50 protein-coding genes and 1 rRNA gene (1 of these 51 running past the window's edge) are annotated in these 57,671 nt (G+C 38.6%); 38 read left to right on the top strand and 13 right to left on the bottom strand.

Annotated features, from left to right (window positions below):
- The 4 genes from E4K68_RS17240 to E4K68_RS21195 form a co-directional block, all read left to right on the top strand.
- Positions 1 to 242 carry the 3' end of an endonuclease/exonuclease/phosphatase family protein gene (locus E4K68_RS17240; protein ID WP_135380160.1) on the top strand. The gene continues 472 nt to the left of window position 1, outside the view, so the window shows 242 of its 714 coding nt (coding positions 473-714); its start codon lies beyond the left edge, outside the window; it ends in the stop codon at positions 240 to 242.
- 120 nt (positions 243 to 362) lie between these two features.
- The gene (locus tag E4K68_RS17235) at positions 363 to 563 is read left to right on the top strand and encodes a hypothetical protein (RefSeq protein ID WP_135380159.1); all 201 of its coding nucleotides are present in this window, start codon (positions 363 to 365) and stop codon (positions 561 to 563) included.
- A gap of 281 nt (positions 564 to 844) precedes the next feature.
- Complete coding sequence (locus E4K68_RS17230; RefSeq protein ID WP_135380158.1) at positions 845 to 1,312, top strand: hypothetical protein; 468 nt, start codon at positions 845 to 847, stop codon at positions 1,310 to 1,312.
- A gap of 110 nt (positions 1,313 to 1,422) precedes the next feature.
- Positions 1,423 to 2,595, top strand: a complete 1,173-nt coding sequence (locus tag E4K68_RS21195) for a hypothetical protein (protein WP_158291451.1) — start codon at positions 1,423 to 1,425, stop codon at positions 2,593 to 2,595.
- A 180-nt stretch (positions 2,596 to 2,775) separates the two neighbouring features.
- Here E4K68_RS21195 and E4K68_RS17220 read toward each other — a convergent pair whose 3' ends face one another.
- Positions 2,776 to 2,919: an integrase gene (locus E4K68_RS17220; RefSeq protein ID WP_135380156.1), complete on the bottom strand. Its 144-nt coding sequence runs from the start codon at positions 2,917 to 2,919 to the stop codon at positions 2,776 to 2,778.
- 496 nt (positions 2,920 to 3,415) lie between these two features.
- Here E4K68_RS17220 and E4K68_RS17215 point away from each other — a divergent pair, with 496 nt between their 5' ends.
- Positions 3,416 to 4,792: a DUF3825 domain-containing protein gene (locus E4K68_RS17215; RefSeq protein ID WP_135380155.1), complete on the top strand. Its 1,377-nt coding sequence runs from the start codon at positions 3,416 to 3,418 to the stop codon at positions 4,790 to 4,792.
- Between the two features lie 299 nt (positions 4,793 to 5,091).
- Here the strand turns inward: E4K68_RS17215 and E4K68_RS17210 are convergent, their stop codons facing one another.
- Genes E4K68_RS17210 through E4K68_RS17195 form a run of 4 tightly spaced genes read right to left on the bottom strand, consistent with a single transcriptional unit; the run spans position 5,092 to position 11,570 of the window.
- Entirely contained in the window at positions 5,092 to 8,058 is a 2,967-nt protein-coding gene (locus tag E4K68_RS17210) for a DEAD/DEAH box helicase family protein (RefSeq protein ID WP_135380154.1), read from the bottom strand.
- On the bottom strand, positions 8,045 to 8,539 hold the full coding sequence (locus tag E4K68_RS17205) for a hypothetical protein (protein ID WP_206751211.1): 495 nt from the start codon (positions 8,537 to 8,539) through the stop codon (positions 8,045 to 8,047). The genes E4K68_RS17210 and E4K68_RS17205 overlap by 14 nt, the downstream gene beginning before the upstream one ends.
- On the bottom strand, positions 8,470 to 9,438 hold the full coding sequence (locus E4K68_RS17200) for a restriction endonuclease subunit S (protein ID WP_135380152.1): 969 nt from the start codon (positions 9,436 to 9,438) through the stop codon (positions 8,470 to 8,472). The genes E4K68_RS17205 and E4K68_RS17200 overlap by 70 nt, the downstream gene beginning before the upstream one ends.
- Positions 9,435 to 11,570: a class I SAM-dependent DNA methyltransferase gene (locus tag E4K68_RS17195; protein ID WP_135380151.1), complete on the bottom strand. Its 2,136-nt coding sequence runs from the start codon at positions 11,568 to 11,570 to the stop codon at positions 9,435 to 9,437. Before E4K68_RS17195 ends, E4K68_RS17200 begins: the two co-directional genes overlap by 4 nt.
- 402 nt (positions 11,571 to 11,972) lie before the next feature.
- Between E4K68_RS17195 and E4K68_RS17190 the strand changes: the two genes are divergently transcribed.
- From E4K68_RS17190 to E4K68_RS17140, 12 genes are all read left to right on the top strand, one after another.
- Entirely contained in the window at positions 11,973 to 12,338 is a 366-nt protein-coding gene (locus E4K68_RS17190; RefSeq protein ID WP_135380150.1) for a helix-turn-helix transcriptional regulator, read from the top strand.
- A 38-nt stretch (positions 12,339 to 12,376) separates the two neighbouring features.
- Positions 12,377 to 13,105, top strand: a complete 729-nt coding sequence (locus E4K68_RS17185; RefSeq protein WP_158291450.1) for an ImmA/IrrE family metallo-endopeptidase — start codon at positions 12,377 to 12,379, stop codon at positions 13,103 to 13,105.
- A 109-nt stretch (positions 13,106 to 13,214) separates the two neighbouring features.
- Positions 13,215 to 13,385 carry a hypothetical protein gene (locus tag E4K68_RS20450; protein WP_158291449.1) on the top strand — a complete coding sequence of 57 codons (171 nt, stop codon included), beginning with the start codon at positions 13,215 to 13,217 and terminating at the stop codon, positions 13,383 to 13,385.
- Between the two features lie 58 nt (positions 13,386 to 13,443).
- Positions 13,444 to 14,136, top strand: coding sequence for a phage antirepressor N-terminal domain-containing protein (locus E4K68_RS17180; protein WP_135380148.1), 693 nt, complete (start codon positions 13,444 to 13,446; stop codon positions 14,134 to 14,136).
- 551 nt (positions 14,137 to 14,687) lie between these two features.
- On the top strand, positions 14,688 to 14,897 hold the full coding sequence (locus tag E4K68_RS17175; protein ID WP_135380147.1) for a hypothetical protein: 210 nt from the start codon (positions 14,688 to 14,690) through the stop codon (positions 14,895 to 14,897).
- A 165-nt stretch (positions 14,898 to 15,062) separates the two neighbouring features.
- Positions 15,063 to 15,617 carry a phosphohydrolase gene (locus E4K68_RS17170; RefSeq protein WP_135380146.1) on the top strand — a complete coding sequence of 185 codons (555 nt, stop codon included), beginning with the start codon at positions 15,063 to 15,065 and terminating at the stop codon, positions 15,615 to 15,617.
- Positions 15,618 to 15,746: 129 nt separating this feature from the next.
- Positions 15,747 to 16,175, top strand: a complete 429-nt coding sequence (locus E4K68_RS17165; protein WP_135380145.1) for a hypothetical protein — start codon at positions 15,747 to 15,749, stop codon at positions 16,173 to 16,175.
- A gap of 340 nt (positions 16,176 to 16,515) precedes the next feature.
- Positions 16,516 to 16,809 (top strand): hypothetical protein, encoded by a 294-nt coding sequence (locus E4K68_RS17160; protein WP_135380144.1) that lies wholly within the window; start codon positions 16,516 to 16,518, stop codon positions 16,807 to 16,809.
- A gap of 287 nt (positions 16,810 to 17,096) precedes the next feature.
- On the top strand, positions 17,097 to 19,268 hold the full coding sequence (locus tag E4K68_RS17155) for a DUF3427 domain-containing protein (protein WP_282433004.1): 2,172 nt from the start codon (positions 17,097 to 17,099) through the stop codon (positions 19,266 to 19,268).
- A 309-nt stretch (positions 19,269 to 19,577) separates the two neighbouring features.
- Positions 19,578 to 19,799 carry a YdbC family protein gene (locus E4K68_RS17150; RefSeq protein WP_135380142.1) on the top strand — a complete coding sequence of 74 codons (222 nt, stop codon included), beginning with the start codon at positions 19,578 to 19,580 and terminating at the stop codon, positions 19,797 to 19,799.
- Between the two features lie 65 nt (positions 19,800 to 19,864).
- The gene (locus E4K68_RS17145) at positions 19,865 to 20,569 is read left to right on the top strand and encodes a DUF1643 domain-containing protein (RefSeq protein WP_158291448.1); all 705 of its coding nucleotides are present in this window, start codon (positions 19,865 to 19,867) and stop codon (positions 20,567 to 20,569) included.
- A gap of 509 nt (positions 20,570 to 21,078) precedes the next feature.
- The gene (locus E4K68_RS17140) at positions 21,079 to 23,688 is read left to right on the top strand and encodes a DEAD/DEAH box helicase (RefSeq protein WP_135380140.1); all 2,610 of its coding nucleotides are present in this window, start codon (positions 21,079 to 21,081) and stop codon (positions 23,686 to 23,688) included.
- A 365-nt stretch (positions 23,689 to 24,053) separates the two neighbouring features.
- Here E4K68_RS17140 and E4K68_RS17135 read toward each other — a convergent pair whose 3' ends face one another.
- The 4 genes from E4K68_RS17135 to E4K68_RS17115 form a co-directional block, all read right to left on the bottom strand.
- The gene (locus E4K68_RS17135) at positions 24,054 to 24,716 is read right to left on the bottom strand and encodes a hypothetical protein (RefSeq protein ID WP_135380139.1); all 663 of its coding nucleotides are present in this window, start codon (positions 24,714 to 24,716) and stop codon (positions 24,054 to 24,056) included.
- A 384-nt stretch (positions 24,717 to 25,100) separates the two neighbouring features.
- Positions 25,101 to 25,385, bottom strand: a complete 285-nt coding sequence (locus E4K68_RS17130) for a hypothetical protein (RefSeq protein ID WP_135380138.1) — start codon at positions 25,383 to 25,385, stop codon at positions 25,101 to 25,103.
- 459 nt (positions 25,386 to 25,844) lie between these two features.
- Entirely contained in the window at positions 25,845 to 26,057 is a 213-nt protein-coding gene (locus tag E4K68_RS17120) for a DUF3006 domain-containing protein (protein ID WP_135380137.1), read from the bottom strand.
- Between the two features lie 10 nt (positions 26,058 to 26,067).
- Positions 26,068 to 27,276: a ComEC/Rec2 family competence protein gene (locus E4K68_RS17115; protein WP_243450422.1), complete on the bottom strand. Its 1,209-nt coding sequence runs from the start codon at positions 27,274 to 27,276 to the stop codon at positions 26,068 to 26,070.
- Positions 27,277 to 27,884: 608 nt separating this feature from the next.
- Between E4K68_RS17115 and E4K68_RS20715 the strand changes: the two genes are divergently transcribed.
- The 3 genes from E4K68_RS20715 to E4K68_RS17110 all read left to right on the top strand — a co-directional run bounded on the left by E4K68_RS20715 (position 27,885) and on the right by E4K68_RS17110 (position 29,552).
- Positions 27,885 to 28,025 carry a hypothetical protein gene (locus tag E4K68_RS20715; RefSeq protein WP_199241812.1) on the top strand — a complete coding sequence of 47 codons (141 nt, stop codon included), beginning with the start codon at positions 27,885 to 27,887 and terminating at the stop codon, positions 28,023 to 28,025.
- Positions 28,026 to 28,300: 275 nt separating this feature from the next.
- On the top strand, positions 28,301 to 28,435 hold the full coding sequence (locus tag E4K68_RS21510) for a hypothetical protein (protein ID WP_282433002.1): 135 nt from the start codon (positions 28,301 to 28,303) through the stop codon (positions 28,433 to 28,435).
- 151 nt (positions 28,436 to 28,586) lie between these two features.
- Positions 28,587 to 29,552 (top strand): hypothetical protein, encoded by a 966-nt coding sequence (locus tag E4K68_RS17110; RefSeq protein WP_135380136.1) that lies wholly within the window; start codon positions 28,587 to 28,589, stop codon positions 29,550 to 29,552.
- 126 nt (positions 29,553 to 29,678) lie between these two features.
- On the opposite strand, the gene E4K68_RS17105 is transcribed toward E4K68_RS17110, so the two are convergent.
- Positions 29,679 to 30,932 carry a DNA polymerase IV gene (locus E4K68_RS17105; RefSeq protein WP_135380135.1) on the bottom strand — a complete coding sequence of 418 codons (1,254 nt, stop codon included), beginning with the start codon at positions 30,930 to 30,932 and terminating at the stop codon, positions 29,679 to 29,681.
- A gap of 136 nt (positions 30,933 to 31,068) precedes the next feature.
- Between E4K68_RS17105 and E4K68_RS17100 the strand changes: the two genes are divergently transcribed.
- From E4K68_RS17100 to E4K68_RS17065, 10 genes are all read left to right on the top strand, one after another.
- Positions 31,069 to 31,590: a hypothetical protein gene (locus tag E4K68_RS17100; RefSeq protein WP_158291447.1), complete on the top strand. Its 522-nt coding sequence runs from the start codon at positions 31,069 to 31,071 to the stop codon at positions 31,588 to 31,590.
- Positions 31,591 to 32,030: 440 nt separating this feature from the next.
- Positions 32,031 to 32,723 (top strand): toxin-antitoxin system HicB family antitoxin, encoded by a 693-nt coding sequence (locus E4K68_RS21190; RefSeq protein ID WP_243450421.1) that lies wholly within the window; start codon positions 32,031 to 32,033, stop codon positions 32,721 to 32,723.
- 2 nt (positions 32,724 to 32,725) lie between these two features.
- The gene (locus tag E4K68_RS20710; protein ID WP_199241811.1) at positions 32,726 to 32,863 is read left to right on the top strand and encodes a hypothetical protein; all 138 of its coding nucleotides are present in this window, start codon (positions 32,726 to 32,728) and stop codon (positions 32,861 to 32,863) included.
- Between the two features lie 242 nt (positions 32,864 to 33,105).
- Positions 33,106 to 33,576: a sigma-70 family RNA polymerase sigma factor gene (locus E4K68_RS17090; protein WP_135380133.1), complete on the top strand. Its 471-nt coding sequence runs from the start codon at positions 33,106 to 33,108 to the stop codon at positions 33,574 to 33,576.
- 449 nt (positions 33,577 to 34,025) lie between these two features.
- Positions 34,026 to 34,997, top strand: a complete 972-nt coding sequence (locus E4K68_RS21685) for a hypothetical protein (protein ID WP_348982872.1) — start codon at positions 34,026 to 34,028, stop codon at positions 34,995 to 34,997.
- Positions 34,990 to 36,438 (top strand): virulence-associated E family protein, encoded by a 1,449-nt coding sequence (locus tag E4K68_RS21680; protein ID WP_348982871.1) that lies wholly within the window; start codon positions 34,990 to 34,992, stop codon positions 36,436 to 36,438. The genes E4K68_RS21685 and E4K68_RS21680 overlap by 8 nt, the downstream gene beginning before the upstream one ends.
- A 378-nt stretch (positions 36,439 to 36,816) precedes the next feature.
- A complete protein-coding gene (locus tag E4K68_RS17080) occupies positions 36,817 to 37,347 on the top strand; it encodes a hypothetical protein (protein ID WP_206751210.1) in 531 nt (176 codons plus the stop codon).
- Complete coding sequence (locus E4K68_RS17075; protein WP_135380131.1) at positions 37,347 to 37,661, top strand: hypothetical protein; 315 nt, start codon at positions 37,347 to 37,349, stop codon at positions 37,659 to 37,661. Before E4K68_RS17080 ends, E4K68_RS17075 begins: the two co-directional genes overlap by 1 nt.
- Positions 37,662 to 38,000: 339 nt before the next feature.
- A complete protein-coding gene (locus E4K68_RS17070; protein ID WP_135380130.1) occupies positions 38,001 to 38,492 on the top strand; it encodes a hypothetical protein in 492 nt (163 codons plus the stop codon).
- 97 nt (positions 38,493 to 38,589) lie between these two features.
- On the top strand, positions 38,590 to 39,192 hold the full coding sequence (locus E4K68_RS17065; RefSeq protein ID WP_135380129.1) for a hypothetical protein: 603 nt from the start codon (positions 38,590 to 38,592) through the stop codon (positions 39,190 to 39,192).
- A gap of 609 nt (positions 39,193 to 39,801) precedes the next feature.
- Here the strand turns inward: E4K68_RS17065 and E4K68_RS17060 are convergent.
- Positions 39,802 to 41,415, bottom strand: coding sequence for a recombinase family protein (locus E4K68_RS17060; RefSeq protein ID WP_135380128.1), 1,614 nt, complete (start codon positions 41,413 to 41,415; stop codon positions 39,802 to 39,804).
- Positions 41,416 to 41,902: 487 nt separating this feature from the next.
- Between E4K68_RS17060 and E4K68_RS17055 the strand changes: the two genes are divergently transcribed.
- The 3 genes from E4K68_RS17055 (at position 41,903) to E4K68_RS17040 (ending at position 47,845) form a co-directional block, all read left to right on the top strand.
- The gene (locus E4K68_RS17055) at positions 41,903 to 44,137 is read left to right on the top strand and encodes a 3'-5' exonuclease (protein ID WP_135380127.1); all 2,235 of its coding nucleotides are present in this window, start codon (positions 41,903 to 41,905) and stop codon (positions 44,135 to 44,137) included.
- Between the two features lie 1,280 nt (positions 44,138 to 45,417).
- Positions 45,418 to 46,794 carry an MBOAT family O-acyltransferase gene (locus tag E4K68_RS17045; protein ID WP_282433001.1) on the top strand — a complete coding sequence of 459 codons (1,377 nt, stop codon included), beginning with the start codon at positions 45,418 to 45,420 and terminating at the stop codon, positions 46,792 to 46,794.
- Positions 46,795 to 46,804: 10 nt separating this feature from the next.
- Positions 46,805 to 47,845 carry an SGNH/GDSL hydrolase family protein gene (locus E4K68_RS17040; RefSeq protein WP_135380124.1) on the top strand — a complete coding sequence of 347 codons (1,041 nt, stop codon included), beginning with the start codon at positions 46,805 to 46,807 and terminating at the stop codon, positions 47,843 to 47,845.
- Between the two features lie 958 nt (positions 47,846 to 48,803).
- Here the strand turns inward: E4K68_RS17040 and E4K68_RS17030 are convergent.
- Both E4K68_RS17030 and E4K68_RS17025 read right to left on the bottom strand, forming a co-directional pair.
- Positions 48,804 to 50,189: an MFS transporter gene (locus E4K68_RS17030; protein ID WP_135380123.1), complete on the bottom strand. Its 1,386-nt coding sequence runs from the start codon at positions 50,187 to 50,189 to the stop codon at positions 48,804 to 48,806.
- A 192-nt stretch (positions 50,190 to 50,381) separates the two neighbouring features.
- Complete coding sequence (locus tag E4K68_RS17025; RefSeq protein WP_135380122.1) at positions 50,382 to 51,317, bottom strand: LysR family transcriptional regulator; 936 nt, start codon at positions 51,315 to 51,317, stop codon at positions 50,382 to 50,384.
- Between the two features lie 296 nt (positions 51,318 to 51,613).
- Here E4K68_RS17025 and E4K68_RS17020 point away from each other — a divergent pair, with 296 nt between their 5' ends.
- The 5 genes from E4K68_RS17020 to E4K68_RS16995 all read left to right on the top strand — a co-directional run.
- Positions 51,614 to 53,497: an aryl-sulfate sulfotransferase gene (locus E4K68_RS17020; protein ID WP_135380121.1), complete on the top strand. Its 1,884-nt coding sequence runs from the start codon at positions 51,614 to 51,616 to the stop codon at positions 53,495 to 53,497.
- Between the two features lie 206 nt (positions 53,498 to 53,703).
- Positions 53,704 to 54,030, top strand: coding sequence for a thioredoxin family protein (locus E4K68_RS17015; RefSeq protein ID WP_135380120.1), 327 nt, complete (start codon positions 53,704 to 53,706; stop codon positions 54,028 to 54,030).
- A gap of 20 nt (positions 54,031 to 54,050) precedes the next feature.
- The gene (gene trxB / locus E4K68_RS17010) at positions 54,051 to 55,265 is read left to right on the top strand and encodes a thioredoxin-disulfide reductase (RefSeq protein WP_135380119.1); all 1,215 of its coding nucleotides are present in this window, start codon (positions 54,051 to 54,053) and stop codon (positions 55,263 to 55,265) included.
- 896 nt (positions 55,266 to 56,161) lie between these two features.
- Complete coding sequence (locus tag E4K68_RS17000; RefSeq protein WP_135380117.1) at positions 56,162 to 57,013, top strand: DMT family transporter; 852 nt, start codon at positions 56,162 to 56,164, stop codon at positions 57,011 to 57,013.
- Between the two features lie 599 nt (positions 57,014 to 57,612).
- Positions 57,613 to 57,671, top strand: a 16S ribosomal RNA gene (locus tag E4K68_RS16995); the annotation flags it as partial.

The raw sequence follows: 57,671 nt of genomic DNA, 5'->3' as shown, positions 1-57,671 counted from the left end.
TTGTAAACTATCTCAAAGAAAAAGGAATCAAAAGCACTTACCATGTATTCAATGGTGAGGAGCAAGGGAAAGAGACTCAACCCACTTTATATATGTACCGAAAGAAGGACAAGCCATATCACATTGATTACTGTTTTGCCTCGGAGAACCTATTGGCAAGAATTAATGGCGTTGATATTGGTTCATATGAAGAGTGGTCTGGACTAAGTGATCATTCGCCCATATCTGTTACTTTTGAGTGATGAATAGCGGCATAGGATCTTAGACTGATTTTATTATATTATTTATTTAGACATGGACAAATTCTGTCCATGTCTTTTTGATATTCTTAATATAGAACAAAAGCCGAAGGGGTTGTTATCTTGTTAAGAAAGAACTGTAGAGTTTGTGGCAAGGCATCATATAGCGCAAGTGAGCACAGATCGTGGCTATGCCCTTATTGTAATACTGATTTAGCAAAAGAGAAAACTATGGATGTTAATAGTATCGAACTGGCTCAGGCTGATGAGCAGAGTTTGGCTAAGTTGGGGCTGAAAAATAAGAGTACTCGAGGAAAGACCTGACCATACCTCGCAGACTTGTGCAAGCCATTTCAGCACTGACTCTGTTTATATGGGTAGATCACTAAGGGGTGTGAATTTTGTCTAAATAAGCATAAACTTAAATATAAAGGCTAGATGTGAAAAGATTGAGAGTCGCTTAATGTCATTAAATATTAAATTTGGTAAACATTACGCTTTATGCAGGAAATATGTATTTTAAAGAAGAACTACAGGAGTATTGCTAAAAGTAAACTATAACTGCAGTATCGGATTTGCACTACAAGCTGAAGAGACTTGCTAGTATGGATAGGAGTAGAGAAGTCGATAAAAAAGAAGCATATGTAAAAGTTCACCGGGTTCTATCCTTGTATGACAGTCTTAACAAGGGTTCTGTCGTCAACAAGCAACAGGCGGCAGCAAACTTTTCCGTGAGTGAGAAAGCTATTCAACGTGATATTGATGTTTTGCGGGTTTATTTAGAAGATGAGGCTCTGCGCGGGGAGAGTGTTATGGCGTCCATCGAATACGATCGCCTTAAGAATGGTTATCTATTAAGGCGTGTCGGCGCTTGGCTTACCCAAGAAGAGGTGTTAGCTATTGCTAAAATACTCATAGAAAGCAGAGCATTTACTAAACCAGAGCTTAATTCTCTACTAGACAAGATCACGGCTCAGTGCATCTCAGACACTCGCAAGCATGTAACTGGAGTTATCGGCAATGAACGCTTGCATTATCTACCTGTTAGGCATGATAAAATTCTATTAAATTGAATTTGGGATCTGAGCTTAGCTGTAAGGGAGCAGCGAAAGTTGGAAATTACATATCTTAAGCCTGCTTACATGCAAATGATGAAAGGTTATGACTCATGCAGGCTTTCCTAATGGACTCGGTACATCAGCATGAACAGCGTTACTACCTCCTTCCTCGCGTGAATTACACACGGTATAATGCACGGCGAACGGCAAAGTTATCTTCGTGCCACGAAACATCGAAATGGCAAAGAACCACAAGACATTTAATTAAAGGAGAGATTATTATGGCTCAACAATTATCATTCACCTCAGTCATTGAGGGCGCAGCAAAGCTACCGCTTGTTCGCATCGACCGTACCGAGTTCCTAACGAAGAACCTCAGCAAGCTGTGTACCCCAGCGCAGTTGCAAAAGGCTATCACGGAGGGAACTCTTAACGCCAACATTCCGATTGAGAAGTTGGATAAGTTGGCTGAAAATGTAATTAATGCAGAAACCATCAAGGTAACTTCTGTATCAACAGTGGCGGGCATACCGGGCGGGCTTGCTATGGCTGCTTCTATCCCGGCTGACTTGGTGCAGTTCTACGGTCACATTATCCGTGTTGCGCAGGAACTTGCGTACATATATGGCTGGGACGAGATATTTACTGAATCATCCGATCTTGACGCTGAGATGGAGTCGCAACTTGTCTTGTTTATTGGTGTGATGTCAGGCGTGGAGGCGGCTAAAAAGGCTCTAACCAAACTGTTCGGTGAAACAGCAATGAAGTCTGTTGCAAAAAAGATTGCTGCCCAAGCACTAACCAAAACGTGGTATTATCCGATTGTGAAGAAAATTGCAGCAATTCTGGGGCAAAGAATGACCAAAGATATATTTGCAAAGAGTGTAGGCAAAGTTATACCGATACTCGGTGGAGCTATTTCGGGCGTTCTTACACTAGCTACATTCAAGCCAATGACGCACAAACTCCAAAAACATCTGTCCAAAATGGCTCATATGTCGCCGGAAGAGTTTGCCGAATACGATGCCGCAAATAATTTCGTCATTGATTCGGAGGATATTGTAATAGATGCCGAGCTGGTGGAAGTAGTCAATGAGGAAACTGCGACAAACGGTTGGACGTGTTTCTGTGGCGCAGTGAACAAAGGCAAATTCTGTCCCGAGTGTGGCAAAGCAAAACCTGCCGGGTTACCGCAATACCTATGTGCCAAATGCGGTTGGGAGCCGGAGGATAAAACTTGCCCGCCAAAGTTCTGCCCGGAATGTGGCGACCCGTTTGATGATGGCGACATAATATAACGGGCAAATCCTTCGTCAGAAAGCATCAAATCTGCTTTTTCCACAATTGGTGGTATTTTGATATCGTCACGGTAGGCAACGACCCCAATGGAAGATTAGGGAAGCTAACCGTATACCAGAAAGAATCAAGGCACCCTACATTGTAATTAATCAACGTAGGTGCCTTGCCCATTTTTACCATTATACATTCACACCCACCGTCAATCCTGACTTGAATACAACGGTGAATTTTTCCCCAAAGATAACTTTCTTAATTAACCATCGGACAAGCGGCTCGTCATATTCCGTAATTGCTGTGGCCTGTTCTCGTAGGAATATGACCATATCAGAAATCCGCTTTTTCAGCTCATCCCGTCCCGTCCGGCGCTTTCCAGCTGCACCTTTTGTTTCTCTTAGCGTAGGCGGTAAATCTCATCAGCGACATGCTCGTAATCGGACTTGGTATTGGCTAGTTTCAGAAGCTCGGTTTGAAGCACCTCCAGGCGCTTGTCGATATTCGTTGGTTACGACAATATGAATATAATATTATAGCTCTTTTGTAGTGACAGGGCACGTGGAGTGCTTGATAGTGCTATATTTGCCTTGACTGAAAGCCTTGGTATGAGCGGGTTTGAGAAGGTGATTGTCTTTTTAGGGTGACAGAGTGTATGTGGGAACATATTGAGCCAGATCGTTTTTTTTTATAAACGGTCTGGCTTTCTTTGTTTTTCTTGGATTATTTATGCTACCCTGGGAGGAGTTAAAGGAAAGATGTGGAAAGTAATAGATTATTGGTTAAAGCATATTTGAGGCATTGGCATTTGGGTAGTGTTTCATAGCAATGGTAATACACAATCGTAGAATTGAGGTCAAGGATTCAAGGACAATAAAGCTTTACATAAAAGAAGGGTGTGGGGGATCTATGTTCAATGACAATTTCACAAGGTTTAGAGACTTTGGACATGTTCATAATAGTTATTATCAAAAAGTTAATGAATTGGCTTCTTTAAAAAATTCCTTTATTAATACCGAGCAAGATATAAATATTGTCTTTTCAAGTGCTGTAGAAGATGATTTTGTAATTTACAAAGATAGGCAAAAGATCGGCTCATCGGATATTAATAATGCTACGAAAATATATTTTGATACTCACTTTACTACAATAAACGGAGAATCAATATTCCTAAAATTTGAGCCAAATAATAATAAAGGATTACAACCTTGGTTCTGTGTTGGTATTATTCATGGCAAAGAAATTAAATTTGATATTGCAACCGACCCTGGTGAATTATTAATGACTTGGGCCTATTTGAATGATTGGAGACAAACCGTTCAAAAATTGAGAGATATGGCTTTACCAGAAAAATGGTATTATGGAAGTGAGGATAACAATAATGATATTCTCTGGAACTATTTAAGATTTACGTTTTCTAAACTTTGGAGAGAGAGTAAAGTGATGGAGACCAATAATTACGCTGCTTTTAATACTGGGCTAGTGGATGAGAGATTTGAGTATATTTATGCCATGTTTGTGCCAAATCCATCTGGTCAATCAGAATGGAGGTTTAAAGGTTTTTGCGTTGAAGCTGAAGAAGAGTTAGGAAAAGACTTGATTAGATTTTTTAATCCTCTACCACGACCTGCTACATATTTTAGAAGTATAAATGATATGGTTTATATGATCGATTCAGACAGGTCGCTTAGAGATCAGGCTCCGAGACCTGACTATAGACATATAATAATTGAAAACACGCAAAGGCTTCCAATGGATTTTTTGATAAAGCAATGTTACGACTACCCCGATATAATGACACTAATTGATGATGTTCAGAAGAAACAGATTCGGGACGAGAGATTAAGTATATGGTCAAATATTTCAAAAGCGATCGACATAAATAAAGAAGTATTCAAAAGAATTAAAGACAGAATTTCTGAAGCTATTGATTTAGCAGTAAAAAGGGTAGCATGGAATTATAAAACTGCAATTCCAATGTATTATCCTAAAGGCGGAAAAATGACATTACTTCTTCCGTTGTCTTTGAATAAAGAATCAGTAGTGGACGTAGCATTAGTGGTGGAAAGTACAGGGAGTGGGAATTATCTGGGACATACAATTATTGAGTTGGATTGGGCATATAACAATTCAAGGTTAGTCTGTAAACCACTAAGCGATTGGCTAACCCCTGAATTAATACAGATAAATAATCAATTGTCCTGATAAATAATTTCTAGCTATCAATTTAAGAAGATCTAAAAAGGCTTGTCTGATAATTATAAATGAATAACGTTTAAGAACTATTGCTGAAAGGCAAGCGAATACCTTCTCGAAACTGGAGTGTACTGCTATATCACAAGGATTATTCGGTAGGGGAAAAGGGCAAGAAGGTTACGGTTGAGGTTGGGATGAATAAGTAAAGTAAATATCCACTCATATTAAAAAGCATCTGCTGGAAGGCAGTTGCTTTTTAATATGAGTGGATATTTAAGATAATCTGATAATAACCTGCAAACTATTATTTACGCATACGTATGAGAACCTGCTGAATTTGCTCCATCCATATTGTAAGTAGCATTAAACACCATATCAGATAGCCATTGTTTGAAGGAAGCATCGCTGTTGTAGGCTTTGAAAATCTCCATATTTACAGACATCATATCCATGACAGCTTTCTTTAGCGCACGTTCACTTTCAACACGAGCATTCTGCCTATCAGAGTTTTTTATGGCATTTTGATATGCCTCATCTTGTCTTATGATCTCAGGTAATTCGGAGATGTTCTTACCGGTTTTTTCTGTATCAGTCCAGTCTTTGTCTCCAAACATCTCATGGAAAGATGCAAGAATGTTGCTCAAAAAATCCATATCTGGCACATGGATACCTACATCAGTTCCAACCGGAATTGGGTCGATTTCTGCATCCTCGTCCTCAAGAGCAATGGACATCATTGTCTGGGCTTCAGCACGGTAGCTCTCCAAGTCAACTGCCTCCAGGATTCCTTCGGACAAATCGTTTTCCCTCGGAGAAGGTAGTTTCGGTATGAGTAATGTTAAAAAGATAGTAAGCTTTTCCCATTCCACTGAGCCGTATGGAAGAATAGCAGACAAGAAATTGTAGGTTCTTGTGAATGTTTTTGCAGAACTCTTAAATTCAATCTGCTCCTCAAATTCAAGGTGCTTGTAGTTTTCTACACAAATATCAAGAATTGGATCGAGCTTATCTCTTTCAGCTGCGTTCAAATACAGAGTCACTAGGATGTCAATTTGACTTTGGTTATACACCTGCAAGTCTTCCATTGTAACAATGAGGTCGTTTAGTTTGTTTGCATCGGTCTCATCTGAAAGGATAGTTGTCTTATAATAATCCGAGAATGCATTTCTGATGGTTTCTGTATCATTGGCAAAGTCCAGAATAAACGTGTCTGTCTTCTGTGGAATAGCACGATTTAAGCGAGACAGTGTTTGCACTGCTTTAATACCTGTCAGCACTTTATCAACGTACATGGTGTGCAACAATGGTTCATCAAAGCCGGTCTGGAACTTGTCTGCTACGACTAAAATACGATAAGGATCTTTTTTGAACATTTTTTCAATCTGTGCACTCGGGAAACCATTAATACTGACTTCGTTTAAGGGCTTGCCGCCATATTCTTTGCTGCCTGAGAAAGCGACAATAGCCTTGAACTGGCTCTTGCGCTCTTCCAACTTCTTAGTGATGGCATAGTAATATTCAATGGCGCGTGCAATGCTGCTTGTAACGACCATAGCACGAGCCTTGCCACCAACCTTGCCCTTTGAAATGATCGCTGAGTGGAAATGGTCAACCATCATATCTGCCTTTTGAGCGATAGCATAGCTATCGGACTCTACGAAAGAACGTAGCTTTTTCTGCGCTTTTTTCTTATCAAACATCGGATCGTTCTCAACAGTCTTTGCTATTTTATAAAAGCTTTGAACAGGCGTATAGTATCTCAGTACATCCTTGATAAAACCTTCTTCGATGGCTTGCTTCATCGTATAGGTATGATACGGACGGTGCTTTGTTTTTCCATCTACCACATAAGGAATGCCGAAAATCTCTAAGGTCTTATTTTTTGGTGTTGCTGTGAATGCAAAATAGCTGGCATTCGGCAGCATTTTACGCCCATCTATGATGGTATTGATTTTATCTTCTAATTCATCATCGTCCTCACTGACGCTTCCGGACAGGGCAATGTTCATCTTCGCAGACAAACTACCGCTTTGGCTGGAATGCGCCTCATCTATGACAATGGCAAAATTGCTATTCTGATGGAAACTTTCAATGTCATCAAGTATAAACTGGAATTTGTGAACAATGGTGATAATGATTTTTTTACCCTCTGCTAGCAATTTCTTCAGTTCGGTAGAATCATTTGCCCAACCAACTGTGCTAGATACCTGCATAAATTGTTTGATGGTATTCTTTATCTGCTTATCTAGGTTGATACGGTCGGTAACAACAATAACCGTATCAAAGATATTACCATTTGTATTCTGGATTGTCACGAGCTGGTGTGCAAGCCATGCTATTGAATTAGACTTGCCGCTTCCTGCGCTGTGCTGAATGAGAAATTTTTGCCCGGTGCCGCTTTTCTGCGCTTCTGAGAGCAATGATTCGACCACGGAAATCTGATGATATCTTGGGAATACCTGCTTGTAAGATTTTTTGCCTGTATCCTCATCTACTTCTTCTATGACTTGAGTATAGTTCTCAATTATGTTTGCCATCTTTACCTTGGTCAAAAAATATTTCCATAGATAGTCAGTCTTTAAACCATTTTCATTTGGCGGATTACCTGCGCCACTTTCCTTGGTGCCTTTATTGAAAGGTAGGAACCACGAACTTTTGCCTTTTAGTTCGGTACACATTTTTACTTCGTTATCATCTACTGCGAAATGAACAATACAACGCTTGAAGTTGAAAATTAATTCTTTAGGGTCACGGTCTTTTTTATACTGTTGAACAGCATCGTCTACATTCTGCTTGGTCAGCTGATTCTTGAGTTCAAAAGTTGCTACAGGAAGACCATTAATAAAAACTGCGAAATCCAATGCCAACCTCGCATTTTCCTTGGAATACATGAGCTGTCTGGTCACGCTGTAGATATTCTTTTTAAACAATTCTACTGCCTTGGCATTTCCTGTAGAAGGAATGACAAAGAACATATCAAGCACAAGATGCTTATAGCGCAGACCCTTCCGGAAAATATCGATGATGCCGAGGGTACGCAGCTTCTCGCTTAAGTAGGTCAAGAATTTTGTCTTCTCAATCTCGCTATCCAAGATATGAAGCTCAGCAACCTTGACCGGCTGGGTATCCTTGAGGAAGCGAAATAGGCGAAATTCATCTATGGCGTAGTCTTTGTTGAAGTCGGCATTTTGACCTTGTTCGAAGTTGTTGTTGTTGACAAGCCAATTAACAATCAAGTTTTCTAATCCATCTTCTTTAGTGTTACTGGTCTTCATCGAGTACTTCCTCCGCTTCTTCAAAATCATCGTCAGCTTCGACATCTTCCTCAAGATTGTCAAGACCTGTTGGTTCTTCTACAAAGTCCTCAATCTCAATGCCCCTAATGTCTAGCTTGCCGGTTACCACTTCGGAGATGAGGCTGGTGCGGTATTCTATCAATAGCTGGATTTCATCTAGAAGCATCTTAATCTGCGCGTCGATTTTAGTTGTCTTATCAGAAAGATAATTTGCTATTTCAAGTTGTTCTTCTTTGCTGAACTTTATCAGCGGAATCGCTGCAAAGTTGGAGAAACGCAACGCTTGTCCATCACGAATAAGATCAGAGGTGCTTTGCAGTGCTTTGATATAATCAGGAGATTTAAACAACCAACGAAAATATGCAGGTTCTACATGTTCTCCTGGAATAATCATAACATAGGCTGAACTGATACATCCCCGAATTTTACTATGCTCCAAGCCGCCTTGAAAGCTACGCATGCTAATGACAAAAAATCATTTAGATCAACGTGTTTCAGAATATCGCTGCCTTTTAGCACAACTGTAACCCTGCGTCCTACTAGCCTCATAAATTCGCCCTGTTCAATAATACCATACTTCTGTGAAGCTGTTAGTTGAACATCATCCGAATGTGCTTTTTCTTTTCTTTGTGTGAATAGTCGTTTGCTTTGAACGACTTCCCAGTGTTCTGGAATATCCCCAAGCCAATTAACATAACTTGGCTTCATTTTCACAGCAGTGTTGACGCCTTTGGTGGCAGCATGGTTTATCTCGGCTACTCGTTGCTCCTTTAAAAAGGCAATCTGTTTCTTTTTTGCTTTAATAAATCTCTTTATTTTAGAAGTCTGGCTGTCAAGATAACGAACAATTTGTTCCTGTTCTTCGTGAGGTGGGACTGGTAATTTTGCCCCGAGAAAAACAGGTACATTTATTACCTTTCGAAGACCTGTGTAAAGTGGTTTTAGAGCCTTTACGTTATCTAGTGAAAGATAGTAGTAATAAAGATAACGCTTAATGATTCCCTGAATCTTGAAAACATCATATGCACCAGTAATCATCCCATCAAAACGAGATAATCCCACTGTTCTAGGTGTCTCATCAAGATCGAATAGACAAAAAATAATATCATCTTTTTCGACCACTTTATAATTACCAAAGTCTTTTGGAAACTTCCCTTTACCGCTTTCAATATCTCTTACTATGACGCCATTAACAGTTAATGACAACAAAGTATATTCGGACGATTTCTCACCAACGGTTGTTTTGCACTCTTTTAAAACAGTTTTATTTCTCAACAATGTCCAGTGTCCAGGAATTTGAGGAAGCCAAGGAAGATTCGTTGGTTGATATTTCTCATAAGTTGTCAATTTTGCGCTCATAAATCAACCTCAATTATTTCTGCAAGTAATCCATCTGTTTCTGCTTCTATGCCTTTAATATCAGCAATGATATCTGTCAAATCACGGAGCTGAACAGGCTTGTAAAAATATTTTGTAAAGCTAAGTTCATAACCGATTTTAGTAGAATCCTCATCGATCCATGCATCGGGTGTAAATGGTAAAATTTCAGTTTTGAAAAAGGCGTCAATACCACCTTCATAGGAGAGTGGTATTATCTCGTTATCCTTCAAGTCCTTGTCGCTTTCAAATTCAACAGTAGAGGCATAACCCTCCGCTATTGGGTCAAATTTACCGTACAAGGGATTCGGTTCTTCGTTTGGATATTGTTTTTTGTACACCTTTTTGGCCGCTTCATCTACTATAGTAAAATAAGTGCGAATCAATTTCTCGCGCTTTGTATTCATTTTTACGTTTTTCCCTGTAGCAACAACTTGCACTTGGGTTATAAAGTCGTTGTAGTCAAGAAGCGATTCTTGGTACAATATTTCCTTAACGGCTACTAACACACTATAAAGTGGATTATCATCGACATTCTTTTTAAATAGAGCAAAGTTCTCATCGGTCAAATGCACAGCAAGACGTAAAGGTCTTAAAATATCAACAGAGTAATACGCAAACTGAATATTATCAAATACTTTGCTGTATTCTGAATTTGCATTATCGAAAGCCATATATATATCCATAATTTGCCTGCGAATATCATATGTGATTTCACAATTTTTCTCGCCAAGGTTCTTGCGAAGCGATGCTTTCAATGAGGTAGCGTCTATCAATTGAACTTTGCCTTTACGTTCCTTTGGCTTCTTGTTTGTCACAATCCAAAGGAAAGTGCCGATAGGGGTGTTGTAAAACAGCTTTTCTGGCAACGCTACAATCGCTTCTAACCAATCGTTTTCGATGATATAACGGCGCAGATTGCTTTCACCGCCACCTATACTACCGGTAAACAGCGAGGAACCACTATGTACTTCAACAATACGGCTACCTAGTTGGGTGTCTTTTTTCATTTTACTAACATTGTTAGCAAGGAAAAGCATCTGTGGGTCACCTACGTTCGGAACAATGGTGTATTCGGGGTCACCGCTATAATTTATAATATATCGACTATCGGTGATTTCTTTCTTATCTTTGTAGCCCCATGCTTCAAGGTCTTTCTTCCAAGGGGTCCCAAATGGTGGATTAGAAATCATGAAGTCATAGGTCTCCCTGGAAAAGCCATCGTTGGATATGGTCGAACCATAAAAAATATGTTCCGACTGTTCACCTTCACCTTTAATAAGCATATCAGCTCGGGCAATAGCGTAAGTTTCTGGCTGAAGTTCCTGTCCATAGAGATGTATCGAAACCTTTTTCTCAGCTGCTTCAGCTAATTCATGGATACGATTGTCAGCAACAGTTAATATACCTCCAGTACCGCAGGCACCGTCATAGATGCGGTAGGTTGTGCTGGTGATTCTATGGGCAACTGGAATAAATGCAATGTCCGCCATCAGTTCAACGATATCTCTTGGGGTGAAATGTTCACCGGCCTCGGTTACATTATTTTCTTCATTAAATCGAAGAAGTAGGTGTTCAAAGGCAGTACCCATTGAATGGTTATCGAGTGCAGGTAATTTGATGGTTTTGCCATCATCATAATAAACTGGGCGACTGCCCAAGTTGATTTGAGGGTCAACAAACTTTTCTATAAGCATTCCAAGGATGTCGTTATCCACCAATGTGTCGATTTCGTTTCTGAATTTGAATTTGTCGATAATCTCCTGCACATTTTTGCTAAAACCATCAAGATATAAACTGAAGTCTGCACGAAGCTGTTGCTGTCTGGTTCTTGCTTTCAAGTCCTTCAATGTGTATGGAGAACTGTTGCAGAATGCTTCCCCAATAATGTTACAAATAGCATCATCCTGTTCTAAAACATCATTTTCGTCAAGTTGTTTCTTAAACTCCAATACTTCTTTTTTTGTCGGCTCGAGCACCGCATCGAAACGGCGAATAACTATCATAGGTAAAATAATTTTTCTGTAATCGCCCTTGTTGTATATGTGAACCAAGCAATCGTTTGCGATATTCCAAATAAAAGTAATAATTTGATTATATACTTGATCGTCCATGTAAACACTCCTATGCTATATTATATACGATACTGTTTAACAAAAAATAGTTAGTTTATATAATATTCCCAATATTCGTTACTGCAACTTAAGCATTGCATAATTTCCCCATAATATATCCATTTTCATTTCTGCCTTACTTGGTTAATAAAGTAGTACTTATTCCAGTCAGATCCTTCCTTTTTATACCATTATCGTAAAGAATATCCATGTTTTTTAATACTTAAAACAATTTCACCTCGAAATATATTATAGCTCTAAAAATTTCAATAAATCAATTTAATATTCGTAACTTAAATGTATTTAAATTCTAATTAGGCCATTGACAAAATAAAATATTCCAGATAGAATAGTGTTAGAAATAAGCGAACACGCTTTTATAATACATAGGGGGTAATGGTAATGAGTGAAAGATTCGGGAAATTTGTAGAACTTAAGAGAAAAGAGAAGGAAATTAATCTCAGAAAACTCGCTGAAATACTTAAAATTGCTCCTGCTTATATGAGTGATATGGAGAAAGGCAGACGTTATCCGCCTGACAAGGAGAAACTTTACAAAATTGCTGAAGCTCTTTGTCTTTCTGAAGAAGAAACCAATGAGATGTTTGATTTGGCTGCTTTAGAAAAAGAGAACACAGTATCGCCGGACTTGCCAGAATACATCATGGGAAATGAAAAGTTACGTTTTGCTTTGCGAAAAGCACGCGACATCAATGCTGATGATGCAGACTGGCAAAAAATTATAGAGATGCTAGAGAACAAGGAATAATACTGCAATTAATTAAGAAAATAGGAGGTTCTGAAGTATTGATATATTACAAATACTCCCAGGAAAATATAGAGCAGAAGGCTGAGGGCGTTTTGCGTGAATTTGACGCAGAACGGTTAGAGCTCCCCAAAACATTAGATGTATATGATTTTATTGAGCAGTATCTAGATGTGCCTTATGATTGGAAGAACCTAACGCCAGACCAGTCACTTTTAGGTTTAACTGCATTTAATGACGGTTATTGGTGGGTCTGGCCAGATGGAGCAAAAACAGATGGCTCAACCTTGCCGGAAAAACTTGTGGTCCCTAAAAACACTATTTTAATAGATAATTCGGTTGTCAATTGTCAAAGCAAAGGGCGAGAAAACTTTACTGTCATACATGAGTGCTTTCATCAGATATTACATCGAAAGTCATTCTCAAGAGGGAAAGTCGACTATATGCATTCATGTGCGAAAAAGGATTTTTACGCAAATGTCGGCAAAAAGAAGACAATGACTGCAATTGAAATAATTGAGTGGCAAGCAAATGCTTCTACTGCTGCCTTTCTAATGCCAAGACAAGCTGTACGCAATGTCTTCCTTGAAAAGCTCGAGCTGAGTACTCTTCCTACAACCCCAATTCCTTTGACATTTCATATTAATGCTAAAATTTATGAAATGGCTGATTTGTTTAATTCATCATATATAGCAATGAAATATCGTCTTTGCGGACTTAATCTTCTCCAAAATAGGGTATATGACATTGACGACATCGATTTGTTTTAGGCCATGGGAATATGCTATTGTACATAACCTATTTTTTTAATCATAGTGTTAGTAATAAGCGAACACGCTTATTGCGCATAATAGAGGGAATGGATGATGAGTGAAAAATTTGCTAAACGAAAGACTACTCTTCAAGTGGGACGATGAACAAAAGCAGACAGAAATTGTTTTGTACAAACAAGAGGCTACAGTCTATCTTTATGACGATGGAACGTACAAAATATATATGCTGCCTAAAGAACTGACGGAGATCACTCGGAGGGCGCAGCCGTGCCGTTGATGACTTTAAGGCATATGAAGTTGAAGATTTCTTGAGCTAAAAAGTGGGGGTGGATGGTATGAGCAATCTAATACCAGTGGAACAAAAACTAGTTGATTTCAACGGTTCTGAACTTATGGTGATCAAGAGCAATGATGGAAAGATCCGAGTAGGAGTCAAATGGGTCGCTAACGGAATAGGGCTAGACAAAAGTAAATCAGATGTTCAGGTTCAGAAAATTCAAAGTGATTTAGTTCTCTCTAGGGGTGCTTGTAAAATCAATCTCCCCACTTCAAGCGGTAATCAGGAGATTCTCTGTCTAGAACTCGACTTTCTTCCATTATGGTTAGCAAAGATCAATGCCAACATTATCGACCATCCTGGAGTCCAGGAACGACTCATTAGCTATCAATTGAAAGCTAAAGATGTTCTAGCGGCTGCTTTCATCGAGAGCAAGCCCACGAGTATAGAAGATGTCCTTATTGCTCAGTTGCAGTCAATGAAAGATATTAAATTAAAGCAGGAACAACAAGATGAATCCATCAAGCTACTTGCTGCCAAAATTGAAACCCATCCTAAAGATTTTTTCTCGATTGCCGGTTACGCGAGCCTCCGTGGTTTTAAGGTGGATATTAGCCGGGCTAATCTATTAGGGAGAAAAGCGTCAAAACTTAGTCGAGACTACGGTGTTCAAATGGGCAAAGTTACTGATCCAAGGTTTGGCCAAGTCAATACTTATCACCTAGACATTCTGAAAGAAGCTTTCAATTGAAAACGTAAGGTATTGATGTTTAAGTTAATCTAACGTAGAGCTCACCAAAAGTGGGGTCTACGCTTACACCTCCGCACCCGACTACGAAATATTGTTGTTCGCTTTTTCCTCTGATTGAGGCAAAAATCGTGGAACTTGCAAGTGGTGAAAGGTTGCTACTCCTAATAGTGAAGGCGTTAACAGATAAGACTTCTTAACGCCAATTTCGAACGTACTTACCAATACTTATTATTCTATTAAATGTAATTGGAATGACAAAGACCAAAGCACCACATCCCTAATCCAGTCGTCAGCCCATTCCAAGATCGGGGAAGGTATACTGGCTTGGTAAAGAAGCTCTGGGACGTTAAGGGATTTTCTGGGTGGGGTAGAATATCTAGAATTAGATTTAAGTAGTAATCCTTTGTCGTTATGTTCGACGCTGAATAATTCAGCGTCTTTTTTTATTGCCCTCAACCAAAGAGGTATTTAGCAACTAATGAAGAATCATAAATTCATTGATGTATTCTGGACGGGTTTTTTATAAACAGTCTCGAGAGGAGAACTTTATTATGGCAACTTATAAAGAAATACAAGACTATGTAAAGCTTAATAACGGTTTTATGTCAAAATCATGCTGGATTGCCCATATGAAAGAATTGTGCGGTCTAAACCCAAAGATGTCTGCAAGAAGGTATTCACCAACTAGTAGGACGAATCCCTGTCCTTTAGAAAAACAAGATGCTCTTAGGAATGCTTTTAGGCATTTTGGAATGATATGAATTCTGCAGCTCGCTTAAAAACAAGCACACAGTCGGGGCATACCGAACTGTCATTATACAAACGGGAAATTGCTCCTAGGTTGTTATCAGACGTGAAACGTATCTGTTATGCGAAAATTATTAGATAAACCTGATTGCAATCAATCTGAAATGTGAGGTAAAGAAGTGTCCGATTACATATTGACTTACTCAAAAATTAAGTTCTTTCCAATGGAGCCAATAATGGCAGACATCAAAATAGAGGATATTGCTCACTCGTTGTCGCTGATGACTAGGGCAAACGGCCATTTCAGTCATTTTTATTCGGTAGCCCAACACTCGATTCATTGCTATCAGGAGGCCAAAAGCCGAGGGTATTCTGAACGGGTACAACTCGGTTGCCTTTTGCATGATGCCAGTGAAGGTTATATTTCCGATTTAACAAGGCCAGTCAAGCGTAACATGCCTGAGTATTCTGTTATTGAAGCGAGGCTGCAAAGTATAATCTATGATAGGTTTGAGCTTGGTGATTTATCGGATGGAGAACAAAAGCAGATAAAAGATGTTGACGACACATTACTTCACTATGAGTTTGAATCATTAATGGAGATTCAGATGTTTAACCCTCCACCAAACAAGGCTATGGAACATGACTTCTCTCAAAGGGATTTTGTCAGTGTAGAGAAAGAATTTATTGCTGCTTTTAAGGAACTAATAAGCAAGCAGCCAGCCGCCAGCTAGCTAGGCAGGTCATCATTAAATGTATAGGTGTCGACGGGTTTTAACATGTAATAAAGGAAATTTATTTGTGAAGTTTGGAGTATGAATGAAGGAAGAGGTTTATAGTTGGTGACTAATAATATTGAGAGAATGCCTGAACTAATACAAGAGATGTATGCTATCATTCATAAACTCGAAGAGAATTTTCCTGGAAGGCACTTTACGCCAGATGGTCACTTAGTTGGAAGCATTGGCGAAGTTCTGGCCTCACATCAATACGGACTGACATTAATGCCCGCATCTTTTGAAAAACACGATGCTAGAAGTGTTGATGGGCGAATGGTACAGATTAAAGCTACACAAGGAAAATCAATTGGTTTAAGTAGTCAACCTGATTACTTAATAGTAATAAAGATCTTGCCTAACGGTTTATCAGAGGAAATATTCAATGGTCCTGGCCGATTGGCATGGGATAACGCTGGGAAAATGCAAAAAAACGGTCATAGACCAATATCCGCCTTTAAGTTGCGCGGACTAATGGAATCAGTTGAAGAAGGACAATGCATTGCAAAGGTTTAATTAAATACTAAGAACTCGATCACACATTATCTAATTGTTGGTTGGTTAGGTAATAGTATATGATTGTTTCTTGGGGTGTTGCGGGAGTCCTAGGCTCTCGGCACTATAACAAAGGTGAATCTACAAGGTTGTTCTGTACGTCAGTATTACTACTGAAATAATCTTTACTACTCCTCATTTTCATTAGTAATAAATGATTGTAACCCAAGTACGACATAACTCCATCCAGTAGTCCGCTCATTCTCAGATCGGGAAGGGTGTCCCGGCTTGGTAAAGAGGCTCTGGGGTAGTTATGTGAATTTGATGTGTGGGATGAATCTGTAAGTTGGGGGTCATTTATTTGGATTATAATCAAATTGAGAATATATTGCTATCGTTTGGACTTGAGCAACATTCAAATTCCGAAGGAACCCATTTTACTTTCCATAAAGGAAAGAAACATAAGATTATTTTTGAAAGGCTAAAACCTCTAGATAATGGCGGGGCTGGGGGTTATTTATTTGCTAAGGTACTGGAAGAATATAAAAATCAATGTAGTAAAAATGGTCATATAAGTGTAAGAAAAATAAATAGCGAAATTGAATTAAGAAATCTTGTTCAACAGGTGATCATGCACTTTGATTCTATCTATTAAATAATGTGTTTAAAGTGACGTGGATATTGTAGCGTGTTGAGTGGCCCTTGCTGGACTATCGGGCCATATTGTCTTGTTACTATATATTCCATGATCAAAGCTCCTTCGTATACGCTTAGCAAAACGAATACAGTGATCCATAGTCCCACATTATGTATCCGCTCGCCCAGCTCATACCCCGATAAGGGGAAGGGTGTCCCATTGCTAAGTAAAGAAGCTCTGGGGTAGTATAGAGATGTGCCTGGGTGGGTGACAGCTAGAAGAAAACTTAGTTGAATACAAAGTAACTGGAAAATTCAACGAAAGAGGAGAAAGTAATGAAATTAGGGCGCTACAAAAAATACAGTAGGGAAGATGTTCATAGTATTTTCGATCCATCTGGTGTTTTCACACCGCAGGCTGGAACATGGGGTCTTCATGGAATAGTTAATGTGCCAGATAGTGGCGGTGACTACGTATTTTTTGTTACCTTAGGGAGTAGTCAAGGGGCGCATAATTTTGACGAAAGTATTACTAAAAACGGAGTTTTAACTTGGCAGACTCAGCCAAGTATGGATTTTAGCAATAGTAAAGTTCAGGGGTTTATAAATTTTGATCACGAAAAGAATAATATCTATCTATTCTTGAGGAAAGAGAAGAATACTCTGTATACCTATTTGGGTAATCTTGCATATGTAGAACATGATGCCACAAGAATTAAGCCTGTTCATTTTAAGTGGAGAATATTAGATTGGAATGTTGAGTCAGCAACTAAGTCACTAGGAGAAATCGCGGTGGTTCCAAGAGCGGCAATAAGTCCAAAAAATATCGAGAAAAGAAAAGGTGTAACAACTAAAGATTTCTACGCCAAAAGCGGCAATGACGTAATTGATGAAGAAGCTGAAAAACTTATTACATATGATCCAATCGAATTCATAAACTCGAAAATCAAAAGATTTGAAAAGATAATTATACAGAATAAAGATAATGGGATTCATCTTGAAAAACTGAGATTAAAGTTTGTTAATGACTTCAAAATCAAAAAAATTATTGAAATGGAAAAAGAAGAATATGTTGTTGGTTTGGGGAGACAAGACACGTTTTGTTATAGACTTGAAACTGAGCTAATGGAGCTTGGTGACATTCATGGATCAACAGCTGTAAAATTTGGTCTTTATTATGGAATCAGAGGAGACGATAAAGACAACAAATATCAAATATCTGAAGGGAAATATGGAACCGATGCAGATCAGGCACTTGTAAAAATAAAAGAGCAAATAGTAAACTTAATAATTGCCGGCGGCAATCATAATTACAATGATATTAGGAACTGTTCACTTTCTCCAATGTTTAAGGGGAAAATTCTATCTACATACTATCCAGAGCAGTATGTAAGCATATTTTCTGGAGAACATTTATCATATTTTTTAAACAAGCTTAAAGTTGATTTTTCAGAAAATATCGACGAACTCGATAAACAACTCAAACTAGTAAAGTGGAAAAATGAAAATGGTATAACGAAGGATTGGCCGATGTATTCGTTTGCAAGATTCTTATACCAAACTTTTGGGAGTTTGTCTGAAGCTAAAAAGCAAGTCAAAAATCAGCAAGAAGAATATGACAAGAATTATCCCAAGGAGCATGTAGTTCATGTAGGGATTTCGATAAGTCAGTGGAAAGATCTGATTGAAGATAGTGAGATATTTTTAGAAAAAGACACCGAGTTGATGAAACGAATTTATACTGGAGAAAATCACGCTAAAACCTGTCATGAATTGGGATTGGAAGACGGAGTATCTCCGAGTACTTACATAAAACCTGTTGTAGCTTTAGCTAGGAGAATATCAAGTAAGCTAAATTTAAAACCTGTGATAAAACATGATGGCAATGAAACATGGTGGGGTATCCCGTTTTGGGGAAAATATAGGGAAGATGGGCACTTTGAATGGAAACTGAGACCAGAGCTTGCAAAAGCCATTCAGAGCTTATATCCAGAGTTTGACTATATTAAAGACGATGAAATTGCTGATAATGAACTGGTAGAGGATCTAAGAAAACATCCAATTGCCGATATAGATCCTGTAAATGCATTTAAAGGTGTTCCCAAGAAAAAGCAGGATGTAATTTTGTCAAATGGGCATTTAACCTACCCAAGAGATAGACAAACAGCTCGGAACGCGTTAGCACATGCTGGATATGAATGTGAAATTAATAGGAATCATTCGTTATTTAAGAGGAAAAACTCTGATAAAAATTATACCGAGCCACACCATCTTGTTCCGATGGCTTATTCGGATAGATTTGATGTTTCCCTTGATGTTGAAGAAAACATAGTGTCACTTTGCAGTAACTGTCACAACCAACTACATTATGGTGAAGGCGCAGAAGAACTTCTCAAAAATTTATATGATGAGCGTAAGAAAGAGTGGGAAAAGGTGGGCATTGAGATTGGGTTGGAGCTGTTAATTGAAATGTACTAAAGCGAATATGATAGCGCTTTAGCCTATACCATAGTCTATATGAAGAATGTCAACCCATTGAGAGTGCTTCGATTAAATATCTGACTCAAGAGTTAACATAGTGGCATTACTTATAGTCGTTAGTTGCGACCAAAATACCACATCACGTACCTACTAGCCTGCCAATGCCTGATTGGGGAAGGGTTTTACGGCTTGGTTAAGAGGAATTGCGGTAGTAAGTGATTATCTGGGTAAGCTGATGAAAGCGTTTTAAATTAGTAAAAAATTTAGCACTCCATGATTAATAGTCATTCAAAGGAGGAATTTGTAATGGCAGAAATCAAATTCGAAATCAAAGAAACAATCGGTGTCCTATCAGAATCAGCAAAAGGCTGGTCGAAAGAACTAAACCTTGTTAGTTGGAATGATGCAGCCCCAAAGTATGACATCCGAGAATGGTCGCCAGATCATACGAAGATGGGGAAAGGTATCACTCTTACCAAAGAGGAAATAAAGAGGTTAAAGGATTTTCTGAGTGGCTTGAATCTCTAGAATAGTGTTAGAGTAAATCATTTTCGGTCTGACATGCGCGAATGCTAGTTCTCTGTCTTTTGAGTTTGGCACTCTGGAAAGGAACGATTCTTATGTCTGAAAAGTATCCCTCTTATGTTAAGTTACCGACTGAATGTGACCCACAAACGATCCCAAATACCCCTTATACAGTAAGATATTCTTTGACAGCAAAACTTAATAATCATTTTGAAAGTAAACTGTTATTTATCTTAATGAACCCTAGCCATGCAACTGATTTAATTTCCGACGAAACAATCAACTATTGCGCTCATATTGCTTATACTGATGTAAAACAACTAAAAATAGGGTCAGTAACAATTGTAAATATACATCCCTATTACGAGCCAAAGTCATTTAAATTACAAACAATTATTGAGGACTTAAAGACCAATCATCCAAATCTTTATGGAAGTACTATGGAGAAAAACAAAACAACAATTTTACAAGAAATCGACAATGCTAATTATGTATTTCTGTGTACTGGATTAGTGCCAAAAGAAATCGTTGACAAGGATTCATATCGAAAATTAATTAGATCCATACACAATTACTTGGAAGAAAAGGTTGAGTTTGTATTCCTATGTAAGGGTGACCAAAATAAGCAATTCTATGGAGAAGGACATTTTACATATCATCTAAATCCACTTGGTGGCCAATATGTAAATAAAGCTAAAAAGTTCGTCATTAGAAATACTGAATTCCTTGAAGTTCCTAATGAACCTGAGATAGCTCTTACTCATTATCTCTAAATGTTTCTTGTGTTGAAATTGTCATACTTAGTAAGAGACATTTAGAAATTTAAAATATTATTATACAGAAACATAGAGTCCCAAAGTACCACACTCCTTATCACTCGCCTGTATCATTCCCAGATTGGGGAAAGATGTCCCGGCTTGGTAAAGAGGTAGTTAGGTGATTTTCTGGGTGGGTTGAGTTTATAGTCACAAGAGAAGACGACCCCCAAGTATTTGCCAGATCGTTTATATTGAACGGTCTGGACTTTTTGTTTTTTATTGGGTTATTTACGCGATCTTAGGAGGAATGCGAGGAAAGATGTGGAAGGTAATAATGTATATTTTGGCTTCGAAGACAGTCTTGACATATAGAGATGTTTAACTTCTTTTTCTTCCTCCTGTTATCGATGGATAAACGTTACCGATTCCATTATTGCACATTATATACTGTGATTGAGTTTGACAAGCAGATCGTTAAGATTATAACAATTGTATGAAATCCGAGAAACAAGGGGGATAGGTTGATGGGAAAAACTCCTCGCAAGTTTGTAATGCCTACCAAAATTCAAGTAAGTGATAAAGATCCCGAAACCATATTTAGAGATTTAAAAGTTAATTCTAGTCAAGTTAAAAACCTCTGGTCACAACAAGCAGATGTTCTGAGATCTTACTATAATCAAGCTCGAGATAAAGGTGATGTTGCGTTAGAACTGCCTACTGGTACTGGTAAGACGCTCATCGGATTATTAATTGCCGAATATAGAAGGAGAATCAAACAGGAGAGAGTAGTGTATCTTTGTCCCACGAAACAACTAGCTTATCAAGTGCATTGTAAGGCACAAGACTACGGAATTCCGACCGTCGTATTAGTAGGACAACAGTCGAAATATTCTCAGGTAGACTTTGCTGACTTTATCACTTCAAAGGCCATTGCCATTACTACTTACAGTGCAATTTTTAATACAAATCCCAGAATAGATAATGCACAGGCTATCATTTTTGATGATGCCCATTCTGCTGAGAGTCATATTGCCTCACTCTGGACGGTTAAAATTTTTCGGAAGGAATGTTTTCAAGTTTATAACTCAATTATAAACTTGTTTAAGGAAGATATTCCGGACTATTTATATTCTCGGTTAATGAAGGCAGACTATGATTATTTCATGAAGTCATATGATGTTGTGCCTTACCCAAATTATTATAATAAAATACCACAACTAAGTGAATACATAGAAGCGAATATCATAAATTGTGATAAGGCCAAGTATGCATGGAGCAAGATCAAGGAAAATTTAGAGGCTTGTCATGTATATATCTCTTGGGGGGAAATAAACATAAGACCTATTATCCCACCCGCCCTTACTCACTACCCCTTTGCATATGCTAAACAGAGAATATATATGTCTGCGACACTGGGAGATGGGGGTGAATTAGAACGTCTAACTGGAGTTAAAGAAATAGAACGACTTCCCATACCAATAGGTTGGGAGAAATATAGCTCAGGACGACGCCTGATTTTATTTCCAGATCGGAAATTTGACTCTAGCAAGAGCCTAGAAATTGCATTTAAAGCTATCGAGAAACATGGTCGGGCATTGGTTCTATGTCCTGATACACACTCAGCTGATTTCTTCAAAGAACAGTTTCACAAGTCCTATCATACCATACCAATAATGGATTCATACGATATTGAGGAGAGCCTAGATCCTTTTATTCAAGAGGAAAGAGCTGTTTTAATACTAACTCGGTATGATGGTATTGATTTATCCGGGGACACTTGTAGGCTATTGGTTGTTTTTAAATTACCGGAAGCAACCAATCTACAGGAAGGTTTCTTTTGGAATCGATTAAGCGCGAATGCATTACTTAACGACCGAATACGAACTAGGATCACACAAGCTTTGGGAAGGTGCACTCGAAGTAGTGATGACTTCAGTAATGTATTAATGGTAGGTAGTGATTTGCTGAAATTTTGTGCAATTAAGGAAAACCTAAAGAACTTTCATCCAGAAATTCAGGCGGAGATCGCCTTTGGTCTTGCTAATTCTGAACCCTTTGATACTTCTGATGACTTATTAGGGTTTATGGAAGACTTTATTAATGATAAAGTATTTTTTCAAGAAATTAACCTAGCCATCACCGGGTTAAGAGATGACACTGAAAAGGTCGTTAAGCCTGCTACTGCTCAACTAATGAAGAGCGTTAAAAGCGAATTAGAATATGTAACTGCTCTTTGGAAAAATGATATTGATATGGCTCAACAAATGGCTAAAGCTGTAACTGATGCACTTAGCGGTGGTAAAGAATTGGCTGGTTATCGTGCTTGGTGGTTTTATCTTGCTGGCAGTTGTGGCTACTTGGGGTACAGACGTAATTTGATGGATCTAAGTGTTGCGAAACAAAATTATTCTACAGCATTACAGACTACAAACTCATTAACATGGTTAGCTGACTTGGCAAAGTATGTTCCATCTAACTCTGAAATAGTAACTACGGATTCAGATCTGGTTACTCAAGCTGAGGCCATTGAAGACGTATTAACAGGATTATCGATAGTAGGACCTAAGTTTGAGAAAAAAATGACTGAGTTCATGGAAAAAATTAGTAATAATAACTCAGGGAATTTTGAAAAAGGGCTTGAAAAGCTTGGAGAATACTTAGGATTTCAGTCAAAGAAACCGCCGAGTGAAGGTGCACCAGATGGAATTTGGGTACTTCGTAACAATGCATACGGATTCGAGGCCAAAAGCGAAGAAGATAGCAAAAATCCGATTTCATTAAGTACATGTAGACAGGCAAACGGACATAGAAATTGGATTTCAGATGATGAGACGTTCCCACAGCAGTTATCTATAAAAATAGTACTGCTTGACCACAAGGAAAGGTTACATCCAGATGCACTTCCTCAAGTTCATGAGCTATTTCACCAAAATATTACTGAAATTAGAGATTTGGCACTTAGAGTTACAAATTCCTTGCGACGAATCAGAAGTATTATGGCCAAGGATGGAGAGTCCAATCTTTTTACAAAAGAGCATATCTGTGAGGTGCTATGTAGTGAACGGCTCTCATATAAGCATGTAAACGAAATACTTACAACTAATAAGTTGGATGAGATGGAAATCAGTAGATAAACAATGGATGAAAGCGAGGAGTTTAGCTACTTCAGTAAGCATGATTTAATATGATTAGTAACCCATGGATGGAACGACAAGAATTCAAGTGCCACACCCCTTCCCAAATCCAGGATCTTTCCTGGATTTGGGAAGGGTGTCCCGGCTTGGTAAAGATGTGCTGTCACAGTTAAGTGATTTACTGGGTGGAATGAATTTGTAAATAGGCGAGAGAACAACATGATGGAATAAATGTGATTTAAGACCAAGAGCCGGGACGAAATGCTCGACATGACCGCACTAGTTAAAGCCCTTCTGTAAAATGTCCAAGAAGGGCTTATCGTAGTCTATTCTTCCCATACAACTACAGGGATGCGTGACCAGAGTCAAACTTGGTCGGGATTAAGTGATTTTAACATGTTATCCAATATAAGTTTTAAATCTTTTGTGCAGCCGGTCAGGTAGCAATTTTGTTCGTCGGACAGTTCGTCAAGAATTTCTTTATTGACGGATGCTTGCTGGGATAATTTTATAATAGTTCGAAGCAGTCCAGAGTACCAATTTTCGGTTAAGTAATTGCTGATGGTTCCATTTTGTAAGATGACAACTGAAATATCTTCGGTATTCTTGGCATTACGTTCGTTCTTATTATCAAATAGAGTTTGGGTGATTTCCTGCTGAGATTTTGAATCCAGTTTGGAGATTTCTTCAATAAGATTTGTCTTAACCAAATCATCAAGATGTCGAGATGTCACTTTGCCCTCTTTGATTTCGGAGACGATCTTTTCTGTTACTACTTTTTCCAGCCCCATTGCTCTTATCCGATCCTCTGGTTTGGGGCGCGATCTACTTTTAATGCTCTCATCTATGCCATATGTAAATAATTTCATCCCGTTTACAGTACCCATAGCGACCTCTGTTTTTCGAGCTTTACCCTTCTTTTTTGAAACAGCAGTTATGGCCACAAAACTCTTTTCAACTAGTTCAGTTTTCTCATCCTGGCTAAAGGAATCCACATCATTGATAGACCCTTTGACCTCATCAATCATAGGTAGTACACCTCCTTGGTTAAGCCTATTAGAGGTATACATTGTCCTATTACATTGAATTTTGTCTAGGCATGTCCAAGAAGCTTTGAGTAGAGCTTTTAATAAGCCACAGGTCCCCTAAATGGCCCTAACCTATGGCGAACCTGGTCAAACAATCCGTCAATCTTGGTTCCTTGGTTAACTACTGATAACAACGAACCTATCATTTACTCAGGTGGAAATGGAACAGGTTATTTTATGCTTCAGTCTCTAAAAATGTTTGCTATGCTGTCTCTCAAAGCTCCAGTAACCCGCTCATCCCAGATCAGGAAGGGTGTACCAGCTTAATAAAGAAGCTCTGGGGTAGTTAAGTGATTTTCTGCGTTGGTTGTGTAATCTATCCAATCAAAGAAATTGAAATAATAGCCGTTTGTTTATGGCCTTAGTGATAGTGTCCAATTGTTCTGTTCTAAGTTCAGAAAACGGTATAGAGGCATCAAACAATATTAATGCGCATAATCTAAGGGCAATCTCTAGCTCATCGATTTCTCTGCTTGTGACATCACCTTGGAAAACTTCAATTACACAACCATCAAACGCTACAGTAGCGTAATTGGCAGATGTCGTAAGAATATGAAAATAAAGTGTATAAGGGTAGCCAGTAGCAAGCTGAATACTGCGAATTATCATTTAAACCTCCGAAATGGTAATTTATTGATAATTAGCCGGAATGAGACATATTCCCTGCAAGATATAATAGCGATCGGTTGTTTTGTATAAATCCTTAGGCAAACCGTGAGGTGACTATAAATTTACATAGCTTTCCCAGCTGATGAAAAAGTGAAAGCAAGGCTAGATGCCGTGTGCAAATCGCTTAATATAACCCTGGAAGAGTGGTTCGAGACTGCTTTAATAGAATCGGAGCATGACGTTCTAACTAAGCTTATCTGCAGTATCTCCGGAGACCCATCGGAATGGGTGTGGGACGCTGACCTTTGTCGATTTGTTCGAAGAAGTGACGCTGGTTAATAATTTATAGAATCCCCGGATCATCTGCCACTAGATAAAACACTTCAGTAGGTGGTAGGATCTGTCGCGATAACTTGGATTAAATATCATGGCCCTCGGAACAATGCCGAGGGCTTCATTTTATTCCCACATATTTTCAGTTAACTTTGATATTTCGGTCTTTCTTTGTAGAGTCTCAGCTAGATCAACTTGATACTTACCATTTGCCAAGAATATAACGTCACCTTCCTTGGCTCCTGGAGCTAATTCACTTTTAGGTATGTCCCTGATCTGTCTCCCGTCAAACTCAACGACCGCGAAATCGCCTTCGAAACGATCAATTATGCCTTTCATAATTACCTCCTTAAGGTTTACAGATACCGCAAGGGGAATAACCTTCTTTGATCAGGTTTTCTCTCGTAGAATCCTTATCAGCCCTATTTGTAGTAGGTAGCCCTGAGCATGTAGGGAGATGGAATTTCAGTGATTTAGTATTAACTACATAATGCACAAGTGCAGCAGAAGAAGCCGGAACAGGTGCCGGATTAGAAGTGGTACTACTAGGAGCTGCGGGCGGAGGAGTAGAAGTAGTTGTAGAGGGGGCCCGTGGTTGTACTTCATTTGCGATAACATTGAAAGTAATATTTGTTCCATCTGCTTCAGCGACAATCGTGCCTGACTGATCGGTGCGGTAAACCTTCGAACCGATGTTCGTTAGTCTAGCTATAGTAGTCTGTGCAGGATGCCCATAACTATTACCTTGGCCGACTGAAATAACAGCATACTTGGGTTGAACCTTTGCTAAGAATGCAATGGAGCTTGATGTGTGGCTGCCGTGGTGCCCTACTTTGAGGACGTCTGCCTTGAGGTTAAACCCAGAATTGACCATTTCGTTTTCAGATTGTTCTTGGGCATCGCCCTCGAAAAGGAACGTATTAGTTCCATAGGATAGCTTTAAAACCGCACTGTAATTATTAACATCCTCATAGCTTACGGAATTAGGTGCTATTAATAAAGCATTTACTTCTGAGCCAAGTTCAAGTTTCAAACCAGCTTTCGCTTCAGTGATCTTTAAACCCTTGTTCTGGATGGCGGTAATCATATCTTTGTAGGTTTGGGTAGTCGAATCTTTCCTTGGCATAATGACTTGCCCAATGTCGAATGTGTTTATTACCTTATCCATAGATCCAATATGATCTTCATGGGGGTGTGTTGCAATAACGATGTCTAACTTGCTAACACCTTGCTTCTTCAGATAGGATGTTATCGTGTTAGCATCCCCGTTATTGCCTGCATCAATAAGAACGTTCTTACCGTTAGGAATCTGAATTAAGATAGAATCAGCTTGACCAACGTCGATATAAGATATTCTGAGTTTTTGACCTGGGGCTACTGTGGTTGGAGCGGTATCTTTTGTGGTAGCTGTTTGCGAATCAGCTGTTGAAACTTGCTTCGATGATTCCTCAACCTTAGGTGGACTTGTCGTTGGTACTGCATTATTTGAGCAACCACCAATGGCTAATGCTAGTGCAAGGAATATTCCGGCGATCTTCTTTTTTGGGATAAATTGCAATAACTTCACTCCAGTTCTTTGTTCTAATATCCATGTAAAATATTCGATATCCTAATATGTTTTCCCGCTTAGTCAATATCGGAAGAATAAGGACGTTTGATTATATAAATTTTATTAACTACAATACGGATCCATCTATCTAAAAATTGGGAGAACCTAATGTCGTAGGAAGTAGGCAGCTATGCCTAGAATCACAAGCCCAATTATCCCTATTAATACCTTAGTGGTAAGATTAGACTCAAGATTATACCTACAACTTGGGCAGATTTTCGCTGATGGCTCGACGATCCTACCACATGCTTTACATTTTCTCGGTTTGTCGCTCACTTCGTCACCACCTCTATGAATTTACATCTTTAATACGTTCAGCAAAGAACACTATTCTCCTGCTATGGGCAACAATAATGGTATTACTAGAATTATGGACGTAAGCATCTGCATATTGCTTACTAATGCTCTTGTGGGGATATAGAATTTTGTTGAAAGGAAAAAATAAAAATGCAAAGAATTATTAAGGATCGTAAACAGTGTAATGACCGGTTTTTTCTACTAGATATTTTGTGACACAATCGAGGACCTTTCTAATATCATTAGGCATGGAGGAAGTTATGAAAAAGAAATTAGCTCCAATCGGTAAGGGGAGAACAAGATCTCTTTTCAATACTGGTACACGCCCACACAAATCAAGTAAAGACTACACCCGAAAAACAAAGCACAAGGAAAGTTCTTCTGATGATGGAGCTGTATAAGTTGAACTCATGTTCACGAGCAAGGAGATGGGCACACATTGACAGGGGTTTGGAGTATTGAACTCTTAAACCTCTTTTTATAGCGAACACAATAAATGGTTGACGATCATAAGTTCTATAGGCTGAAAATATATCAAGAGTTGCCGACATCTCTCTAAAGTTGCCGATAGTTGCCGATGTCGGCAACCGCTCAAAGGCAGGCCCAGCAAGGGCTGAGAGGTAAGGTTGCCTAGGTTGCCGATACTTATTAAAGTAATATTTTATTATATATATACATGGCATGGGGGGGGGCACAACCACGTGTATTTGAAGTTTACAGAACTATCGGCAATCGGCAACTTCGGCAACCTGGCGGTACAGTGAACCCGATACTCATGCCTATCGGCAGTACGGGGCATGTTCAACAGTAAATAGTTATGCCTGACTAGCCTACTATTTTCACCCGAGGCTTATGATATTTCATTATTATAAAAACTGATAGCTATACACCGGGAAACGTTATATGGTAAGCGTGCTAAATGATATATCATTTGGTAAAGAACCATAAGGAGTGAGCTAGGTGTGATAACGATTAATCAACTTGCAGAGATTCTCGGGGTTAGTGATTTGACCATTAGACGAGCAGTTAAAGACGGAAAATTACAAGCGGAGAAGACGGATAATGGTACATTTGAGATAGCTGACCATGATGCGCTCAGCCTTATAAATCAAAATCCCAAATATTGTGACTCGAAGGTTAATGCACTAAAATTCATGCTAAATGCAGCAGGGGTAGAACCAAATAGAAAAATCAGAGACGATGTGGAAGGACTTCAAACTGAAATCCTTAAGAGACTGATCATGACTGCTGGGACCGAAATTTTGGAAGTATTCGGCAAACATTTAGAAGAGATATCGAGTTTCTCCTCATTACCGGCAACGATCAGGGATATCGAGAATGTATTAAAAGTTAAAATGCAGCCAACAACTGAGGGGCTGGTCAACATATTAAGAAACATTATTTCGGTTAGAGCACACTCAAAGATCAGTGTTGGCGAGATTGTCAGTGGAGAACACATAAATGAAATATTTGGAAGAAACCCTCAGCAAGAAGGGATAAATTTTTGCACCAGTAGTAAAGAGTTATTTGTTATCACTAAACTCGGTGTAGACAACCCACTGGTAGAATCTTCAGAGTACAGTGGTTATTGGAGTTCAGGGAAAATCTACTATGAAGGCAAAGGAAAGGATATCCAAGAATTTAAGGGATCAAATTTACATCTCTATCGAAAATACCAGGTTTTCAGGAAGGATATAAGATGCAAAGAAGGTGTACCGGAATATATTCATGTTTTTAATAAAGTTAGTAGCTCTGTAAGTAATAGAATGCAATACTTAGGACAATTTTTCGTATCTGACTTTGTGGTAACTGAGCATAGTAGTGGGATTCAAACAAAAACAGCCATACTATTTGAACTTACTCCAGTTGTAAACAAGAACTCTTCAGTTATAGATGACAATTATATATTTGAAGAAGGTAGTTTCTAAGGAACTTTGCCAACATGTAAGCAAGAGATTACTAGAGCTGCCTTAAGGTGAGTGGCAGCTCTTTCAAACACGCAGTAGTCCGGGCGAACCTCTGGTTCAATGGTGAGCTGGATTGATTAGATTAATTTACAATTGGCTAGACATCATCGGGTATTCTTCGTCATCAACTGTCCCGCCGCTGCTAAAGCGTACCCCACTATTCAAAAACGAGGATCTGAACACAGAACTATTACCGAACCTGCCACGTATTGAATCGACAGCATGATCCATAGCACGTTGTTTCTCGTAATCCTTCTCAAAAAGAGCTAACTGATGGAAACTATTTATGGTCAGCTCCGACACACGGACACCTAACTGTCGAACAGGCTCACCTTTCCAAAGTTCATCGAACAGTTCACAAGCCAATTCGTGTATAGCATTAGTACAATCAATCGGAGATGAAAATTTCCTTTGATGCGAACTAGAATAGAATTCATTAGTCTTAAGCGAAACCGAAACTAGCCTAGCAAAATATTGTGCCTGTCTTAATCTCGCTGCAACTGTCTCTGTCAAAGACAGCAAAACTAGGTGAGCGGTCGTTTTGTCCATAACATCAAAAGGAATTGTGGTTGAGTTCCCAATACCTTTAATCAAAGGTCTACGACATTCCCTCACTGGGCTTGCTTCATTTCCGTTCGCGTAATTCCAGACTAACATCCCATGGCTTTTGAGAAAGAGTTTAATGATCTTTGGGTCAAAATTAGCCAAATCGCCAATCGTGTTGATAGCCCGGCTCCTTAACTTCTTCGCAGTTGCACGGCCGACCATAAACAGTTCCTCAATAGGCAGAACCCACATTTTTTCTGCAATCTCGTCAGGGAAAATAGTATGTACTTTATCGGGCTTCTTAAGCTCGGAGGCCATCTTAGCTAGGATCTTGTTCGTACTAACTCCGACATTCACGGTAAAGCCTAGTTCGTTTTTGATGCGGTCTTTGATTGTATAAGCAGCTTCCACAGGATCTTTAAAAAGGCGTTCCATGTTCGTGAAATCCATAAAATACTCATCAATGCTGTATTGCTCAATTAAGGGTGAGTACTCCCTTAGAATATCACCAAAAGCTCGGCTACATTGCATGTACAGTCCATAATTCGGACGTACTATAATCAGTCCAGGGCATTTCGCACTAGCACTAAAAATACTCTCGCCGGTTTGAATATTAAACTTTTTAGCAGGAATAGATTTCGTTAAGACAATGCCATGGCGAGTTACAGGATCACCACCAACAACCGAGGGCACGGTCCTAAGATCAAGTAGATCGCCATGCTGTAAGCGATGTACGGCCTCCCATGACAAATACGCCGAATTCACATCTATATGAAATATAATTCGTTGGTTCATTCACTTCACCTTTTTCGTAGGGAATACCTGTTTCCATAATAACAAAACATATGTTCTGTGTAAAGAAAATACATTCGCCAAATTATAGTAATAAGTTACGGAAATACCTATTGATAAACCACACTACAATCGTTAGGTGGAAGGTATAGCTCACAAAGTCCATATACTACTGATAGTCTGTGATTACACACCCATATGCGACGAGTTGCGTGACGTTGGCGCGTGTAGCCTTAGTACTGAGAGCAGGGGTGGACGCACCATATCTCAGGATTTGGTAGCTGATAACAAAGGAACCTTCGAACTTAATCGAGGGTTCCTTTTTAAAGTAAGTCGTCAATACCATACAAGCAAGCAAGTAGATTGGCCGCATCTAACTAGGGACGCGAGCCTGTACTGCAAGCGGCAAAGCGACAAGGTCAGCAGCCACATTGGAATACAAGCAGACAAGAAGGAGCAATCCTTCTACAACTCAGCTACGTGGAAGAAAGCAAGAGCAGCAGCGCTGCGAAGGGACATCGGGCTGTGCCTGCATTGCATATCAGCAGGGAAGGTAACGCTCGCGGACATGGTCCATCACATGAGGTCAAGGCGGACTGGAGCCGAAGGTTCGAGCTTTACAACCACATCTCATTGTGCAATCGTTGCCACTCCAGGATAACCCCCCCGCCCTTAAATGCCTGGGAGACCGGGCCATGACGTCGGGCAGCTTTCGTATGCGTAAAAATTTCGATTTTTGAGGCTAAATATGGAAATTAAAGTAAAATAGAGGATCTTATAGACCCTGATTGTACAGTTCTATCCTAAAATACCTTGCGAATGGTTTACGGAATGAAATAATGTCTATATTAGGGCTCTAACCTTTGTAATAAATGTTATTTTTAGATTGTCAAAAAAGCAAAACCTCTATTTGGAGTGTATAGGAGTAGGCGCTATTCTTATCAGTTTTGTTTTTGCGATGTTTGGGTCAATACAAAACTTCCGCTTTATATTAAAGTCGTTCATACTGCTTTCAATTTAAAGACAAATTCAGAAACCCCACTTAGAAATTTGACACCTTATATGGTGTTGTATATAATTCTAAGGGAGGGTATTTATACAATGATTAACAAAATAATTTATGGCGAGAATGATATTGGAAAAACGAGTTGTTTTTTCGAACCAACAATAGAATCATTTCAAGGTAGAACCTATATTTTCAATAATTTATATAAAATTGAAGGGTTCACTTCGCGGGCGTTTTCTAGTCTTGCTGATGAACTCAACCTAGACATTCTAAATACATCTGAAAAGATTGCGCTTGTGCAATACCACTGTGGAGAGTCGCAAATAAAAAGTTTGAAGGCGCTAAAAAAATTCATTGAATTTATTGATAATAACATTAAAGAGATAAAGACACCGATCCTTTTTGGGTTTGATAATATTCACAAACAGGACCTAACTGGTAAAATGCTCAACGGAAAGACTATTTTGTATAACCTCTTGCACTTGAATTCCCTAAATGAAAACATTTCAACCATTTTAACAACACCAGACATTATTTCACTTGAGCATCAATACCAAAATGATTTTAGGGAAATTGTAGATTTATGCAAAATCATAAAGTTAGAAAGGTTTAATCCCAATAATAAAGTAATGAATTATTCTGGAGAACTTAGGGTTAGATTCCCTAAAACGTTGCATTACCAGCTAGCCGAAAACGCGGAGGCAGAAGGTACTAGTCTTAATCAGTACATACTATATCTCTTGACCAAAGGCGTAAGCCAGTCTCATACAATTAAGGGAGGAAAGTAACAATGCCTAAACAAATAAAATGTCCTGGTTGTGATAAGCGTTTGCTGGATATCCAGAAGGAAACGACCGGTGAAATAGAAATCAAATGCCCGCAATGTAAGAAATTGTTTCGGATCAAGCTTCATGATTTACATATCTAATTATACCTAATTATACCGAGCAACGGAGTCAAATGAACTACCAAATAGCCGGATAGTCGCCACTAATAGGCGATTATTCGGCTATTTTTTTGTACCAAATTATCAAAAGGGAGTGAGTTATGATCATGTGGTTAGTGATAGGGAGTATTTCATAGGTTGCTTAAGATGAACAGTGCGACTAAAATGTTCCGATACTTGGATAACGGGTAATTTGAGCCAAATATAAGATGAGGATGTTTGAAATGAGAGCTAATGTTGAAGAACTACTCAAAAATTATCAAGATAATAAACGCAAAATTTGTTTCCTACATTTCAGGTTGCAACAGTTTACAGAGACAAGCGATGTAGAAATAATTAAAGAGTTGACATTATCAACCCCGCAGGGAGAGCGTATTATAAGTAGCTTTGTGGCAGATAAAACTTCAACGGTTGCTCTATTGTATAGGGATAAAACGAACGAACGCAACGAGGAAATTTTTAGGGAACTATATTTACAATACCGCAAAAAAAGGGAGGAACAAGAACTATTAGAACACGGTATCGACTCTTTAGATCCGAAGCTTAAAGGTGTTCTAACAGATCGATTTATTCATGAAATGATCTGGGCGGATATTGCCAATAAATATTACGTGTCGCAAAGCATGGTCAAGAAATACTGCAAAAAGGGAATCGCTGAATTAGCCAACTTATACGAATCGTTGGCGCAGGGTTGAGTATTGATAGCCGGTTACACTTTTGGTGTTTAAAGAGTGCATAAATGGTGACTAATATGGCTACATAAATGCACACTACTGTGGGGTATATTAATAATGTCAAATTTCCATTAAGGCTCTTGGGCAATCTTTGTCCGAGGGCCTTTTGTATTAATCTCCTCTCACAGCGCTTGCTCAGTTTGACTTCCTTTTTACACCGAAGAGCAGAGTGAACTATCGACAAAGTTAATGCAGAAGGAGCTGGTAGAATTAACAATCATATAGACTGATTATAAGTTGTAGACAAATGTAGTCACTTGCTCAGAAACGTCGTTATTAATCTCCAAATACCAAGCGAAGTAGGACACCTCGAAGTTAAGGTGTCCTACTTTTTGTCATTCAGCACCCACCAGGATAGAGTTCTGCTAAACGAATTAATAAAGCTAGTAGGATGAAAGGGAGGCTTGTTGATGATTAAATTGGATCATGACAGAACAATTACTATTGCCATCGCAATCTCACGAAAAGATAAAAATCTGGAAATCATAGAGATGGCGGGCTCGAAGCTGTTTGAAAGGTTGGCACAGCCGACGTACACCGGAGAAACTGTTGCTGAATACCGTGATATGTCGAAAGTCATGCAGGATGACTTCAAGGACATCGGTGGCTTCGTCGGTGGCAAACTCCGGGGAGGTATTAGGAAGAACGGGAGCGTGGAATATCGCAGCGTACTAACGCTTGACCTTGACCACGCTTTATTGAATGTGTGGCTCACCATAATAAGCTATACCAAATGTGCTTGCTGCATTTACAGTACGCACAAGCACACAGCTGAGGCTCCAAGATTCAGGCTCGTGATACTACTATCGCGAGATGTGTCGCCGGACGAGTATATGGCTATAGCACATATGGTTGCGTGGGGCATCGGCATCGAACAATTTGATGACACCACATATTCCCCTTCTCGATTGATGTATTGGGGAAGCACGTCAAGCGATGGGGAGCATGTCTTTAAGTACCAGGATGGTCCTTTGCTTGATCCAGATGACGTCCTCGCGCTATACCCGGATTGGACAGACAGTTCAAGCTGGCCAGTGTCATCGCGAGTTGGTCAAGAGCGAAAGAAGTCGGCGGTTAAGCAAGGTAATCCCTTAGAAAAGGAAGGAGTTGTCGGGGTTTTTTGTCGGGCATATTCAATCAGCGAAGCAATCGAAACATTCCTCCCGGATGTCTACGCGCCATGCGACAACACAGATGATCGGTACACCTATCTCGATGGATCAACATCTGGAGGATTAGTGATTTATGAGAACGACACTTTCGCATTCAGCCACCACGCCACAGACCCGTGCAGCGGTAGGCTTTGTAACGCTTTTGACTTAGTTAGACTGCATAAGTTTGGACAACTTGATAAGAAAGTCGAGGAAGACGCCGATGAATAAACTAACCTCGTATAATGCAATGGTTGATTTTGCTTTGGCCGATGATCAAGTGAAACTTATTATGGGCGAAGAAATGCTAGAACTAGCACAACAATCCCTTAATATCCCGCTAGTTTCAAAGGACTGGTTGAAAGAACTGGAATATAACACTAAAGGTGTTGTAGTCGGTTCCCTGTCAAATCTAGTGTTAATTATACGCAACGACCCGAGTCTTCAGGGTATAGCGTATAACCAGCATAAAGGTACGATTGTACTATTGAAACCAGTGCCTTGGCGCAATAACAATGATTGGAAAGGGGTCAATTGGAGTGATGAGGACGACTCAAGCTTGAGAGTGTATCTGGATAATATCTATAAAATATGGTCGCCGCCCAAACTCAATGATGCATTATTGACAGTTGTTCACGAGAGGGCTTTTCACCCTATTCGAGAATATCTGAGAAATTTGCCTGAATGGGACGGTGTACCAAGGCTTGAAGATCTGCTTATTAGGTATCTTGGAGCTGAGGATTCAGTTTATACACGGGCCGTGACTAGGAAAACATTAGTGGGCGCAGTAGCACGAGTGATGAATCCTGGTTGCAAATTCGATACTATGCTGGTCTTGGTTGGTCGGCAAGGTATAGGGAAAAGCACTATATTTAATCGCCTTGGCGGAGAATGGTTCAATGACTCACTTAGTATGAATGATGCCCGAGATAAAACAGGTGCGGAAAAATTATCAGGTTATTGGTTACTTGAAATAGCTGAATTATCTGGACTCCGGAAGGTTGAACTGGAAGCTGTAAAGGCATTCTTAAGCCGACAGCGTGATATTTACAGACCAGCTTATGGTCGCCGAACAGTGGAGCAACCTCGGCAATGTATTATTGTTGGGAGCACGAACAATGAAACTGGTTTTCTGCGAGACAGTACTGGAAACCGGAGATTTTGGCCAGTTACGGTGACGGAGGTACCAGGGGACAGAGCGCCTTGGACATTGAGTGACGATGTTGTTGATCAAGTCTGGGCAGAAGCACTAGCGGCTTGGAAAGAAGGAGAGGATCTTTTCCTTGAGGGAGAAGCCCAAACAGAAGCTTACGAGCAACAAAAATCGGCAATGGAATCCGATGAGCGTTTAGGCGTAATCCAGGATTTTTTAGATATGTTGTTACCGGAAAACTGGGAGGAAAAAGATCTTTATGAAAGAAGAAATTTTATTCACGGCGATGAGCTTTTAAAAGTCACAAGTGGCACTGTAAGGCGTGACAGAGTTTGTGTTTCAGAAATATGGTGTGAGCTGTTTAGTAAAGACATGGCGGCGTCTAAAAGGTATGAAGTCGATGAAATACATGGTCTGATGCGTCAGATCGAGGGATGGGAAAAGTACGACGGCAATAAAGATGGTAAACTCAAATTTCGATTATATGGGGTTCAAAGGGCATATATGAGAACACAATAAATGGTTGCCGAGAACAATGTGAAACGGTTGCTCCTATGACTGAAAATGTGCTAAAAAGTTGCCGACATCTTCCGAAAGTTGCCGATGGTTGCCGATATCGGCAACCGCTGAAAGGCAGGCACACCAAGGGATAAGGGGTCAGGTTGCCTAGGTTGCCGATGATTATTAAAGTATTATTATTTTATATATATAGTGGTAGGGGGGGGGGGGGCACAACCCTGTGTATTTGAAGTTTAAAAAACTATCGGCAATCGGCAACTCGGCAACCGAACGGTACAGGAGTGGTTAGACAGGCTGTGTTCGACCTAACGGTGGCAGGTGAGCATGTTCAATTCATTAGTGAAACGAGGAAAAAACATGTTGAAATGTACCAATCAAGTGCCTAAAGGGGAGCTCTATCTTAGAGCATTTGAACGAAAATTGAATGAATTGGTTACAACCCATTCTCATGAACGGGTAACTGAATTAATGTCCGCAGTTTTCATAGGAGTAAAAGCTTTTAATAGTGAATGGGAAGAAAATGATCTGAGAGATAACGAATCTTTTAAAGCTAGGTTAATCTTGTTAGATAAAATTAACGGCCTAATGAGCAATCTGACCCCAAGGCAGTTTATAGCTACATTCCCAATTGCGAAGAGGAACGCTGGAGATTATTATTCTACCATGGAAATGATGAGGACAATGGATATGGATTGCCCTATTGGTGATGAAATTGAGGAGTTCATGTTTGGCTATTTAAACGAGGATATATCACTATTTCAAATAAGGTCTTTCGTGGTTATAAATGCTGTTGAGCGAGTAAACGATAACTACGATAGTCGAAAATGTAGTTTGCTGGAATGGGGATTTTCAATACTGCGAAAAAATTTAGCATTGGAGTATAGCCAAGGAATTGAAAGGAAGATGTGATGATGGAAATTACGGAAAACATGAAAATGGCTTTAGATTATTTAGGCGAGCCTTACGAAGTGCAAACAATTGACTTCGAAGACTGCCTTTACAGAAACCTGAATAATGGCTTCGACGTCGAGGTTAGCGGCATAAGTGATCCGCGAAAAGCCAATGCGTGTAATTATGTCCAGGTGTGGGATATAAGGGACGGTGCAAATTACACAGCGAAAACGGTAGAAATAGTTCGCGACGTTAGAACGTTGCCAGAGCTGAAAGCAGTACTTGATCAATTATGTGAGAAATACGGTAATGATCAAGAATATATGAACTAAGAAGGCCCGAAATACTAGCGATAAAATCTGCAAGATCAGTTCGAGGGGGCTATTATGATGAATAACCAGGGACGAGCTGAAATAGCTCCAGCAAAAATATCTGAGGGACTTCCAGAAGGGGTTCCTTTTTTGGTGCTCAGTTGATTGGTCCTGCTTAAGCGAGTGATATGTGAACGTTCGAAAACTATTGGCTTAACAGTATTTTAGGGAGGTGGGTTAAACTGTAAAAAAATAAGTAACTTCATAAAGGGGAAACAGATATGTTGAAAAATACAGAAGTATTGATAAAGGTGCGGATCTATAGTTCTAATCGATTGAAAAAATTGGAGGTATTTAATTGTGAATGAATATAACAACAACTGGTATGAATTTACAACCAGAACACCCGAAGGGGAGAACCACCGACTTAGATTTAAACATCATATGCAAATTTTAGATTCAGTTAGGGAGGAATTAGAATCATTAGATATTGGGCAAGAATTAATGTTTACGTCGTATCATGGACTAAAGGCTTTCTTAGATTGCCCATTGAACAACGCCTTGGAAAATAGTGCACTTTTCCTGACTTCATTAGGCATAAAAAATTTAATGGTCAATGCTACTCTAAGGCAATTTATGCAAGTATTCCCTACTAAATTTTGGGATTGTTATCCCAGCTTGGCAAAGATAGATCTGATGGATCTCGATGAACCTTTAGGAGATGAAATTGATCTTTTCATGTTAGATTATCCCAATGAAGATATACAGCGTTTTAATGAAATAAGTGCCAAAGTAAGGGAAGATTTTTACCGAACACATTCTAATAAGAGTCATGAGATTGAAACACTTTAGTAAATGCTGCAAAGAGTATGTGCTCCAATCTTAACGTGAAACTTCAGAGGGACCACTTCAGGAGCTCCTTTGATCTTCATGCGGATATTTATCTATAATGGATTATTATTCTACGATGAAACTGTTAAGGAGATATTATTGCGACAAGACAGTGCCCTTAAGAAACCTTTACAATATTGTAAGAACAAAGGAGGTTATTGTTAATATGGCAAGGACTAAATGGTCCCTAGTTAAAAGTAGACTTAAGATGGTAGAAGGATGGTCAAAAAATGGTTTAACCGAATCTCAAATATGTAAAAATCTAGGTGTTAACCGAACAACATTGAATGACTTCAAGGATAGATACCCTGAATTATTAGAAGCTATAAACAGGGGAAGAGAAATGGCAGTTGCAGAAATCGAGAATGCGCTATTCAAACGTGCATTGGGCTACGATTTTGAAGAAACGAAAGAGTCGAGCAGAGTTATCGATGGAAAAACAATTAAATGTAATGAGAAGATTAAAAACCATTTGCCACCCGATGTCGCGGCCTGCTTTATCCTCTTGAAGAACAAAGATCACTCAAACTGGTGCGACAATCCAGCGAAAAGAGACCTGGCACGAGAAATCTTCGAATTTGATAAACTGATTGAGAAGATCAGGCTGATAGGCGATGACAGTCTTGACTTCCATTCCGCTCAGAGTGAACATGTAAAGTAAAGGTAAGTACATGTTATGGTTATGCCTGGTTCGCTATAACGCGTCCTGCCTCCGTTAACTACTTAACCTTGGATCAAGAGGAACGTAGCAGGCCCGAAAGATGGACTCCGAAGGGGGTTCCTTTTTGCTGCTTACACATGAGTAGAGCCGTGTCGTGCGACGTTGGCTTGTGTTGCGTTTGTAGCTAACTCTGGGGCAAGTGGGTGTTCATGCAATAAACATAGCTTAAACCAACGTCTGCACTCGTGCTTGAAAAGTGCAAACAGCGATCAAGGTCTGAATGTATTTATAATAGAAGGAAAGTTTTTAAAAACTGACAGGTGAGAATGAATTTTAAATCAGAAGCAGCTACGAAAGGTCAAAGCACCTGGGTGGCTGCTTCTTCTTATTCTTCGCTGGCCAGGTTTATTCCGTGAAATCTGGTCAACTCGTTCTCTAGATTGGAGGCGTTATTACGAAACGGCAATACGACGATGATAACAAAGTCGAGGTGCAATTTATTTACAACCCAGAAGCAGTTATAGAAGGTTATCGACTACTCGATGAATTTTTGACCCATGCCTATTTGAGAAAAAAAGAGAAGCCGTGAGAAAATCCCACGGCTTCAATCTAAATGGCTTCCTCTGTATCTTCTAACATTGATTGGAAACGGATCTTAATTTGGAACTTTTCGAACCTGCCTTTATTTTTGTTGAGCTCAATTCTGTCGATCCATTTATATAGTAATCTCTTTTGTTCAGAGAAGGTTAATTCGTCCCAGATCGTCAAGGATTGTGAAAATGCAATAATCTCGGACGCGTCAATCCCTTTTGAAGTTTGAGCCTCATACTCCTCTTTACAACTTTCCAACTTACGGTTAACCTCGTTTCGTTCCTGCGTAATATCCGCCTTTATAACATTGAAATCTTCTGCGCTGATGCCACCATCAACCTTTCGATAGTCCTTAAAGACTTTGGCATATTCTGCATCAAGTTGTTTAAGTTTAGCTTCTAGGGAGGTTTGTGCTAATTGCAATCCACGGAGGGTGGTATCATACCTCTCTGAAATAATCTCCAATAGATTAGTTTCACCGGTTAAAAATGTTTTCTTGACTTCAGCGACCACCAGCTGATTGACATCTTCTTCCCGTATGTATCCGGAATCACAGAAGGATACCCCTTTCTCGCGGTGGCCTCTGCAAGCATAGTAAGTGTAGACGGAATTTGTTCTTTTATATACATACATAGAGCTCCCACACTTTTTACAGCGCAACAACCCTGCGAGTAAATTTGGGCTGTCAAAAATTCTACCTGACGTTTTCTTATGTTCAAAGACATTTCTTGATTTGCGTATTTCGCAAGCTTTCTCAAAATCCTCCTTCGAAATAATCGGTTTCAAGACATCTTCTGATAATTGCCGGATGATTGGATTATCCCGATGAAGCCTGCGTTTCTCACCTTCCATTTTCCGTTTTGGGTTATTTTGCATCTTACCCCAAATCAGTTTCCCAGTGTAAATGGGATTGGCAATCATTTTACTCAGAGTATCTTTGCTCCAGGATTTACCTGTCCTTGATGGTATGCCTTCTTCATTTAACCTGTAAGTAATTGCATATATTCCGTCGCCATCAATGTATTCCTTGAATATCCTTCTGACGATTTCTGCTTCATTTTCTATGATTTTGAACGTTCCCCGTTCATCACCTTTTTTGTATCCGTAAGGCATTCTGATTCCGGGACTTTTGCCCCTTTCTTCAATAGATTTAACCCTACCGCTGAATGTCCGAAGGAAGATACTCTCCCGCTCCATTTGCGCAAAACTCGCGAGTAAGGTAAGCACCATCATTCCCATTGGTGTGGATGTGTCGAATGGTTCGTTAACACTCTTGACGTAGCAATAATATTTCCACTCGTTTAGAACTAGATCAACCGTATCAACAATGCTTCGAGAAAGACGGTCTATCTTCCAGATGATCACACAATCTATTAAACCCTTTTTGACGTCCCTACGAAGCTTCTTCATAGCTGGCCGGTCTAGGTTTCCGCCACTGCATCCTTCGTCAATGTAAACCAAATTCTCATTTACCTGCCAACCTTGGCTTTTCAGGTAATGATTGCAGGCTCCCAACTGAATACTGAGCGTGTTGCCGTCCGTTTGTTCGTCAGTGGACCATCTAACGTAAATCGCCGCTTTGTTAGGCATTATTACCTTGCTCAATCCGTGGTCTAAGCTGTGGTTATTCATTTTAGTATCTCCCTTTCCTCATCCTACAAATAGCTTGCCCCATAATCTTTGCTGCAATTCGTGCCGTTCGTGTTTGAATTGAAAAGTGGGATGAGGGTAGTGGAAATAGTGGAGTAGGATAGTGAAAATGGCTTAAGAAAGAATACATTGATTTCATTAACACAAGAGCTTACAGAAAAACCTAAAAGCCTGATTCCGATATAATACCGAAATCAGACCTGAGCATCTTAATAATATATATCTGTCTGTCATGACGGGGGAGCATTTCGAAGCTGGTTTTTAACGTATTTCAACCTCATCAAAGAAACGTAAAAATAAGATTGACCGGATACACTAACTATTACTATACTTAGGATACGTTTAGTTGTATAATGAAAAAGACATAAAAAACCACTATAAAATCCATATTTCTCAATTTTATTGTAGCATAAAGACTATGTGAATGTCAAGTGCGCTTTTAAGATTCTTAGTTTAGGAGTGTGATCCAATGGACATTTATCATGAAGATCATCAAGAGGAAATTGAGTATCTTTGTAAAACAATCGCTTTTATTACCGAAGAGGTGAAAGGGGAAGGGGACGATTTAGCAGAGAAAAAGAGTGATTTAATTGCCGCTAGAAAGGATATGTATGAAAACACCATTCATGTTTCGAGCGATTTTGAGAGTCTTGTTGACATGAATCTATATCATTCGCAGATTAATAATCAAATCTCAGATTGCAATACAAATTCACAGCGTATTAAGAAACTCAAGAAAATGATAAGCTCTCCTTACTTTGGACGGTTTGACTTTATAGAAAAGGGTTTCAGTGAAAATGAAAAAATATACATTGGACTTTACAATTTAATGGATAGGAACACAGGTCAAGTATACGTTTATGACTGGCGTGCGCCCGTTTCAAGCATATTCTATAGGTATGAACTAGGTGAAGCAATGTATGACTCTCCGATCGGAATTAGTCGGGGAGATGTTTCATTGAAAAGGCAATATCAAATTCGAAATTCTAAGCTTAAATCCTTTTTTGATTGTAGTATCAGAATTACCGATGACATTCTACAGGAAGTGTTAAGTCATAATACTTCCGCTAAAATGAAAAATATTATAGAAACTATTCAAAAGGAACAAGATGTAATTATTAGGGATAATGATCATGGGCTAGTAATTGTACAAGGAGTAGCGGGTAGTGGCAAAACATCGATTGCAATGCATAGGATTGCTTTCCTCTTATATGAGGGCATTGATTCCAAGCTTCAGTCGAACGATGTCATGATAGTTTCTCCGAACAGCGTGTTTAGCCACTATATTTCTAATGTTCTCCCCGAGCTCGGAGAAGAAAACGTGAGGCAAAGCATTTTCGATGATCTGGTATTAGATGCGTTTAAAGGCAGGTTTGGAGAAGAAACGCGGGATATGCAGCTCGAAACGTTGATAATTTCTCGAACTAAGACTGCAGGAGACCAAAGGCGTCAAAGCATTGATTTCAAAGGTTCGAGGATGTTTAAACAAATTCTAGATCGACTATTATGGTATTATGCGCATCGAATAATTGTCTTCGACGATGTATATTATAATGGAACGATTCTTGCGACAAGGCAAGAGCTAAAGCATCGTTTTCTAAACAATGAGATGGATATTCCGATGGCAAAACAGCTCAAAAGAATTGAATCTAGACTCTTGGAAAAGTTTCGCCCATTACAGAAAAAGAGGCTTGATCGATTGGAAAAGATCGTAGAGAAAAATAAGGAGCATGAACTTGAAATAAAGTCATTCAGTCGATTATTAGCCATTAAACAAGCTAGAGCTTTTCGGGAACGAATTCAGAAATTTTCGATCGTTGATTATGGACAGTTGTACGAACTGCTTTTCAATAACCCTGGGTTGTTGGTTAAATTGTCGCAAGGACTAAAACTGCCAAAGAATATTGAAGAAATTGTTTCATCAACTCAACAAAATTTTCGAAGTAGGCAAATGCATTATGAGGATTATGCTCCACTTCTTTATCTTAAGTTAAAGATTGAAGGGAATGATATGTTTTCTGAGATCAAACACGTGGTCATTGATGAAGCCCAGGATTATTTTCCCCTGCAATATGAGGTTTTTAAACTTTTGTACAAAAATGCGTCTTATACTGTCTTGGGAGACATTCATCAGACGATTGAAAAAGCAACAGATGGTTCAGTCTATGATGATATTTCTGAGATACTCAATCAACAAAAAACGATTAAGCTGTCTTTAAATAAAGGGTATAGGTCAACATATGAAATAAACGCCTTTACTCGGAAACTTCTAGGTGAAGATGGCAAAAAAAAATATTATTCAATCGAACGGCATGGTGAAGAACCCTTGGTTTGTTACCAAGAAACATTTGAGTCCATGGACAAGGCTCTCATAGAAGAAATTGCAAAGTATACAGCGCAAGGGTATGAATCTATAGCTGTAATATGTAAAACTCAGGAAGATGCAGAAAAAGTGTATTCTCGGTTAAAAACATCGGTACAAATTACCCAAATTAAACCACAGGGCGGAGAAGTTATAAAAGGTGTATTGGTCATCCCTTCTTATGTGGCCAAAGGTTTAGAATTTGATGTTGTAATCGTTTACGATGTTAGTAAGGAAAACTATTCGAGTGATTTTGATAAACAATTATTGTACATTGCTTGCACACGAGCGCTCCATCGGCTCGTAATATATTATAAAGGAGATAAAAGTTCATTGATCTAATTATGAATTATAAAACATTTCTAAAGTTTGGATTAGCAAATTCACTCCCTCTGATCACGGTAATAAGATTATATAAGATATAGCTCTTTTGGGGTGACAGGGCACGTGGAGTGCTTAATAGTGCTATATTGTCGTTGAGTGGAAGCCTTAGTATGAGCGGGTTTGAGAAGGGTTATATTCTTTTTTGAGTTTGAGGCGTACAGGGAAATATATTGTCCAGATCGTTTTTTTGAAACGGTCTGGATTTTTTGTTTATTATTGGAATATATTTGCTATCCAGGGAGGATGTGAGCGATAAATGTAGAAATATTAGAGTGGAATAATCTAAGCGATCGAAAGTGCTCTCGCGGAAGAAAAAGGTACTTAGCACCCGTTAATGTAAATTCTAATCCAATACTTTGAAGGGGGAAGGAAAATGACAGCCGATGAACATAAGATTGTACATTAAGTTAGGGATTCGCATTCCCGTTTATAAATTTCTAGAGACAATAAACAGAAGGGATTCGTTGCTGCAAGAATTCGATGAAGAAATATTTAATGCGTTGGTTGAGAAGATAGAGAGTCTCACACCAGCGCATTTTGTTTTTGAGTTGAAGAGTGGACGAGGGGAGATGTGCAAGAAAAATCAGGATAGGCGGTGTCTAAGGAATGGGTGACGAGCGTATTGACAGCGCTGTGGCTTTGATTATTGCCTTTGGGAGAAAAATAACGAATGGAACAAGAGTAGGGTTGTCAATAAAGTAAAGGTGCGATCGATGCTCGAGTTTGTGTTAAGGGCGAGTTGAGGTGAGTGAGATACTTTAAAGCAAAATGCCGGTCGGGGTTGAAAAAGATTGCTTTGGGTAGCTTTTAGTTCATTCTGATTAAATAGTCCGTTTAGCTGTTACTTGAATTTGTGCAGTTATGTAAAAGCAACATAGTATATAAATATTTTTTCATGAAGAGTGTTCCGTAAAATGTTAACGTTACCAACATGTAAAAAACTAACAATGAGTTTTAAATGGTTATGCAAGAATAATAATAACTTCATAATGTAAATAATGCCGATTCAACTGTCTTGAAAATTCTATGGAATAAATAGCTTACAGAGTTTATTAGCCCTCATAGACGGATAGACTAATAAAATTTAATGTGTGAAGGGTTTTAAATGGGGGTATTTAGGTTTGTTATTCACTTCAATACAATTTTTAATATTTTTCTTTTTTGTGGCTATTGTTTATTTTGCAATTTCTCATAAAATCCGATGGATTTGGCTTCTAGTCACAAGCTATTATTTTTATATGAGCTGGAATCCTATATATTGTATTTTTATTGCGACATCAACGTTAATAACGTATAGTAGTGGTTTGTTAATAGAAAAAGAAACTAAACATAAACAATATGACGAAGAACGATCTGTAAGGCTTAAAAAATTCTGGGTTTTCCTGAATCTTTTAAGTAACTTAGGTATTCTATTTCTATTTAAATATTATAATTTTTTTGGTACTACCCTAGTAGAGATATTTTCGTTTCTACATATTAATACTCATATACCATCATTTGATTACATATTGCCAGTAGGAATATCCTTTTATACATTTCAAGCTCTCAGTTATACTATTGATGTTTACAGAAATGATGTTAAAGCTCAGAAAAATTTAGGCAAATATGCTTTATTTGTATCATTTTTTCCACAACTGCTTGCCGGACCCATAGGAAAATCGAAAAATATGCTACATCAATTTGATGAGAAGCACTCATTCGATTATGATAGAGTGAAAAATGGATTGATTTTGATGCTATGGGGAGTTATTCAAAAGACAGTCATTGCTGATAGGTTAGGGGAATTGGTAAATACCGTATATAAAAATCCTAGTAATTATCAAGGATTTGAAATAGCCATAGCTACCTTGTTCTATGCTTTCGAAATCTATTGCGACTTTTCAGCCTATTCAGATATAGCGATAGGTGCAGGGGAAGTCCTGGGATTCAGGTTACCCAAGAATTTTGAACGTCCATATTTTTCGAAATCAATTAAAGAGTTTTGGAGACGGTGGCATATTACTCTTGGCGCATGGTTTAAAGATTATTTATATATCCCTTTGGGAGGTAACAGGTGTAGTAAGTTAAGATATTATTATAATATCCTGGTTGTATTTTTCGTATGTGGTTTATGGCATGGTGCAGCAATTAACTTTATAATTTGGGGAGCAATACACAGTATTTATCAAATAACCGGTGACATGCTCAAGCCTGTTAAGAAAACTATGATAAAAAAACTAAATATTAATACAAAAGGATTTGGTTTAAAGTTGTTTCAGGTAATGGTAACGTTTGCACTGGTTGATTTTGCTTGGATATTTTTCAAGGCTGGCACATTTACTATTGCTATAACATTAATTAGGAAAATGTTCTATTTTAATCCGTGGATTTTTATTGATGGTTCTATTTTTAAACTGGGATTAGACCAGAAGGACTTTTCAATATCAATACTTTGTGTAGGTGTGGTTTTAGTTGTAAATATGATGCAAAGGACCAGAAATCTGCGTAGTGAATTATCCAAACAAAATATAGTGTTTAGATGGTCTGTATATTTAACCACTGTCGTAATTATTCTGATATTCGGCATATATGGACCGAGGTTTAATCCTCAACAGTTTATCTATCTTCAATTTTAGGAGGTTATCCGTGGTTAGAAAGGCAATGGTAAAAGGTTCCGTTTTTCTTGTTTTGTTAATGTCCATTATTGCAATTCTTAATTCTATATTTATACTAAAAACAGTCCATCGCGATAAGCTGATTGAAGGCTTGTATAATCAGCCTAGTGATGCTTATGATGTTGTTTTGATGGGTTCAAGTCATATGAACGGTGGTTTAGACCCGAATGTATTATGGCATCAATATGGTATAACTAGCTTTAACTATGCAACCGGAGGACAACCCATAGATGTAACTTATTATTTACTTAAGGAGGTCCTCGAAAAACATAAAAACCCTATTGTTGTTATGGATCTATACTATTTAGGTTCAACAGACGAATATGGGGAAGAAGGGTATGTCAGATATGTTCTTGATAATATGAATTTTTCCATGAATAAACTTGTTGCCATCATAAATTGTACACCACTTAAAGATAGAATAGATTACTTATTTCCAATTTTCGAATATCACGATAGATGGAAGGAACTAACGGCAAAGGATTTCAATTATGGTTCTAATGCGAATTATGCAAAAGGATTTGAGGCTGGTATCGAAAAATATGGAAAGGATGATTCAAGTAATATTTCTACAACAAAAACGATAGACCTTCCACCTAAGACAATGGAATATCTAGTTAAAATCATTGACCTATCTAAAAAAGATGGCTTTAAGTTAATCTTTACTAATACCCCCTATGATTATAACAGTCCGGGTGAATCAAGTAGCTGGGTCAAAGAGCCTATTGAGATGTTTAATAAGGTAGCAGAGATTGCTAAGGAGAATAATATACCATTTATTAATTATTGCGATAAAATGAGTGACATAGGGTTTGACTTTAAAGAAGATATGAACAATGCAGGGCACGTGAATATTTGGGGTGCAGTTAAAGTTACTATGGATATGGGAAAATTCCTAAAAGAAAACTATAGTTTGGTAGATCATCGAACGGATAATAAATATGCTCAATGGAATTCCGATTATGTGCGTTCACAAGCTGCTTCTCTTTCAGTAGAGAACAAAAGTTCATAAATCACATGCCCCAATCAATTCGGATATTGACACATCTTCTCAACCGGAAAGTGGGTATTGCTTTCTGTGTCTTGATGATCTAATAAATTATTTACGGTTGGTATAAGTCAGAATAAAGATATAGCACTTTTAACGTGATAGCGCGCGTTGGTGTTACTTCATTGTAGGCTATTATGGGCCATATGTTCCCACAAACAGGCACGTGGAATGCTTGGTAGTGCTATATCGGTGTTGAGTTAAAGCCATTGATATAAGCGGGTCGTAGAGTAGGTTGTTATTTTTTTGTGTCGTGGTGTGTGGGGAATATATGTATTGTATTGCCAGATAGGTATTGCCTAGTTCTCATGCGCTTACGATATATAATGGCGAGACGACAAAAGAGCCCTCCGTATAGCGAAAGCTCTTTTAAAATAATCTATTTGAATCTAAAGGGGGTACGACTTCGGGGAAGATTCCTTGTGGTGGAATCTTACAATTACTGAATAGTAACTGTACTTCCAGCTGATGTTGATTCAACAGTTGGTGAGTAAATCCCTGCCGTGTTGTCCACATTTATCTGGAATGTTGCAGCTGCATTAGTAACGGGATCTCCAGAATCTACTAAATGTGTTGCTGCATATACATTTCTGATATTTGTAAATGTATTGGGATTACTACCATTAATCTTAACGCTACTTAATTTTGCAACTGGCTCAATATGTTTCCTCAGACAAGAAAAGGAGTATCCCCTTGACTAAGGAAACATATTTCTTAGAAAACAGTGCTAATTCACCTGCTAATTGGGATCTAATTTTCTACTGGAGACATGTCTGATTATTTATTAGTATTAACTCGCAAAAATTTAATTAATTATGCCATAGTAACAGAAAAAACCGCCAAAAACTTAATGCTTTCAGCAGTTTTACGATCTAAAAATTACCTGAGTTGCAGTATTAAAATTACTTGCTTTGCTAATTTTTTAAGAAATTTCTTCAAGCGACTTGCCACCCGTTTTTAGCCCCCATAGTAATAAAACAGCTACCGGAATACAAACCAAAATCGCGACCATATTGTAAACACCTGTAAATTTATATTGGGCAAAAACTACAGGAATATATAATTGTAGAACAGAAGTTGCTAAACGTCCTACTGAATTATGAATTCCAGTTGATGTATTCCGCATTTTTGTTGGGTAATTCTCAGCAATATAACTAAATGTTATGAAGTTCATAGCCATATTAACAGCTATCATTAGGAATCCACAAAGTACAATAGGAACAAACCCTTTTATTTGTCCAAAGATTACAGATAATACTGCGACCGAAATAGCCATGACTGCCATTGGAATCTTCCTACCGCCTTTGTCAGCGATCAAGGAGGATAGGTAACAACCTGCCGGAACGCCAAACATAAGGAGAGAGGAAGCTGTTAAAGCATCATTAACACTTAACCCTCTTTGGTTTAATAGGGTCGGTGTCCAGTTCGTAATAACAAACCCAGCAGGGACTGTTAGGAGAACAAAGAACAAGATAATTAATGTTCTTTTAATATACTTCGGTGAAAATATACCGACTAAAACGTCCAATGTTTTAACCCGAGGTTCGACTTTAGAAGCTGCTTCAGTCAAGTCGACTTTTACATTAGTTAATTGTTCAATGACTTCTTCTGCTGATTCTCTCTTACCATTAGTAACTAACCAACGCGGTGATTCTTTTAAATATTTGAGACCCATTATGAATCCAATAAATCCAAATCCACCCAAGAAGAAAATATAGCGCCAAGCTTCTGGGCTCAGTGGAATAACTATGCGGCATAAAAGCCCTACTAAAGGGGCTGCCAGGAAACCAATTGAAGCCGTTAAGCTTTGCCACTTTCCACGAGTGGCTCCGGGTGACATCTCTGCAATATATACTTGCGAAGTGACCATCATACAAAAGATACCAAAACCTGTTAATGTCCTAGTTATTGTAAAAACTTCAACACTTTGAGCAAAACCATTAGCGATCGAAGCGACTGAGAAGAGAAGAATTGCTCCTAAAAATGTTTTTCTGCGTCCAATAAAGTCCGATATTATACCACCCGTTAACCCTCCGAGGGTCATGGCTACAAAATAGGCGAAATTTATTTTTCCGACCGCAGCCAAGTCAAGGTGCCAGCTTTTCATTAACGCGGGAGCAATGAAACCAAAATTCCAATTATCCATTTGCTCAAAGAAATAGGCTAACATTATAATGTAAAATAATAACTTATGGGTTGATGTCACTTCTAAGCCGTCAAAATAATTATTAATGATCTTACCGTTTTTAGCTGGAGTACCTAGAAGTTCCTTAGAAAGATCAGTTTTCTTGTGCGCCTCGACTGCCATAGGCTATCCTCCTATACCTTGTGTATTATTTCTTTAGTTATTACCAAAAGGCACCATTGCTCTTTAGTTTGGCTAGGATTATGGATAATCTCCTTTCTTTCTGTTTGTACTTATTCTCTCAATCGTATTATACATAATCCTAATAGCACTATATAACAGAACCTCATTGTCCTTTAGCACAACAAAATGTAGTTACTCATTCGTTGTATTTAAGGATAGCTCTAGACATTCTAAAAACTTCTGTGCGGGAATTGACATGGGGCAATTCGCTGAACTCACCCAGGTAAAAACGAGCTTTAAGCGCAGATCTGACTGAACAGTACACTCTTTCAAAAGCCGATAATCACTCAACTCAAGCGAAGAAAGAGCACCCATAGCTAACCCATCAATGATCGTTTGACGGAATAATTCATTATTAAGTGTTTTTAAAAATACCTTGGGTGACTGATCGTCTACCTGAAAAATTAACGATATAATTTCATCGTATTGCTTTGTATCGAAATAGACCATTGGACGTTTTACCAATTCATTGACCGAAGCAAGTTGATCTTTGCTTAATGACCAGGATTTCGGAATACAGACGATTAAATCATCGCGTAAAAGTTTTTTATACAATAACTCGGGACAGGAAAACAAAATTTGTTTTTCAGGATCCTGGTAATAAGCTTCCGGAAAGTTTATAAGCCCCACCGCTGCAGGATCATCCTTAATACGATCAACGGTTTCTAAAGGTGAACTTTCTTTAAGCGTTAAGTTAACATTCGGATATCTAGACTTAAAAAATTTTAAAGCCTTGGGCAAAACTGCTGTACCTGAATTATGGGAATGAAAAAGGGTCAGATCACCCACGATCGGGGACTTTTGCTGCTGGCCAAGCAGCTCTAACTCAGCCTTTAAATCATCATACTTTTCAATAATCCCCTTTGCTGTGAGAACGGTCTTTTGGCCAGCCTCCGTTAGGGTCGTTCCCTGTCGACTCCGATGAAATAATATAACATCAAGCTCTTGCTCCAATCGCGCAATCATTTGGCTCAGACCTTGTTGGGAAATATGCATTTTCTCAGCCGTAAGTGTAATCGACTTCGAATGAGACAATTCTATTAAAAGTTTTAAGTCACTGATACGCATCGTTATTTCACTTCCTATTAAATTCTGCCTTATGTAGTAAGATCCAAATATTTACTGACCTTTGCGATTAAAATGACGGCACTTAAACCTGTCGCTGCCTAAAAATTATTGTTTTCGTTAGTATATCCCAAGAGGGTCTGTATGCAACAGATTCTTTTCGACTATGCGTTCTAGTTCACAACAAAGCGTTGTGAACTAAACAATGAAGTTGTGTTTTATGTCGTATTTTGAGAAATGTATAATGTACTTAAATGAACAAGGACAAACGGCCCGATATCTGATAAGGAGTGAACCTCTTGAGCAATTATTTAAAAACAGAACAACATTTGATTACACTACAATCCGAGTCCGAAGAAAAGTTTTTGGCTGAGCTTAGGTCGGGAAATTATACTTTAGAAAACCCACTTGTTGTCGAAAACCCATATTTGATTAATCCACTTGCTGCAGTCATTTGTTTTAACACAGATGAGAGAACTACAGCACAAATAACTGTAAAAGGTAAAGCAGTAGAAGGTGATCTAACACATACCTTTGCTACTACAAAAGAACATGTATTACCGATTTATGGATTATATGATAATTATGAAAACACTGTGCTTATAACCCTCGACAATGGTAAAACGTCACAAGTAAAAATTAAAATTGAAGAATTAGATGTCAATAAAGCTCTATATTGCCATACCACCTCAGAGTATTTCGGGAAAGACCTAATGATGATCTCAACGACTACTCCTCTAATTGAATCTTGCAAAACGGTCGGATTTGATTATGCTGGTGATTTACGATGGGTTATCACAAATAAGCAAAGCTGGGATATTAAACGATTAGAAAATGGAAGGCTTTTGGTAACGTCTTACCGGACAATCCAAAAACCGTACTATACGGTTGGACTTATGGAAATGGACTTTAGCGGTAAAATCTATACAGAATATCGGTTGCCGGGCGGGTTTCACCATGATGCAATAGAGTTAGAAAATGGCAACATCTTAGCAGCTTCGGATCATGACTTCGATGAATCTGTTGAAGACTATGTCGTTGAGATCGATAGAAAAACAGGGGAAGTCGTTAAATCCTGGGATCTTCTTAATATCTTACCAAGAGAAAAAGGGAACGCGGGAGATTGGAACCACCATGATTGGTTCCACAACAACGCTGTTTGGTATGACAAAGCGACGAATTCTATTACCATGTCCGGCAGACACAAAGATGCGATTATTAACCTCGATTATGATACTGCAAAATTAAACTGGATTATCGGTGACCCAGAAGGTTGGGGAGAAGAATGGCAAAAATATTTCTTTAAAAACGTAACTATAGGTGATTTTGACTGGCAGTACGAACAACATGCCGCAATAATTCTACCTAATGGGGATGTATTCGTCTTTGATAACGGAACCTATCGATCTAAAAACGAAGCTACTAGAATTTCACCTGACCACAATTTCTCCAGAGGGGTTATCTATAGAATTGACACCGACAAAATGGAAATCGAACAAATTTGGCAGTATGGTAAAGAAAGAGGAGTAGAATTTTATTCCCCTTATATTTGTAATGTCGATTACTATAATGAAGGACACTATATGATTCACTCCGGCGGTATTGCCACCTATAGAGGAAAACATACCGATGGTTTAGGTGCAATGCTCTTGAATAAATATAAAGACGAGCATATCCATTTAACGTTAGAATCCATCACTGTTGAAGTACAAAATGATGAAGTTAAATACGAATTGAAAGTTCAAGGCGGTAATTATTATCGGGCAAGAAGACTTCCGTTATATGACGAAACGACCAACTTTGCTCTTGGTAAAGGAAAATTCCTGGGTGGATTTGGAATAACTCCAGAGTTTGGATTTAAAGTTAAATTTAAAGACGCAGAGGGAGAAGTTCCGGCAAAACACAATTTCTCGTTAATACTTGAAGAAGATAGATTAGCTCTTCGGGCAACATTTAAGGAAGGATCTGAAGTCTTTCTTGAATTAAAAGACGAAAACGAATCGAAGTTCTACTCAGTTCCGACAGTAGTTCATGATGTTACCGCAGCATGTGTTTCTTTTGAGGAGCAAAACGATAATGATTTCCAATTCTATGTTAGTAGGGAACGATTAGCGGGTGACTTCAATATTTATTTAAATATAGATAATAAACGATATGATACTCAATTCTCAGCGAAACTTTAAGAGTGTATGCATACTTAGTTCCTTCGAACACTATGTATGCAATGCGACGTGGTGATTAGTCTCTCAGATATTGGTATGCTCCCGTAAAAGTAGACAGATAATAGATAATAACAAATCTGTTACTGTAGGGGAGCATTTCTTCTGTCCAATAGATGTTAAAATCCAATCGGTTAGAAAAATCATCATTTTAAAGGAGTGAAGAAAAAATGTCGTTAGAAAAATTGAATTCGAGCCGCTTCGAAGAAGTAATTTACGATAATGGAGAGCCCTGTTTAGTTATCTTTTCAAGAAAAAGCTGTCATGTCTGTCAGGGTGTCGTGCCCGTTTTAGAAGATTTGCAGCCGCAATTCGAAGGTAAGTTTAGTTTTTATTATGTCGATGTTGAGGAAGACAAGGCCTTATACCAAAGATTCTCCTTAAAAGGCGTTCCTCAAATTCTTTTGTTTAAAGATGGCGAATACCAAGGAAAATTAGCAGGTAAGGTTGAGGAAGAAGACGTCGAGGAAAAAATTACAGACGTGCTGAATTCATAATCATGAGGTGAAATGAGAAAATGGTTAATTCGTATGATTTGATAATTATTGGCGGGGGACCCGCTGGATTATCCGCTGCTATCTATGGGGGTAGGGCTAAGCTTAAAACTCTTATCATCAACAAAGGAGCCGTCGGCGGTTTAGTGAATACGACACGTGAAATTGTTAATTACCCTGGTTACGGACAAATTAGTGGCTCTGATCTCATGCTTGACTTTAAGAAACATGCTGAGAGATTTGGCGTGGAGTTTTTAAGAGATATAGTCGTAAGTACCGATTTTTCCCAAGAAGATAAAGTGATCAAAACCAAAAAGGGGAAGGAATTTACAGCTAAGGCTGTGATCATCGCCTGCGGTAGTGAGCCAAGGCTCCTGAATATCCCTGGTGAGAAACGGCTCCAAGGTAGTGGAGTAGCGTATTGCGCCACCTGTGATGCTGAATTCTTCGAAGGGGAAGACGTCGTTGTCATTGGAAGCGGCGACCAAGCCATCGAGGAAGGCATGTATATTACCAAGTTTGCGAAAAAAGTTACAGTTATTGTGCTCCATGATGAAGGAATCTTGGATTGCAATAAAGTCAGTGCTGAACGCGCGTTTCGTAAAGAAAAAATGGAGTTTATCTGGAACTCCACGGTAGAAGAAGTATTGGGCGAAGAAAGTGTTAAAGGGGTTAAAATAAAGAACTTAAAAACAGGCGACTCTTCAGAATTAGAATGCCAGGGTGTATTTTTCTTTGTTGGAATGGTTCCCTCTACGCAATATCTTAAAGAGAGTGGCGTCGAGATGGACAAGAGGGGATATATCCCTGTCAATAACCTGATGGAAACGAATCTGGAGGGTGTTTATGCGGTTGGGGATAATCGAATTAAATATTTAAGACAAGTTGTTTCGGCGGCTGGAGATGGGGCTACGGCAGCTGTAGCTGCTGAGCGCTACATTGAAGAACTCAATGCCTTCAAGACCAATATCGCTAATAGCTATAAAAAAGTTTTACTGGTGTTCTTCAATGCCTCGAACACAGAAAGTCTGGAGTTTTCATCCTTAATGGAGGAGCTTCAGCGAGAGCATAATGAAGACTATAAAATTGTTAAAGTAGACTTAGCTACCAAGAAAAACCTTGCAGAAAAGTATGAGATAAAAGCTGTCCCTGCCGTCATTGTTTTAGATAAAGGGAAGAAGGTTAAAGAACTAGGATGTAGTATGGATAAAGCTAAACTTAAGGCACAAATCATATAATTATTATAAAATTCTTTAATACTTAACTGTAGACAATTTAAAATCTATGATGTTAGAAGCCATCCCTATAATTCAGGAGACGGGCCATTCCCTGTAATTGTAGCTATTTATGGTGGTGGATTTAAAATGGGTGATAAAAATTCCGGCGAAATAAACGATGAACTTACAGGGCTAAATAAGGCTATGCTGTAGTGGCTGTTAATTATTGGTTTAGTGGAGAAACTCTTTTCCCAGCGGCAGTAAGGTATTTAAATTTTTAGATAAACATATATAACTAATTAATGGAAGCAGATTTGAAGATATCACATCAAATCTGCTTTTTATTTAAATGTGTTTTCAAACCCGACAAATCGAGCACACCACGCACGTGGAGACAGTAGTAAGTCTCAATATAAAAAATAGCTAAAAGCCCCTTTTGGCTGGGGCTCTGGAGCTCCTCTGTAATTTTGCAACTTTTAATAAGATAATACGTCCCCGGAAACATCATTGAGCAGTTTGGGTTGACAGTTTTGGGGAAAGGTTTGCACACAGGAACATTTTTCGATATGTAATGTTGCCAATGCCGTTGGTATTTTTGCCGTAGTTGTTTGTGCTCTTCCAAAAGGAAGCCGTGGAACAAATCTATAATATGAGTGGAACGGTCAGAACGTTTGAACAAATATTCAATGCGTTGGTGAGAGATTTAAGTCATCTCGCCAACGCATTTTGTTTGTGTGTTAAAGAGTGGGACGAAGATAAGGGGAATTTTTGTGGTCTAAAAGGAATTTTGGGAGTTAGAGTAGAATAATATTAAGATCAATTTCGGAAAAAAGTAAGCCATAACTATCAATTCAGTCAGGAAAATTTAAAGGGTTTCTTGAAAATAAGAAAACTAATGTGTAAGTTGAGGTAAATATGTGAGCAGTAAATTAAAAATAATATTTGTTATGATTATTTGGGGTAGTATAGGTGTTTTTGCTCGGAATATTTCAATTTCCCCGACACTACTTGCTTTTAGCAGGGCGATCATCGCACTACCAGTTGTTTATGCTTTTATTAGGAAGGATAAGCAGAAATTATTCTCGTTTATCAAGAACAAAAGTGCAAAACCTGTTATGCTAAGTGGAATGCTGATAGGACTTGCATGGGTCGCACTCTTTATGGCATACCGCTTTACAAGCGTAGCCAATGCAACATTGGCATATAATATGTGTCCCATTTATGTGTTGATTTTAGCACCAATTTTATTAAAGGAAAAACTCTCATCTAATCAAGTTCTAAGTGTTATAATTGCATTTTGTGGGTTGATTTTAATAGTTGCAACATCGTTAAATATAAAAGAAGCTAATTTAATGGGCATATCATTCGGGGCAGTGTCGGGAATGTTTTACGCTATCATAGTGCTTATTAACCGTAAGTTTGGAACGCATATTCCTATTCAATCGGCTACTTTTATTCAACTAATGATGGCAGCGGTAATTTTGGCTCCACTTGTGTTATTTGAAGGTCCAATCCAGCAGTGGATTTTATTAGACCTACATGGAATTGTTATGTTGCTTATTTTGGGGATTGTACATACGGGGCTTGCGTATCAAATGTATTTTTCAAGTTATAAAGAGCTTTCCTCGACGAGCGTAGCTCTATATAGCTACTTGGATCCTGTGTTTGCAATAATTTTTGCAGTAGCTATTTTAGGGGAACCATTTGGAATCTATCAAATACTAGGAGGAGTACTTATATTGGGATCTACAATGATTTCAAACAAATAGAATAATTGATTATAACCGCAGAAAGAAAGCTTATGATTTCAAGTGGAATCATAAGCTTTTATAGATCCAATACAGAGCCCTCATTTACCCCTGCCTGTCATCTAAATTAAATGAATAATTATATTGAACCAGCTGAACAGTAACTTTCCAAATAATGAGATCCCAAACATAAAAGAGTCTAATCACAAAAGGGGAATGGCTGGCCATCCGCTCTTTTGGATTAACAGAATTTAATTTTAGAACTAAACTGTGAGCATTTTGCGAATTTCTCAATCGAACAATACAAACAATCAAAATTAGTTGTTGACAACAAGGGATGTAAATGTTAAATTATATTTCCAGCCAAAAACAGGCCGAAAAAGTATAGTGATTGAACGAGTAAGGAGTAAAAACTTCGAACTTATAATCGAAACAATGCAAATTAGTGATTGACAACGCGAGTTGAAAATGCTAAGATTTAGATCTGGTCTAAGCGGGTCAACGGAATCTATGGTCTTTGAAAACTAAACAACAAGGACAGCCAATGAGAGAAACTCGAAAGAGTTTCAAGAAACAATGAGCAAGTCATCATCTTCTTCAATACAGAAGTTGAAATAACTTTTTTGGAGAGTTTGATCCTGGCTCAGGACGAACGCTGGCGGCGTGCCTAACACATGCA

Origin of the sequence: Desulfosporosinus sp. Sb-LF, from assembly GCF_004766055.1 — a bacterium.
Classification (GTDB): Bacteria; Bacillota; Desulfitobacteriia; order Desulfitobacteriales; family Desulfitobacteriaceae; genus Desulfosporosinus.
This window is presented reverse-complemented; position numbering and strand designations above follow the sequence as displayed.

What these genes read in the sequence shown, in the direction of transcription:
- E4K68_RS17230 (WP_135380158.1), top strand. Translation starts at nt 845, where the DNA reads ATGGATAGGAGTAGAGAAGTCGATAAAAAAGAAGCATATGTAAAAGTT.
- E4K68_RS21195 (WP_158291451.1), top strand. Translation starts at nt 1,423, where the DNA reads ATGGACTCGGTACATCAGCATGAACAGCGTTACTACCTCCTTCCTCGC.
- E4K68_RS17220 (WP_135380156.1), bottom strand. Translation starts at nt 2,919, where the DNA reads ATGGTCATATTCCTACGAGAACAGGCCACAGCAATTACGGAATATGAC.
- E4K68_RS17215 (WP_135380155.1), top strand. Translation starts at nt 3,416, where the DNA reads ATGGTAATACACAATCGTAGAATTGAGGTCAAGGATTCAAGGACAATA.
- E4K68_RS17210 (WP_135380154.1), bottom strand. Translation starts at nt 8,058, where the DNA reads ATGAAGACCAGTAACACTAAAGAAGATGGATTAGAAAACTTGATTGTT.
- E4K68_RS17205 (WP_206751211.1), bottom strand. Translation starts at nt 8,539, where the DNA reads ATGCGTAGCTTTCAAGGCGGCTTGGAGCATAGTAAAATTCGGGGATGT.
- E4K68_RS17200 (WP_135380152.1), bottom strand. Translation starts at nt 9,438, where the DNA reads ATGAGCGCAAAATTGACAACTTATGAGAAATATCAACCAACGAATCTT.
- E4K68_RS17195 (WP_135380151.1), bottom strand. Translation starts at nt 11,570, where the DNA reads ATGGACGATCAAGTATATAATCAAATTATTACTTTTATTTGGAATATC.
- E4K68_RS17190 (WP_135380150.1), top strand. Translation starts at nt 11,973, where the DNA reads ATGAGTGAAAGATTCGGGAAATTTGTAGAACTTAAGAGAAAAGAGAAG.
- E4K68_RS17180 (WP_135380148.1), top strand. Translation starts at nt 13,444, where the DNA reads ATGAGCAATCTAATACCAGTGGAACAAAAACTAGTTGATTTCAACGGT.
- E4K68_RS17175 (WP_135380147.1), top strand. Translation starts at nt 14,688, where the DNA reads ATGGCAACTTATAAAGAAATACAAGACTATGTAAAGCTTAATAACGGT.
- E4K68_RS17165 (WP_135380145.1), top strand. Translation starts at nt 15,747, where the DNA reads ATGCCTGAACTAATACAAGAGATGTATGCTATCATTCATAAACTCGAA.
- E4K68_RS17150 (WP_135380142.1), top strand. Translation starts at nt 19,578, where the DNA reads ATGGCAGAAATCAAATTCGAAATCAAAGAAACAATCGGTGTCCTATCA.
- E4K68_RS17140 (WP_135380140.1), top strand. Translation starts at nt 21,079, where the DNA reads ATGGGAAAAACTCCTCGCAAGTTTGTAATGCCTACCAAAATTCAAGTA.
- E4K68_RS17135 (WP_135380139.1), bottom strand. Translation starts at nt 24,716, where the DNA reads ATGATTGATGAGGTCAAAGGGTCTATCAATGATGTGGATTCCTTTAGC.
- E4K68_RS17130 (WP_135380138.1), bottom strand. Translation starts at nt 25,385, where the DNA reads ATGATAATTCGCAGTATTCAGCTTGCTACTGGCTACCCTTATACACTT.
- E4K68_RS17120 (WP_135380137.1), bottom strand. Translation starts at nt 26,057, where the DNA reads ATGAAAGGCATAATTGATCGTTTCGAAGGCGATTTCGCGGTCGTTGAG.
- E4K68_RS20715 (WP_199241812.1), top strand. Translation starts at nt 27,885, where the DNA reads ATGAAAAAGAAATTAGCTCCAATCGGTAAGGGGAGAACAAGATCTCTT.
- E4K68_RS21510 (WP_282433002.1), top strand. Translation starts at nt 28,301, where the DNA reads ATGGCATGGGGGGGGGCACAACCACGTGTATTTGAAGTTTACAGAACT.
- E4K68_RS17105 (WP_135380135.1), bottom strand. Translation starts at nt 30,932, where the DNA reads ATGAACCAACGAATTATATTTCATATAGATGTGAATTCGGCGTATTTG.
- E4K68_RS21190 (WP_243450421.1), top strand. Translation starts at nt 32,031, where the DNA reads ATGATTAACAAAATAATTTATGGCGAGAATGATATTGGAAAAACGAGT.
- E4K68_RS20710 (WP_199241811.1), top strand. Translation starts at nt 32,726, where the DNA reads ATGCCTAAACAAATAAAATGTCCTGGTTGTGATAAGCGTTTGCTGGAT.
- E4K68_RS17090 (WP_135380133.1), top strand. Translation starts at nt 33,106, where the DNA reads ATGAGAGCTAATGTTGAAGAACTACTCAAAAATTATCAAGATAATAAA.
- E4K68_RS21685 (WP_348982872.1), top strand. Translation starts at nt 34,026, where the DNA reads ATGATTAAATTGGATCATGACAGAACAATTACTATTGCCATCGCAATC.
- E4K68_RS21680 (WP_348982871.1), top strand. Translation starts at nt 34,990, where the DNA reads ATGAATAAACTAACCTCGTATAATGCAATGGTTGATTTTGCTTTGGCC.
- E4K68_RS17075 (WP_135380131.1), top strand. Translation starts at nt 37,347, where the DNA reads ATGATGGAAATTACGGAAAACATGAAAATGGCTTTAGATTATTTAGGC.
- E4K68_RS17065 (WP_135380129.1), top strand. Translation starts at nt 38,590, where the DNA reads ATGGATTATTATTCTACGATGAAACTGTTAAGGAGATATTATTGCGAC.
- E4K68_RS17060 (WP_135380128.1), bottom strand. Translation starts at nt 41,415, where the DNA reads ATGAATAACCACAGCTTAGACCACGGATTGAGCAAGGTAATAATGCCT.
- E4K68_RS17055 (WP_135380127.1), top strand. Translation starts at nt 41,903, where the DNA reads ATGGACATTTATCATGAAGATCATCAAGAGGAAATTGAGTATCTTTGT.
- E4K68_RS17045 (WP_282433001.1), top strand. Translation starts at nt 45,418, where the DNA reads ATGAGCTGGAATCCTATATATTGTATTTTTATTGCGACATCAACGTTA.
- E4K68_RS17030 (WP_135380123.1), bottom strand. Translation starts at nt 50,189, where the DNA reads ATGGCAGTCGAGGCGCACAAGAAAACTGATCTTTCTAAGGAACTTCTA.
- E4K68_RS17025 (WP_135380122.1), bottom strand. Translation starts at nt 51,317, where the DNA reads ATGCGTATCAGTGACTTAAAACTTTTAATAGAATTGTCTCATTCGAAG.
- E4K68_RS17015 (WP_135380120.1), top strand. Translation starts at nt 53,704, where the DNA reads ATGTCGTTAGAAAAATTGAATTCGAGCCGCTTCGAAGAAGTAATTTAC.
- trxB (WP_135380119.1), top strand. Translation starts at nt 54,051, where the DNA reads ATGGTTAATTCGTATGATTTGATAATTATTGGCGGGGGACCCGCTGGA.